Source organism: Streptomyces sp. NPDC048291 (assembly GCF_043201715.1).
GTDB lineage: Bacteria > Actinomycetota > Actinomycetes > Streptomycetales > Streptomycetaceae > Streptomyces.
The window spans coordinates 56,281-109,072 of the sequence record NZ_JBICZC010000007.1 but is presented as its reverse complement, the minus strand read 5'-3'; the positions used below and the strand labels follow the sequence as shown (position 1 = coordinate 109,072).

Here is a 52,792-nt window from a genome sequence, read left to right as displayed (position 1 = left end):
CGTCGACCTTGGACAGCCTGAGCGCGCCGCCGTTGACGCGGATGCCTGCCCCGTCCCCGGCGGTGGAGGTGGCGGTGAGATATCCGCCGCGGACGGTGAGGTCCTGGAGGCGCAGGTTCCCGTTCGAGTTGATGTCGAAGATCCGGAACGGGGAGGCGGTCGTCCCGTCCCGGAGGATCGTCGCGCCGTTGCCCCGGATCGTGAGGTCCTTGCCGACGGTCGGCAGAGCGGCGCTCAGGAGGTAGGTACAGTCGCTACGCAGATCAATGGTCTCGCCGTTCCGCGCGGTGGCGATCGCAAGGCTCAGCGCCGTCCCGCTGCAGGGCACCCGGTCCTGGTCCTGGTCCGCGGCGGTCGCCGGTCCGCCCGTCAGGCCCGTGACCATCGCTGCCGCAACCGCGGCCACACTGCAGAATCTGATGTATCGCATGACTGTCACATGCGACATCCGACCCGGACCGCAACAATTACGATGATCAGATCACCCGGTCACGCGATGGGATTCCTCCCGTCGGCCGACAGGGCGGATCACGGATGCATCCGCGCCCCCTTCAGCACCTTGTCCACCCCGTTCCGCGGCCCGTACACCGCGAGCCCCACCAGGTCCAGCTCGGCCGTGGGCACGGCACGGACCGCCGCCCGGTTGTCGCGGTCGTTGCCGGTCGAGAACAGGTCCGCGGTGAAGACGGCCCGGGGCAGGGCGCGGCTCAGCGTCCGCTCGTGGGCGGCCTTCAGGGTCTCCTTGCCGCCCTCGAAGACCAGTACCGGCTGCCGGAACATCGGCAGGTAGGCGACGCCGTCGGCGTCCTCGTACGGCTCCCCGACCACCTCGGGGACTGCCGCGCCCAGGCCGCTGACCAGGAACGCGGTCACGTTCAGGCGCTGCCAGGGCTCCAGGTCGTCCCGCAGCAGCACGGCGATCTTCGTGTCGAAAGTGCTCATGCCTTGAGCCTGCCGGGCGTCGTCCGGCCGGGTCTTGTACGTTCTTTGCATGGCCGCCCGGCAGTCCGTCGCACAGGAAGTCACCGCCTGGCGCCCCCGGGTCCCGGGCGTCACCGAGGTCTTCCACGCCCGCTTCACCGAGTACGCCTATCCGATGCACGTCCATGACGCCTGGACGCTGCTCATCGTCGACGCCGGCGCCGTACGGTACGACCTCGAACGCCACCAGCACGGCACCCCGGCCGACACCGTGACCCTGCTGCCCCCGCACGTGCCGCACAACGGCTCCCCCGCCACCGCGGACGGCTTCCGCAAGCGCGTGGTCTACCTGGACCAGAGCATCCTCGGACCGGACCTGATCGGGCCCGCCGTCGACGGACCCGACCTGCGGGATCCCCTGCTGCGGCAGCGGGTCGGACTGCTGCACGCCGCCCTCGTCCGCCCCGGCGACGAACTGGAGGCCGAGAGCCGGCTCACCCTCATCGGCGAGCGGCTGCAGGACCTGCTCCGCCCCCGGCCCACGACCGGGCGGCCGCCCGACCCGGCCCTCGCCCGTTCCCTGCGCGAACTCCTCGACGAGCGGATCGCCGACGGACTCGCCCTGGAGGAGGCGGCCCGGCTGCTGCACGCCCACCCCGCCCACCTGGTAAGGGCGTTCAGCGGCGCGTACGGCATCGCCCCGCACCAGTACCTGATGTCCCGCCGGGTCGGCCGGGCCCGCCGGCTGCTGCTCGACGGCCTGCCGCCCGGCGAGACGGCCACCGCCGCCGGCTTCTGCGACCAGGCCCATCTCACCCGGCACTTCAAGCGGCTGGTCGGGGTGACCCCCGGGCGCTACCGGAGCGGCAGCGCGCGCTGAGCCTCGTACAGGTTCGGCGGCCGTACCGCGTCCCAGGTGCCGTACAGCTCCAGGCGGGAGTTCAGGTCGCCGGTGAAGTCCGGTACGTCGATCTGGTCGAAGTCGGTGACCGTGTTGAGGCCGACCGTGGCGGAGTACGGGGCCAGGCCGTCGAGGCGCATCAGGCCCGCGCGGCCGTTGGTCACCCGGACGTTCCAGTGGGTGAAGCGGGCGCCGAACAGCGGTCCGGCGTTGGCGTCGCCGCCGTGCCGGCCGTTGTTGTCCACGGTGATGTCGGTGCGGACGTTGGCGAAGGGCAGGCCGCGGTGGGAGTCGAAGGTGCCCATCTGCATCTCGCCGCGCGACCAGACGTTGTGGGAGGAGAGCCCCTCGACGTTGATGCCGTGCAGCTGGGTGTCGGCGGGGGCCGGGACCGTGCGCCGCTCGACGGTGAAGTCCTCGATCAGGTTGTCGTGCGAGCCCTCGCGGCAGAAGTAGGGGTGGTGCTCGCCCCGGCCGCCGACCCGGGTGCGGCGCAGGGTGCAGGCGGAGGCGGCGACCAGGCCGAAGCCGTTGTCGACGTTGCGGACGGTGACGTCGTCCACCCAGCAGTCGTACGCACACTGCAGGACGACCCCGTTGTAGCCCTTGTCGAGCAGGTGCGGGGACTGCGGGGTCTCCATGACGTCGAGGGTGAGGCCCTCGACGCCGGAGCCGGTCAGCTCGCGGACATGGGTGGTGAACAGGGGGTTCCACTCCGGGCGGAGGTCCAGCGGCAGCGGGCGTTCCAGGGTCACCCGGTGGCCGCGCACCGCCGTGACCCGGACGGGCCACTCGTAGGGGACGTACGACAGCAGCTTGGTCTTGTCCTCCCAGTAGTACGACGCCGGTCCCGGGCCGCCGCCCGACATGTGCTGGAGGAGGGTGTGGGCGGGGTCGTCGGCGACCCGGAGCAGGACCAGGCGGCCGGGGCGGAGGCGGGAGGGGTCGGCGACGGTGACCGTCCGGTCGCCCCGGCGGGCCGGTTCGACGGGCGTCAGCTGCTCCCACTCGTCCCGCTTGTTGCCCGTCCAGCCCTCGAAGGGCCAGGCCTGCGCCCTGATCGCGGCGACCAGGGAGTCCCAACGGGACTTCGGTGCCAGCCAGATGAGCCCGCCCGCCCAGGACCACGCCGACTTCGTGCCGCCGTAGCGGGAGCCGTACGGGCCGATCAGCTCGGTGAGGTTCTTCGTCGCGTACAGGGTGGTACGGCCGCTGCCGGCGCCGCGCAGCACCACGTTGTCGTGGCCGACCAGGATCAGGCCGTCGATGCGGAAGGTGCCGGGCGGGATGGTGACCGTGCCACCGCCGGCCCTGGCGGCAGCGGCGATGGCACGGTTGATCGCGGGGGCGCAGTCGGTGACGCCGTCGGCGACGGCACCGTACGCGCGGACGTCGGCGACGACGGGGAGGCGGCGGATGCGGGCCGCTCCCGCCCGGCCGACGTAGGGGATCTGGGGGTGGGTGAAGGGGGTGCGCCGGAACTCCCGCCAGAGGGAGGGGACCTGGCCGTCGGAGGCGTGTGCCGTGCCGCCCGCCACGGCGGTCGCGGCCACCGCCGTGGCGCCGGCGAGCAGGGTCCGTCTGGTGATGGGGCCGGTCAGGGGGCCTGTCGTGCCGTGGTGGGCGGTGCTCATTCCGTACGTCCTTCCCATGGCGGCTTTCATGGTTGTGAACGACGTTCATGTGTGCGTCGGGCGTGAGCATGCCATGGTGGTCCTGCACCTCGAAAGAGTCGTGCAGGTCTTAATCAGGTATGGACCTGAAGTCAGTCGGCGGGACGCTCGATCAGGTGCGTGAACGCGTCCAGGTTCCGCGTCGACTCGCCACGGGACACCCGCCACGCGTACTCCTTGCGGATCGCGGCGGCGAAGCCCAGTTCCAGGAGGGTGTTGAAGGCGCCGTCCGCGGCCTCCAGGACCTGGCCGAGGATCCGGTCGAGGTCGGGTGCGGTGACGGAGGAGAGCGGGAGGCGGGCGGTGACGTAGACGTCGCCGAGCCGGTCGACGGCGTAACTCACGCCGTACAGCTTGAGGTTGCGCTCCAGGAGCCAGCGGTGCACGGCCGGTTCGTTCTCGTCCGGGTGCCGGATGACGAAGGCGTTCAGGGAGAGGGAGTGGCGGCCGGCGATGAGGGAGACGGTCGTCTTGAGCTTGCGGGTGCCGGGGAGCTGTACGACGTAGGTGCCGGACTCGGGGCTCTCCCACTCCAGTTCGGCGTCCTTCAGGACACCCTCGATGACCTGCGCGGCCTGCCGTTCCTGTGCACCATCACCCATGGGCCGAGCGTACGCGACGGCGGTGGGACTGGGTCGCGGCCAGGTAGACGTCGGCGGTGGCGGCGGCGGCCGTGTCCCAGCCGAAGGACTGCGCGTGCCGGGCGGCGGCGGCGCCGAAACGGTCCGCCAGAGTGGCGTCGTCGGCGAAACGGCCCAGCACGCGCGCGTAGTCGGCGGGATCGTGGCCGCGCACCAGGTAGCCGGTCTCGCCGTCTCGTACGGCCACCGGCAGCCCGCCGACGGAGGCCGCGAGGACCGGCGTCCCCGCCGCCTGCGCCTCTATCGCCACCAGGCCGAAGGACTCGCTGTAGGAGGGCATGACCAGGACCGAGGCGGCCCGGAACCAGTCCGCGAGCTGCTCCTGGCCGACCGGCGGGCGGAACCGGACGACGTCCGCGACACCGAGCCGCGCGGCCAGCTTCTGCAGGCCCTCCGGCTTGGCGAGGCCGCTGCCGCTGGGGCCGCCGACTATCGGCACGACGATCCGGGAGCGGAGCTCGGGGCGCCCGTCGAGGAGTACGGCCACGGCGCGGAGCAGTACGTCGGGGGCCTTGAGGGGCTGGATGCGGCCCGCGAAGAGCGGGATCAGGGCGTCCTGCGGGAGGTCGAGGCGGGCGCGGGCCGCCTTCCGTCCGTCCGCCGGGCGGAACCGGTCGAGGTTCACGCCGGGGTGCACGACGGCGACCTTGGCGGGATCGGCGCTGTAGTGCCGTACGAGCTCGTCGGCCTCCTCGGCGGTGTTCGCGATGAGGCGGTCGGCCGCGGCGACGATCTGGGTCTCGCCGATGACCCGGGCGGCGGGCTCGGGGGTGTCGCCGTCGGCGAGGCTGGCGTTCTTGACCTTGGCCATGGTGTGCATGGCGTGCACCAGGGGGACGCCCCAGCGCTGGGCGGCGAGCCAGCCGACGTGGCCGGAGAGCCAGTAGTGCGAGTGGACGAGGTCGTAGTGGCCCGGGCGGTGACCGGCCCAGGCCTGCATCACGCCGTGCGTGAAGGCGCACAGCTGGGCCGGGAGGTCCTCCTTGGCCAGGCCCTCGTACGGTCCCGCGTCGACGTGCCGGACGAGGACGCCCGGGGCGAGCTCGACGGTGGGCGGGAGGCCGCCGGAGGTGGCCCGGGTGAAGATCTCGACCTCGATGTCGATCGCGGCGAGGCGCTGCGCGAGCTCGACGATGTAGACGTTCATGCCGCCGGCGTCGCCCGTGCCGGGCTGGTGGAGCGGTGAGGTGTGCACGGAGAGCATGGCGACGCGGCGCGGCCGGCGGGCCCGGCGGAGCCGGGAGGCAGCCGACGGGGAGCGGAGCCCGAGCCTGCTGACGTACTGGCTCACGTGGCGGTCCTCTCTCGGTGCGGGCATGCCGGTGGGAGGGCATCGAGTGCCCTCCAACGGGGTGCAACGCGGAGGGAGGGATTCCCATTCCGGGGGTGGTTGATTTTGCCGACACATTGCCTCGTGTCGCTCAACCGTTCGAGGGTGGGATGCGTGGGGGTGGTTCGGTTGTGAGTTCGGGTGCGGGTGGGTGGGGGCTGGTCGCGCAGTTCCCCGCGCCCCTTACGGGGCGCCTCAGCTCGGGGCGCTGCACTGTTTACCCTCTTAGACATGACAGCCCGTGCCGCCTCCCGCCCCGTAGGGAACGTGACGCGCGGGACCACCAACCCCAATCGGCTGCGGCGGATGGATCGGTGGATCGCCGCCACACACGGGGGCGTGTTGCGGCGGGCCGTGGATCCTGTCGCCGTCGACCTCGGGTACGGGGCCGCGCCCTGGACCGCGGTCGAACTGCTCGGCCGACTGCGGACCGTCGCGCCGCGCGCGCGTGTCGTCGGGGTGGAGATCGAGCCCGCGCGGGTCGCCGCGGCCGGGCCGTACGAGCGCGAGGGGCTCACCTTCCGGCACGGCGGGTTCGAGATCCCCGTCCCCGGGCGGCCGTTGCTCGTCCGCGCGGCCAACGTGCTGCGGCAGTACGACGAGGGCGAGGTCGCCGAGGTGTGGCGGCGGCTGTGCGGGCGGCTCGCGCCGGACGGGCTGCTGGTCGAGGGGACCTGCGACGAGATCGGGCGGCGGCACGTGTGGGTCGCGCTCGGGGCGGAGGGACCGCGGACCGTGACCTTCGCGGCCCGGCTCGGGTCCCTGGAACGCCCGTCCGACCTCGCGGAACGGCTGCCGAAGGCGCTCATCCACCGCAACGTGCCGGGCGAGCCGGTGCACGCGTTCCTGCGGGACTTCGACCGCGCGTGGGCGGCGGCCGCGCCCTACGCGTCGTACGGCGCCCGGCAGCGGTGGATCCGGACGGTGCGGGACCTGACGGCCGACTGGCCGGTGACGGACTCGGCGGCGCGCTGGCGGCAGGGCGAAGTGACGGTGGCGTGGGGGGCCTTGGCGCCCAGGGCCTGACGGGTGGGGCGGGAACGATCTCGGTGAGTCGTTCGTCACAAAGGCGGGGAGATCGTCATGCTCGGGGGGAAACCGGGGAGGAACCCACCTGCCGTCACCTCTGTCGCTTTGCGGCGCGCCGTGGCACGATCCTCCACGTGCCATAAGTTACTGACGGTTAATCAGTTCTGGAGGGTCGGGTCATGGGACCGGACAAGCACACCGTCCGGCCGGGCGGGCGCGGGATCCTGGCGACGGCGGTGACCGTGGTCTGCGCGGTGACGGTGCTCGCGGCACCGGGCACGGCGTTCGCGGCACCCAAGCCGACCCCCTCGCCCAGCGCGTCGGCCTCCGCCGGCACCTCCGCCTCCGTGACCGTCCTGCCGGACAAGGACCTCGAAGCCGTCCGGGACAAGCTGGACAAGCTCTACCACGACGCGGCCGTCGCCACCGACGCGTACAACGCCGCGGAGGAGGCGGCCCGGAAGCAGTCCGCCGAGATCGTCGGCCTGGCCAGGAAGATCGTCAAGGGCCAGCAGAGGCTCGACGAGCTGAAGGAGCGGGCGGGCCGGGCCGCCGCCGCCCAGTACCGCACCGGCGGACTGCCGGACTCCGCCAAGCTGATGCTGAGCGACAACCCCTCCGAGTTCCTGGACGGGGCCGGGCGGGTGCTCCAGGGCGAGCGGGCGACCAAGGCCCTGATCAGGGAAGTCACGCAGACCCAGCAGGACTTGAAGCAGTACGCGGCGGACGCGGCCGACCAGTGGAACAGGCTGGAGGCCGGCCGCAAGGCGAAGGCCGCCGCGAAGAAGAAGATCACGCAGCGGATCGCCGCCGCCGAGAAGCTCGAGTCGACGCTGGAGAAGAAGCAGAAGGAGCGTCTCGCCGAGCTGGAGCGGGAGTCCGCCTACCAGGCACAGACCGCCTGGCTGGACACCGGGATACTCGACGAGATCCACACCAAGGCGTCCGCGGCGGGGAAGAAGGCGGTCGCGTTCGCCACCGCCCAGCTCGGCAAGCCGTACGTGTGGGGCGCCGAGGGCCCGGACTCGTACGACTGCTCCGGGCTGACCTCGCAGGCCTGGGCGAGCACCGGGAAGCCGATCCCGCGCACCTCCGAGGAGCAGTGGAAGCAGCTCAGGCACGTCGACGTGAAGGACATGCGCCCCGGCGACCTGATCATCTACTTCGACGACGCCAGCCATGTCGCGATGTACATCGGGGACGGCGCGATCATCCAGGCCCCGCGCCCGGGGCGGACGGTGTCGATCGGCGGCGCGGGATCGATGCCGATCCTCGGGGTGGTACGGCCGGACGCCTGAGCACCACCGGAGGTTTCAGGTGTGATGTCCCTTTCGTGAGCCGGGTCATGTGACCCAGTGCACCGCAACGTCCGCTCAAACCCGGGCCGCACGTGACCTTCGTCATCCCCGTCGGGCGGCCCTCTTGTCCAACTGCGGTACGGCACGCGGCATATGACACTGGCCTGAGACAGAGCGACGCGGCTCACACCATTCCGTTGCGGTGGCCAGTAACGCTATGGTCCCCGTCTGGTGGGTCGAGGTCCCTCGCCCCACCATGCCCTCGGGGGGAGGGAAGGAACCCAACACGATGCCCGTACCCGTACCGCGGCAGAGAGCGATCCCGGCCGTGGAGAGTGGTCAGGCGCCGGCCGCCGCGCCCGCACAGGGCGGCGGCCCCCTCAAGGAAGAGGCCAACCGCACGGAAGCCGCCACCCAGAACACCGGCGGCACCACTCTCACCCTGCTGCTGATCGAGGACGATCCGGCCGGCTCACCGGTCCTGCCCGAGCTGCAGGACGCGTCCGGCACCTCGATCCGCGTCCGCACCGCCCGCAACCTCACCGAGGCCGAGCGGCTGCTGACCGACGACGTCCACTGCATCCTGCTGGACCTGGCGCTGCCGGCGCCGGGCGGCAAGGGCACGGAGGGCGAGCTCGGCGTGCTCAAGCACGTCCTGGAGCTCGCGCCCCGGCACGCCGTGCTGGCCCTCACCGCCTCCGGTGACGCCGAGCGCGGCACCGAGGCCGTGCGCGTCGGCGCGCAGGACTACCTCTTCCGGGACGAACTGGACGGCCGGCTGCTGAGCCGCGCCATCCGGTACGCCGTCGAGCGCAAACGTTCCCTCACGACCGAGCGCAAGCTCGCGGAGGGGCGGCTGCGCGCGCAGGAGAACCGCCGCCTGGAGCGGGGCCTGCTGCCCACGCCCCTCCTCGACGGCTCCTCGCTGCGCTTCGCCGCCCGCTACCGCCCGGGGCGCTCCCGTGCGCTGCTCGGCGGCGACTTCTACGACACCGTGCGCACGCCCGACGGGACCGTGCACGCGATGATCGGTGACGTCTGCGGGCACGGCCCGGACGAGGCCGCGCTCGGCGTGGAGCTGCGGATCGCCTGGCGGGCGCTGACCCTGGCGGGGCTGTGCGGCAACGAGCTGCTGTCCACGCTGCAGGAGGTGCTGGAGCACGAGCGCTCCGACGAGGAGATCTTCGCGACGCTCTGCACCGTCGACATAACGCCGGACGGACGCCGGGCCGGGCTCTGCCTGGCCGGGCATCCGGCGCCGCTGGTGGCCCGGCCCGGGCGGCCGGCCGAGCTGCTGCCGTACGAGAACAACGGGCCTGCGCTGGGGCTGCTGAAGGGTGCCCGGTGGCCGCGGATGCAGGTGGAGCTGGGCGCCGAGTGGAGCCTGATGCTCTACACCGACGGTCTGATCGAGGGCCGGGTGGGCTCGGGCGGGGAGCGGCTGGGGCAGGAGGGGATGGTCGAGATGGTCCGCCGCCAGCTTGCCTCCGGCCTGACCGGGGAGGCGTTGCTGCGGGCGGCGGTGAACGAGGTGCGGCAGCTCAATGGGGGCGAGCTGACGGATGACGTGGCCGTTGTGCTGCTGGATCGCGGGGTTTGAGCGGCTGCTCGCCGCTTCCGGTTCGGTGGTCGGCCGCCTGCGGGTGCGTGGGGGCTGGTCGCGCAGTTCCCCGCGCCCCTACGGGGCGCCTCAGCGGCCGCCGTTGTACGGGCCGTACGGGCCGTCGCTGCTGCTGCCGCCGCGGCGGCCCCGCCAGCCGCCGCCGGACGCCTGCTTGACGGCGGGCCGGACGTCGACGAGGTAGACGATGCTCGCCACCAGGCCCGCGATCGGGAGGATGGAGAGGATCGAGAAGAGGTAGCTGACGACCAGGGCGATGGCCAGGATGATCAGCCAGAACATCTTGTTCTGCTTGTCGGCCGCGCGGAACGCGTCCTCGCGCCGGAACACGGCGTCGACCAGCCCGAACGCGGCCAGAGCCATCAGGACGATCTTCAGCAGTCCCAGGAACCCTGCGAATCCCAGCATCAGCATGCCGTCACCACCCGCTCTCTCCCGATCCCTACGCGGCCACCGTACCCGTAGAACGGACCGGGCACCCTCATGGTGCCCGGTCCGTACGTTCTGCTGACGCGTGCGCCGGTTACTTGGCCGGCGGAGTGGTCTTCTTGGCCGGGGTGGCCTTGCGCGGGGCCGGGGTCTTCTTGGCGGCCGGGGCCTTCTTCACGGCGGCCGGCTTGGCCTCGGCGGCCTTCGGCTCGTCCGCCTTCTTCTCGTCCTCCTTGACCGCGACCGCCTCGGGCTTGCCCTCGACGGCGATGGCCAGGTCCTCGATCTCGTCGGCGGCCTCGCCACGCCAGGTCTTCACGGCCTGCTCACCGTGCTCGGCGACCTTCTCGTAGGTCTCGCGGGCCTTGACGGCGTACTCGGCGGCCACGCCGACCTGGCGCAGCGCGAAGTCCTGGGCGGACTCGCCGAGCTTCTTGAGGTCGCCGTCGAGGGAGACGATGAAGTCGTTGACCTTGGACTGGAGGCTGACCTGCGCCTCCTTGGCCTTGACGCCGGCCTCCTTGGCGCGGGCGGCGGCCTTCTCCTGGACGGCCTTCGGGTCGGCCTTGCGGACCGCCTCGATGCGGGCCGGGGCCTCGGCACGCAGCTGCTCGACCAGGCCGGGGACCTTCTTGGCCTGCTGGAGGGCCAGGTCGGCGGTGCCGGCGGCGAAGTAGAGCGGAGTCGGGTCGCTGAGGGTCTTGCGCAGGTCGTCGGTGATGGCCATGGTGATGGTCCTCCCGTATTAAAGTTCGGCTGAGGGTTTTGTGGTCCGCGGCGTGGCGGCCGGCGCGCTTGGCCGGCTCATCCGGCCGTCCGCCGTGGACCGGTCTCACTGTCGTCGCTGTCGTCGCTCCCGCTGCCGACATCGCTGTCGGCGTCGTCCTCGGCGGCTGCCGGGGTGCCCGTGCCGCTCGCGCGTTCCTCGCCCGACCCGAAGCCGTTCTCTTTCCTGAACGACTCGTAGATCTGCAGCAGCACCTGCTTCTGCCGCTCGTCGAGGGTGGGGTCGGCGAGGATGACCGCACGGGTCTCCACCTCGTTCAGATCCCGCTCGGCGTCGAGGATTCCGGCGCGGACGTACAGCGTCTCGGCGGAGATCCGCAGGGCCTTGGCGACCTGCTGGAGCACCTCCGCGCTCGGCTTGCGCAGCCCGCGCTCGATCTGGCTCAGGTACGGATTGGACACCCCGGCGGCATCGGCGAGCTGCCTGAGCGACAGCTGCGCGTTGCGCCGCTGTTCACGCAGATACTCACCGAGATTGCCGACGTTCAGCGATGCCATACCTCCACCCTGCCCCACCCTCGCTAACAATTGCAAGCACCTGCTTGCAAAAGTGTGCCGCGCCATACCCGGATGACACCTGGATGGCCGAACGGGCCAGGCGCCGCCTCAGTCCCGCGGCCGGCCGGGGTCCGGAGCGAGAACGGTGCGGCAGGCGGACCGGGCCGGCCTGCTCAGCAGGGGCTCGCCCGAACCTTCGCCGACACCGTCGCGGACTCAGTAGCGAATGCTGTAGCGGATCCCGTGGCGGAATCCGTCGCGGATTCCGTGGCAGATCCCGTCGCCGTGTCCGCCCCGCGCCGCGGGTGAGCCGTCAGCGCTCGACCGACGCCAGCCAGTCCTCCAGCACCGTGAAGTCCGCCTCCGTCAGGCCGAACTCGTGGTCGACGCGGTGCAGCAGGGCGGGCCGGTGATGGTGGGTGGCGACCCAGGCGCGGTCGGCCTCGGTGATCTCGTCGTCGAGCCAGATGAACGGCCGCTCCCCCGCCCACGCCACCAGCGGCCGGGTCTTCCAGTGCAGCAGGGCCGACGGCTTCTCCTCGTCCGGCCACTCCACGACGGGCAGCGGGGGCAGGCCCAGCCAGGGGGCGACGCAGTCGTTGGCGTCGTCCATCCAGGTGGTGGCCCACACGAGGTCGCAGCGGAGGGCGCCCAGGCGGGGGCCGAGGTCCGGGTCGATGCGGTTCAGCAGCGGATGAGCGGGGGCGATGCCGGTGTCGTAGACCGGGTAGGGGCGGTCGGCGGGGGCGCCGAAGGGGATGAGGGTGCCGTCGATGTCTAGGAAGAGGAGCATCGGGGACAGGATCGCATCGCAGGGGGTGCCGGGAAAGGTTGTGCGGCGGCTGCGGGTGAGTGGGGGTTGCTCGCGCGGTTCCCCGCGCCCCCAAGGGGGCGCGTCGCACCTGGCCTTCTCAGAAAGGCAGCGGTCGCGCGTGCACCACGTCCAGTCTCGACACCGCTCTCGTCAGCACCACGTACAGCCGGTGCAGACCCCGTTCCTCCGCCTCCGCGACCGCCGCCGGTTCCACGGCCACCACGTGGTCGTACTCCAGGCCCTTGACGACGCTCGCCGGGACCACGGCCACGCGGGCGCCGAGTTCGTCCGGGCCCGCCGGTTCGATGCCGGCGGCGGTCAGTGCCTCGCGTACGGCGGTCACCTGTGCGTCCGCCGCCACGACTCCCACCGAGCCCTCGTGGGCCAGTGCCTCCCGCACCGCGGTGACCGTCGTCGCGGGCACGTCCCGGGTCGGACGGACCGTCACCTCGCCGTCGCCGCGGTATGACGTGGCCGGGGGTACGTCCGTGCCCAGGCGGCGCAGCAGCCGGTTGGTCAGCGCAACGACCGCCGCCGGGACCCGGAAACCGGTGGTCAGCGGGATGACGGCCGCCTCCGGCTTGCCCAGGTGGCCCAGTACGGCGGCCCAGCTCCGCGCCGACCAGGGCGTGGTGGCCTGGGCCAGGTCGCCGAGGACGGTGAGGGAGCCGAAGACCGCGCGGCGGGCGATCGCCCTGCACTCCATGGGAGACAGGTCCTGGGCCTCGTCGACGACGATGTGGCCGTAGCCCTCGGGGTGTTCGACGAGCCCCGCGACCTCGTCGAGGAGGACCAGGTCGGCGGCCGACCAGCGGGCCGACTTGTACGAGCGCGGCGGCCGGGCCCAGCGCAGGTCCCGCTGTTCGCCGGGGGTGAGGAGCCCTTCGGCGGCGGCCGCCAGCACCTCGGCGTCCGTGAGGAGTTCGGCCACCACCTCCTCCGGGCGCACCTTCGGCCAGACGGTGTCGAGGTAGGCGCTCATCGCCCGGGAGCGTTCCAGGCGCCGGGTCCAGGCGCCGGGCTGCGGGCCCGCCCGCCGTTCGGCCTGGAGCTGTACGGCCCGCGTCGCCCGGCCCCGCACCCGTTCCCGCCCGACGGCGTACGGCGGTTCCTCGTCCCGTACCACCTCGACGATCCTCGTCAGCGCGGCGGCGGAGACCCGCCAGGTGTACGTGCCGTCGGAGAGCGAGAGCGGGCTGACGGAGTCGGTGCGGACGTGGGCGTACAGGGCGCGGCGCAGCACCTCGGCCATCCGCGGGTCGTGCTTGAGCGCGGCGGTGCGGTGCGGGTCGGTGCCGGTGACCGGGTGGCGGCCGATCTCCTCCGGCAGGGTCGTCTGCCGTACACCGGTCTCGCCCAGGGCCGGGAGGACCTCGGAGATGTAGGAGAGGAAGGTCCGGTTGGGGCCGAGGATCAGCAGGCCGGAGCGGCGGATGCGCTGGGGGTGGGTGTAGAGGAGGTAGGCGGCGCGGTGCAGGCCGACGGCGGTCTTGCCGGTGCCCGGTGCGCCCTGCACGCAGACGGAGTCGGCGAGGCCGGCGCGGACCAGGTCGTCCTGGTCGGGCTGGATGGTGGCGGCGATGTCGCGCATGGGGCCGACGCGCGGCCGTTCGATCTCGTGGGTGAGGATGCTGCTCCCGGTCCCGGGCTCCCCTGCGCTCAGCTGCTCGTCCTCCATCCCGGTGAGGTCGGCGGAGTCGCCGCGGCTGCCGGGCGCCCAGCCGAACCGGCGGCGTACCGCCACGCCCTGCGGGTCGTCGGGGCCTGCCTGGTAGAAGGCGCGGGAGACGGGGGCGCGCCAGTCCACGACGAGGGGCGGGGCGGTCGGCTCCTCGCTGATCCGCAGCCGGCCGATGCGGTAGCTCTGCCCGGCGTGCTCCCCCGCCTCGAAGTCCAGCTTGCCGAAGAACAGCGGGCCCTCGGGCAGCTCGCGCATCTCCTTGGCCCGGCTGCGCAGCCGGTACCCGAGCACCTCGGCGTCGGCACCGGACGCGGAGACGTCCTCCCCGGTGACGACGTGCTCGACGGCGCCTTCGACCATGCGGGCGAGGGCGGCTCGGCAGGTGTCGTGGTAGGCGCGTTCGCGGTCGAGTTCCTGCTGCATGGAGACAGGGTAAGGGAGAAATCGTGACCCGGTTAAATTTTTTACCGCAGCTCAAACGGCCAGAGTCCGCTCCAGCCGCCCGAACGCCTCCTCCGCCGCCCGCACCGCGTCCTCCCGCACGTCCTCGACCCGTTCCCCCGCCGCGATCCGCCGCCAGTTGTCCTGCGCGAGGATCCGCTGTACGGCGATGATCTGGCCGGCCGCCAGCCTGGCCTCCAGGGTGCCGCCGAGGGCCTCGGCGAGCGCGGCCTCCGAACGCTCCAGGTAGGCGTACTGGCGGGCGACCAGGGTGGGGGTGCTGTTGAGCAGGGTGTGGAAGGCGAGCACCTGGGGGTGGTCGTTGAGTCCGGTGATCGGGTCGTTGTGGGCGAGCCCGGAGAGGAAGCGGGCGCGCAGCACGCCGACCGGGGACTCCGCGCCGGATGCGCCCGTGGCCCCCGCGACCAGCCGCGCCGCCTCCGTCTCGTGGTCGGCGATCCGGTGCAGGACCAGGTCCTCCTTGGCCGGGAAGTACCGGAACAGCGTCGGCTTGGAGATCCCGGCCGCGGCGGCCACCTCGGCGACCGACACCGCGTCGAACCCCTTCGCCAGGAACAGCCGTACGGCGACGTCCGACACGTCCTCGTACATCCGCCGCCTCTTGCGCTCACGCAGGCCCATGTCACCCATGCGCCCGAGCCTACGCAGCGCGGCTCAGGCCGACGGGACCTGCCGCCACCGCGGGAGCTTCGCGAGGTTCCACAGATCGTCGAAGTGCTTGGCAGCGCTGCCCCGCCGGCCCCGCGGACCCGTGGGCAAACGGGTATTCGGGGCGCTCATGTTCTCTCTAGGCCAGGGCACGAGCAAGATGGGGGTTGGCGGTCGCCCGGGCCGGCAGGCCCAGGGAGGCGATCGCCGCCGCCAGCGTCATGGCGTAGGAGTCCACGGCCCGGCGGACGTTGGGGGCGTCCAGGCTCGCGCCGGTGACCAGCCGGTCCAGGTCCACGTAGGCGGAGCGGACGATCTCGATCCACCGGTAGACCCGCCAGTCCTGCTGCCAGGCACGGGTGTAGGCGGGCGGCAGCAGGCGCTCCCAGCGGCGGAACATCCGGTCCCGGATCTCCGGCCGGGTCGGGGTGAGGTGCATGTGCCGGACCAGGTCGTACAGGGGGTCGCCGACGACCGCCATCTCCCAGTCGATGATGGTCAGCGCCATGGCGTCGTCCCGGCGCACCAGGTTCCAGGGGTTCAGGTCACCGTGCAGGAGGATCGGCCTGCGATCGGTCACCTGGTGCCTGGCCAGTATCTGCCGCAGCCGTCCGGCATCCGGCAGGCCGAGTTGCCTGGCGAGTTGCTGGGACTCCTTGGGCAGGTTCTCGACCAGCAGGACGAGCTGTTCGCTCAGATAGCCGTAGAAGTTGTAGCCCGCTTCCCCGGCGGCCGGGTCAAGCCGGGTGTAGTCGACGCCTTTCAGCGCGCTGAGCTGGTCGACGAGCCGGTCCGCTTCGTGCGGCAGCAGGCCGTGCACCGGATGGTTCGGGGGCCGGTCGATGTCGAGCGGTCCTTCGTAGGTGTGAATGGCAAAGAGGTCTTTGCGGTACTTCCCCGGGTAGCTCTCACCGAGAGCCAGGAGTTTCGGGGCCGCCACCGAAACACCCGAATCCTCGATCGCCATGAGCACGGCATGCTCACTGAGAAAGCTGCGTTCGCGGCGGAACACCTTTTCCACCTTGCGCCGCACCACGACAGGAAATTCGATACCGGGAACCCGCACCACGGAATTCAGGTGAGCCGTCCCCTTGAACACCCGACCGGCCGGGGCCGCTCCCTCGGCATGAAGTGCTCCGTGCACCGCCAGATAAGAGAAGTCCGGGCGCTCCGGAACACGTCTGTCCGGTGTCCAGGGTGCGGTGCCGAACCTGGAGAAAAGCCCCTTACGTGCCTCCCCCCGGGAAATCCGCCACCGGAACAGAACACGCTCGATCTCGGCTTCGTCGGGCAGGTGCCGCAGCCGCAGGGGATCCTGGGCCGCCTCCAGGGCGCGGCGCACCGCCGACGTGGCCTCGTCGAGGCCCTTCTGGTCGAACGTTTCGTCGAGGGACGTCGCGGCCCGCATCACGTCGGGATAGACGGACTGCGCCTGCTCGAAGGCGACGTAGTGGCGCAGGTCCTTGCCCACGCCGATGACGGCTGCGGGCCGAGCCCATTCCATGGCCCGGACCCAGGCCTCGATCACCTCGGACCACTGATCGCCCGGGTACTGCATGCGCACCAGGTGGGTCGCCAGGTCGTGGAGAGGGTCGCCGTAGGTGGCGAGTTCCCAGTCGACGCAGATGAGCGACGGATGACCGCCGTAGGTGACGATCAGGTTGTCCCGGTGCAGGTCCGCGTGGAGCAGGCTGTACGGCCGTCGGGCCATCCCCGGCACCCGCTCCGCGAATCGGATGAGTGCGTCCTCCGGGATGCCCAGCGCCGCGAACAGTCCGCCGAAGGCGGGCAGGTTGGCACGTCGGATCTGCCGGTCCGCACAGTGCGCCAGCGTCTGGAGAAAGCCCTGGCTGTCCTGACCGTTGCTGGGCCAGGAGGCCGGCAGGGCCGGCAGCGCGGCCCGGCGCACCTGGGTCATCTGCGCGAGGAGTCGCGCGATTTCCTCGATGATCAGGATGTCGACGGGTTTGCCGTTGCCGCAGACGCTGGACAGCGGCACCCCTTCCACATAGCTGTGGACGGCGTATCCGTCTCCCTCGAAGAGGCATTCCGGTACATGCGGCAACGCGGCCCTGACGGCCCTGAGGATCTCCGCCTCGTTCTGCCAGGTCCTGATCACCACCGGCAGGGCATCGGCACGCCGGATGCGTACCGTCGCCGACATGCCGGGCTCACGGCGCAGCAGCAGCGCCATGGGGCCGGTCAACGGCAGGACGTAGTTCTTGTTGTGGTACCCGCTGTGCGCCTTGCCGTGGTCCATGGCATGGCGCCTGATCTGCTGGTAAAGCGCATGACCTGCGCCTGGTTTGGCGCGTTCCCCAGAGGACATAGAGGGAACAGAAGATGCGCCCACTGGCCGCTCCGGATTGCTAGCGCTGGCTGGAAAGTACGGCAAACGGTAAACGCGGCGGACTGTCCGCACGACCAGAGGCGCAATCGAGTAGCCACAACGGGTGGGTTTGGTGCCCCGCTGCGTCAGGTCGTTCTGAGATCGGCTTGCTTGACCATCTCATACGTAGGAACCGGAGCTGTTGCTCAGATAATGCGGGCATGCTAGCGCACCGCGGTTGCCGCCACCTTGGTCCGTCCAAGAGTTGGCAGAAGCGCTACTCGGCGAGCAGGTTCCAAACCGACTCGAACCAGGACCGCATCTTCAGCACGAAGAGCGATCCCGGCGACTCCGGGTCGGCGTCCTCCACGTGGTGCGTCAGCATCGCGCCCAGTCCCAGCACGTCGAGCGCGTCTATCTCCTCGCCCGTGTCCAGGATGATGGGCCGTCTGATGACGTCGTAGAGGCCGTGCAGCACCTCTGTCCTGTTGATGACGTAGAGCTTGAAGGCCGGAGTCAGCCACACATGCCTGACCTGGACGTCGACGGACGGCACCAACCGCTCCGCCTGCAGGTCCCGCAGCGCGGTGCGCAGCGACTCCGTGTGCCGGTCGGTGATGGCGCGCAGCCGCTCCCGCAGGCGCGGATCGTCCTTGTCCTGCCTGACCACGGGATACGGCAGGTCGAGCTGGGGGTCAGGCAGCAGCAGCCGGATGACGATGCTGCCGGGAGCGATGGCACCGGCCCGGATCCGCTCGGCCTGGAGCCGGATGTGGGTGTCGAGTGACTCCGAGGTCAACGTGAAGACGTCCAGGGTGACTTCGTGCTGCTCGAACGCCTCGCTTATCAGCGGCTGCAACGTCATCGCCTGCCGTGACCTGGTGGCCTGGGCCGCCGTGGACTGCACGCGCTGGGCCTTGACGACCCGCGCCGGGCTGCCCTGGCGGGACTCGATCCACCCCTCGTTGCCCAGTTCGCGCACCACCCGCTGGACGGTGTCGCGGGACACCCCGAACTCCTTGGCGAGCCTGCCCTGCGCGGGCAGTTCGGCACCCAGCTGGTACGTCCCGTCCAGCATCCGGGTCCGCAGCGCCTCCGAGACCTGCCGGAACGCCTTGCCACCGCCGTCACGTGCCTGCCTGGCCGCCATACAGCGAGCGTTCCTCTCCGGGTTCCCTCGCAAACACGATCCGTCAGGCAGGAAGCCGGGGCGAACCCGCCGGTTAACGGATCAACCTGCCCGGGCATGCCTGATATTGACCGGCAACCAGGCAGGTGGACCCGGATGCCGCACGGTCGACCAGAGCTTGCAGGGGGCGGGCGCCATGGAGTTACGGGTACTCGGGGTCACGGTACGGATCGACGACCTGCTGCAACTGGCCGTCTCCGTATCGGGTGCGGTCGGCGTCCTGACGGCCTGGCGCCGTGGGCGCGCAGGCCCCCGGCCGCCCGGCACCCGCCGGAACCGCCGGGCGCTGCCTAGTGCCGCAGTATCTCCAGCAGCGGCCACAAGGACCCCACCACGTACTCCGCGCCGGCCTCGGTCAGCAGCTTGGCTTTCCGTGCGTTACGCGCGTAGCCGAGAAACGGGACCCCGGCCGTCCGGGACGCCTGGAAGTCGGTGGGTGAGTCGCCGATCATCAGGGCCGCGCCGGGGGCGGCGCCCATCGCGTTGAGGGCGCGGTTGAGGCAGTGCGGGTCGGGCTTGAGGCGGTGCAGGTCCTGGGTGCGGCCGTAGATGTGCGGGGCGAAGCAGGGGGTCAGGGCGCGGTCGTCGAGGTAGGCGCGGACCACCCGGGGGGAGTTGTTGGTGGTGATCGCCATGCGGGCGCCCCGCGCTCGCCAGGTCTGGATGAGGATGTCCGCGAACGCCGTGGGCATCGCCGTCGCCGTGGCCCGCAGCTCCTCCTTGGTGAGACGTTCCTCCAGCTCCGTGACCAGGTCGCTGCCGGGGTGCCGGCGGTCCACGGCGCGCAGTACCAGGTGCGGGTCGAGGGAGTCCCGCTCGGTGTCCGTGACCAGGCCGTGCAGGCCCCGCACGGCCAGCCAGTCGACCAGTCCGCCGGCCACGCCCGCCGCCGAGTGCCCCGCGAACAGCCGGCAGATCGGCCCGTCGAAGTCCCAGAGGACGACACGGGCACTTCTGACCAGTTCGGCGATCTCTTCGGTCGTGTCCTTGCTCTTGGCTGCCACCAGTTCAGTCTGCGTCGTATCAGAAGTCACTAAGAGAGTGTCAGGTCCGTCGTGATGGTTTCCCAGAGGGCGTTGAACCACTTCTGCGATTGCTCCACGAACGCGCCGTCCCGTTGGCCGGTTCTCTTCTCGAAGGAGAAGAGGAGGGACTCCGACCCGACGGCGTCGTACATGTCGAGCAGGCCGTCCTCCGTCTGCTCCTCGCGGCGGGTGACCGTGTAGTACGCGAACAGCGCCTCCGCGCCGTTGAGCAGGTACAACTTGATCGGCGGGGTGAACGGCAGGGCCCGGAAGGTGACGTTCACGTCGATCTTGTGGGTGGAGCGCAGGCCCTGGAGGTTGTACTGGAGGACCTGGCCCTGGGCGTTGCGCATGGCGAGCCAGCGGTTGTGGACCGTGTCGTCGTCGCCGTCGACCGCCGTCGGGAAGGCGAGGGCGATGTCCCGGCTGGGGAGCAGGACGCGGACGTCGATGCGCTCCGGGCGGATCCGGCCCTCGTGGATCATGCGCAGGGGCTCGGCGAGCGCCGGCAGCAGGCTCTGCGCGGTCAGGCAGGCGGCGTCGATCCGGACGTGCGAGGCGGCGAACGCCTCCGTCATGCGGGGACCGAGGCCGACCATCGTCCGCTGGGGCTCGTCCAGCCCCGCGGGCCGCGGCTCGGCGATGCGCGGCGGGCTGCCCTTGCCGACGTCGACCAGGTAGCCGTCGTCCTGGAGCGCCCGCACGGCCTGGCGCACGGTCCCCCGCTCCACGCCGAACGCCTCGGCCAGTTCGGCCTGGGTGGGCAGGCGGTCGCCGGCCTTGAGGTCGCCCGAGCGGATGCGCTGCCGCAGGGTGTCGGCGATCTCCTGAGGTGTGCTGCCGGCGTTCACTGCCACGTTCTCCTGAGTCACGACCAAACGCTACAACTTTGATCCATCTGGCGGGAGTTGTTTGAAGGTTGTTTATAACTAGTAGCCAACTGGGGACAACTTAATCAGAGTTGGTCACCAACTTGGTTGAGTTGGCGGAAGCCTTGCTTCCTGACTGATGGGGGAACCACCATGCCTGCCGCCCTCGCTCTCCTCTCCGCCGCCTTCGTCGTCGGCTTCGAGCAGATCGTCCAGTCGAAGTACGGTGCCACTGGCATTATCGGCCTGCTGTTGCTCACCGTGGGCATCAAGGCCAAGAGTCCGGCGTTCAGCTCCGCCGGCGCGGTCCTGCTCGCGCTGATGCTCGCCGGGCCCGCGCTGTAGGAATCGCTTCAGGAACCACTTCAGCAACCGCTTCAGGAACCGAGGGGCTGCCTAGGACGTCAGGTGCAGCTCCGAACTGATCGTCTCCCACAGGGCGTCGAACCATCGCGTGGACTGGTCCACGAACATGGTGTCCCGCAGCCCCGCGCCCTGTTCGAAGGCGAAGAGCATCGACCGCGTGCCCTCGGCGTCGTACGTCTGCAGGTGCTCGTGGTCGATCTCCCGCTCGTGGCGCCCCAGCGTGTAGTACGCGAACAGCGCCTCCGCCCCGTTGAGCAGGTACAGCTTGACCGGCGGGGTGAAGGGCAGCGCCCGGAAGGTGACGTGCACGTCGACGCCGTGCGTGGCGCGCAGCGCCAGCAGGTTGTGCCGCAGCACCTGGCCCTGCGCGTTGCGCTGGGCCAGCCAGCGGTCGTGGACCGCGCCCTCGGCCGAGGCGTCGGCCGCCACCGCGGTCGGGAACGCGAGGTCGATGTCCCGGCTCGGCAGCAGCACCCGGACGTCGATCTTGGCCGGTTCCAGCCGCCCCGCGTGGATGAGCCGCAGCGGTCCGCCGAGCGCGAGGTTGAGCGAGACCGAGGTCAGGCAGAGCGCGTCGATCCGCACGTGCGAGGCCGCGAAGGCCGCCTCTATACGCGGGGTGAGGGCCACCATGGTCGGCTGCGGCGGCGGCGCCGAGCCCACGGCGAGCCGCAGCGGGCCCGGACCCGGCGCCACCGTCGCCGGAGCGCCCTTCGACACGTTGGTGAGCAGGTGCTCCGACTGCAGGATGCGCAGCGCCTGCCGCACCGCCCCGCGCTCGACGCCGAACTCGTCGGCCAGTTTGGCCTGTGTGGGCATGCGCTGACCGGGCCGCAGCTCCCCGGACCTGATCCGGGTGCGCAGTTCGTCGGCCACCTCGCGGTGTGACGCCTGAGGCCGCTGTGACCTCTTCCGTCCATTGACGGAGGCGTGTTCCGGGTCCACGGACAAACAGTACAACTTCCCGCCATCTTTCGGCAGTTCACGGGAAGGTGGTTATGAGTCGCATCCAAGTGGAGATAAGTACTATGGAGTTGGTCACCAACTCCAGCGACATGGTCATACTTCCTCGGCGGTTGGCCAGCCGGGTTCCCTTCCGGAGGGGAGCCGGGAGCCCGGTCCACCTGGGCCGGCCGTCGGGGCGCGCGGCCAGCACCACCGGCACAGTCACAACTGAACACCGACAACCGAACACAGGCAGACCCGCACAGCCACAACTTCACAGCTCGCTACGGATGAGCAGCACAGAACAGCACGGCTCAGCACAGTCACAAGTGAACACAGGTGATTCAGGCACCGCCCCCGGGAGGAAGGAGCACCTCAGAAGATGTCCGGGCACCAAGGACGCCCGGACGCGCGCAACAGGGCGTCGGCCTCCCGGGCGGCGCCCATTCGCTCTTCCTGGACCCGCCCGAGCGCGTGCAACCGCGCCACGGACTGGTCACCGAGCCAGACGCTCGCCAGCTCGGCGATGTCGAGGGCGAGGTCGGGGGTGTCGGTGGTCGGGGTGCAGGACGCCCCATCGGGGGAGGCGTCCAGCCGGAACCGGCCGCCGGCCAGCCCCTGCCGGTCCACCACCTCGAGGACCAGAGAGCCCGCCCTGTCGTACGTCCGCGCCTCCAGGGCCCGTACGACGTCCAGGATCCGCACCCACAGCCAGTCCGCCTGGTTGCTGACCCGTGCGGCGCGCGGGTCGGGCAGGTAGTGCGGCAGCAGGTCGTCCGGCGACCGCCAGCCGCTCTTCACCCTGGTGATCCAGTCGATCGAGCACAGGTAGTGCCACAGCGCGCGCTCGGCCGCCGGGGTCGCGCCGAGCAGCCAGTGCACCTCGGCGGTGTTGTACGGCTGCTTGCCCTGCCAGTTGTCGTCCGACTCGTAGGACGCGATGCCCTCCACCTCGCCGGCCGCCGAGCGGTACACCGCGAAGTAGGGCTCCTTCCACTCCTCCTCGAAGCGGACCGCGCCGGTGCGCAACTGCCACCACAGGTCGCTGCGGCTGACCGCGCCCGGCGTGCTGCGGCGGATGCGTTCGTGCAGGTCGGGGCCGACCTTGCGGATGTCCTCGCCGTCGACGAGGTCGATACGGGCGCCGTCCTCGGGGCGCGCCCAGCGCGGGTCCAGGCCGGTCCGCGGGACCTCGACCGTCCACTCCGTCAGCGTGGTCGCCGGGCCGAAGCCGTAGCGGCCGTAGATCCGGTACTCGGCGGCGATCAGGGTCGCGACCACGTCTCCCCGCTCCTTCGCCGCGGCCAGGTCCTGGCTCATCATGCGGGTGAGCAGGCCGCGGCGGCGGTGGGTGGCGGTGACCGTGACGTTGGAGATGGCGTCCGCGGGGAGGATCGCACCGCCGACCGCGGTCAGCTCCTGGTCGAAGGAGCGGAACGTCGCGACGCAGCGGGGGCCGTCGAAGGCGCCGAGAAGTCTGCCCGGCACGAATTGCCTTCGGCGGGCGGCGAGTTGGTCGGGTGAGAGGGTGGGGCGCTGGAGGAAGCCGGTGGACAGGGCGCGGTTCCAGTCGGCGAGGTCGGGTTCGGTTATGGGGCGGACTTCGACGGCGTCAGTCATGACAGCACGGTATGTGTTTGGTTCCGTGGTGCCGATTCATTTTCGGGTGCGGGTGGGTGGGGGCTTGTCGCGCAGTTCCCCGCGCCCCTAAAAGCAAAGACAGGGGCGCTGCCGCTCACGTCAGTAGGTCGTCGACCTGGGCTTCGCCCTCTCGGTACCTGCGGGTGATCTCGCCGCTGGAGTCGTCGGCCGTGCGCTGTAGGCGTTGGCGGCGCCGTGAGACCTCCTGTTCGTAGCGGACCAGGCGGCCCATCGCCGCCGTCAGTTCCGGGTCCGTGCGGGCCTGGAGGTCGGAGAGTTCGACCTCGGCCAGCATGTCGGCCGCCAGCCTGCCGTACTCCTCGTTGTGCGGGGTGCCCAGCGTGACGTGGCGGGCCGAGGAGCGGTGGCGGGCCGGGGCGTCCGTGAGGATCTCCGGGAGGCGGTCCACGACGGCGGCGGCGCCCGCCGGGGAGCGGCGGGCCAGTTCCGCGCGCAGGATGTCGATACGGCCCTGGAGCAGCCGTCGTACGTAGCTCAGGTCGGCCTCGTCGCGCTGCGCGTCCCGGCGCAGGACCCGCAGTTCGGGCAGGCTCAGGCGGGCCAGGTCGTGCTCCGGCGGCTCCGCGGGCAGCGGGATGTCCTCCCCGCGCTGTGCGGGCGGCCGGGGCAGGCTCTGCACGCTCTGCGTGCCCTGCGTCTTCAGTCGCCCGGTGCTCGGTGTGCTCATACGTCTCAACCGTCCCCTCGACCGGCGTGTGGAAGCATGGTGCCACCCCAAGTGGCCGCAATGTGACCGAGTGCCCCCGAACGGCCCTAGTTGGGACGTTAAGGATCAATAATGGGCCGCTGACGGGCCGCTGTGGGAGGCATGCGGGCACCGGGCATGATGGTGCGCATGCGAGCGGTGGTACAGCGGGTGGACGGCGCGAGCGTCGTCGTGGACGGCGAGACGGTGGGCGCGATCGAGGGCGAGGGCCTGTGCGTGCTCGTCGGGGTGACCCACGAGGACACCAAGGAGAAGGCGGCCCAACTCGCCCGGAAACTCTGGTCGATCCGCATGCTGGCGGACGAGCGGTCGTGCAGTGACGTCGACGCGCCGCTGCTCGTGATCAGTCAGTTCACGCTGTACGGCGACGCCCGCAAGGGACGGCGGCCGACGTGGAACGCGGCGGCGCCCGGCGAGGTGGCGGAACCGCTGGTGGACGAGGTGGTCGCGCAACTGCGGGCGCTGGGGGCGACCGTGGCGACCGGGCGGTTCGGGGCGCAGATGCGGGTGTCGCTGACCAACGACGGCCCGTTCACCGTGCTGCTGGAGATGTGAGCAGCGCCCGGCAGTCCCGGGCCAGCGCCGCCATGCCGAGTTCCTCCGCCGTGCCGAGCGCGGTCCGGGCCAGGGTCTGGGCGGTGGCCCGGGCGGCGGGCGAGCGGGTACGGAGCCGGGCGCGGGCCTCGTCAAGGCGAAGCCGGGCCATCTGCGCCGGGTAGCGCTGCGCCTGCCGTACGGCGCGGGCGAGGTGCCCGAGCGCGGTCTCCGGTTCGCCGGCGACGAGCGCGAGCAGGGCGCTGAAGCGGGCGGCGGGACCCAGCAGGACGGTGGGCCAGCCGGCCAGGACCAGTTCGTCGCCGTGCGCGTCGAGGATGGCGCGCAGCGGCGGGACGTACGCCGACAGCTCGGCGCTGCGGTTCGTGTGGTTCATGTGGTTCATGTGGTTCGCATGGTTCGTATCGTTCGTGTGCTCGGCCAGGGCGGCGCAGACCAGGGCGAGGGTCGCCGCGGTGGGCAGCGCCCAGCCGCTCGGCGGGAACCGGGTGAAGCCGTCGGCGTCGGCGGCGAACGCCCGGAGCTGGTCCACGGCCTGTTCGTGCCGGCCGGTCTCGCACAGCGCCAGGGCGAGGCCCGCCCGCCACACCGGGAAGTAGCCGCGGCGCTGGACGCCGGCCATCCGGGGGGAGGCGAACAGCTCGGCCAGGCGGCCCTGTTCGTAGCGCAGCCAGAACTCCTGGCCGAGGACGGTCTGGCTGAGGGTGTCCGCGGGCATGGCGAGCCCCGACTCCATCGCCGCCGCGACCTTCCCCGACTCCCCGAGGATCCACCCCTCGGCGGCGGCGAACTCCCCGCGCCACAGGCTCATCAGGGCGTCCAGCGTGCCCTGTTGCCAGTGGGCGAGCCGGCTGCGGTGCCGGGCCGCGAACTCGCGGTGGCGGCTGAGGGTCGCCTCGGCGGCGGGCACCCGGCCGGTGCGCAGCTGGTCGATGGCGAGGGCGACCAGGGCCTCGCCCTGGAAGTGGGCGGACCGGGACCGGACGGCGAGGTCGCGGAGTTCGGTGGAGAGGGCGAGCAGGCTGCGGGCGGGCTCGAAGTCGTACAGGGCCCAGCGGGTCTCGGTCAGGACCTCGGAGCGGGCCTCGTCGCTCACGCCTTCGCCCTCGGCACCGGGGGTCCGGCGACCGCGCTCGCGCAGCTCCGCCAGCGTCTGGCGGGCCAGCCGGGCGCCGGTGCGGGGTTCGGCGCCGGTGACCGCGGTGTCGTCGCCGATGGACATGGCGAGCTTCTTGGCCCGGTGGGCGGTGAGCTGGAGCCGCAGCTCCACCGCCCGGGTGTCCTCCCGGCCGGCCAGCGCGGCCAGGCAGGCGTCGATGCGGAAGAGCAGGTCGCGGTCGACCTGTCCGGGGTCCGACCAGCGGCGGGCGCTGCGGACGACGGCGTGGGCGCGGGCCAGTTCGTCGCCGCCGGCGGCCTCGTAGGCGGCCTGGTAGTGCCGGTCGGCCTCGTACATCTCGCCGAGGAGGTGGCGGGTGTCGCCGCGCCGGATGTGCTGGTCGAACGCGGCGCCGTAGCCGCTCGGCCGGGCGGCCCGGGCGAGCGCCGGGTCGGGGTCCGGGCGGCGCCGCGTCCCGCGGACGGACCGGGTGCCGGCCGCGTCCTGTCCCCCGCCCTGCCTCCCGCCCCGGCTTTCGTCCGGGCTCTCGGCCTGTCTCTCGTGCTGCTCGGAGCCGGGCGGCAGCAGGGCGAGCAGGGCGCCGTCGGCCCGCAGGGCGGCGTCGCAGCGCTCGGCCAGCAGCCGGCCCGGGGGCCGCAGGCCGTTCTCCACCCGGCTGAGGTAGCTCTTGCTGTAGTGGACCCGGCGGGCCAGCTCGGCGAGGGAGAGGTCCGCGGCCTCCCGGCGGACGCGCAGCGCCTCGGCGAACTCCTCCTGCGGTGTCACCGCGCCTCCCCCGGGGCACGCGCGCATCGGGTCGAACACGTGCACACCGTGTCCAAGTGGTCGCCGCCCGTTGCCAATTATGAACTGGCAACGGCATGTCCCGCAGCGTGGTTCCGGAGATCCACAGCTTGTGGGGGAAGAACGCGCGGCGGAGCTACGGCTCGACGATCACTTCCTGTGCCGCGGCCGTCTCCCCCGCGACCAGCCGGGCGTCCGCCGGGACGTTGCGCTTGACCAACGCCAGGGCCACCGGCCCCAGTTCGAAGTGGCGCACCGACGTCGTCACGACGCCGATCTTCCGGCCGTCCTCGCCCTCGTCGGCCACCCGGATCTCGGTGCCGTGCGGCGGCAGGTGGACGTCGCTGCCGTCCAGGTGGAGGAAGACCAGGCGGCGCGGCGGCTTGCCGAGGTTCTGCACCCGGGCCACGGTCTCCTGGCCGCGGTAGCAGCCCTTCTGGAGGTGGACGGCGGTGCCGATCCAGCCCAGCTCGTGCGGGATGGTCCGGTGGTCGGTCTCGAAACCGAGCCGGGGCCGGTGGTGCTCGACGCGCAGCGCCTCGTAGGCGAGCAGCCCGGCGGCCGGGCCCGCCTTCTCGGCGTACGCCTCCAGGCCGGCGCGGGGCAGGAAGAGATCCCGGCCGTACGCCGTCTCGCGGACGACGGCGTCCTCCGGTGCCTCGGCGATCGAGCCGGCGGGCAGGTGGACGACCGCGAAGTCGTCGGTGCGGTCGGCGACCTCCACCCGGTAGAAGAACTTCATCGACTCCAGGTAGGCGATCAGCGCCTCCTGGGTGCCGGGCTCGACGTGGGCCCAGACGGCCGTGCCGTCGTCGACCAGGTACAGCGCGTGCTCGATGTGGCCGTGCGCGGAGAGGACCAGCGCCTCGGTGGCCTCGCCGACGGGCAGCTCGCTGACGTGCTGGGTGAGGAGCAGGTGCAGCCAGCTCAGCCGGTCCTCGCCGGTGACGGCCACGACCCCGCGGTGCGAGAGGTCGACGAAACCGGCGCCGTCGGCGAGGGCGCGCTGCTCGCGGAACAGGTCGCCGTAGTGCGCGGCGACACCTTCGTCCACGCCCTCGCCGGGGACGGCGCCGGGCAGGGACAGCAGAGGGCTCTTCATATGCATAAGCCTACGACTCGGTAATTGAAGTCTGGACGGACGCAGACGCTGACGCGGACGCAGAGGCGGACGCGGACGTGGCGGACGCCCCCTTGGCTCTCTTCAGCGTGCAGTCCTTGCAGCGCCCGAAGATCGCGAAGTGTTTCATGTCCGTCTCGAAGCCGAAGTCGCGCCGCAGCTTGGCGGTGAACTCCGCCGCCACCGCCACGTCCGCCTCGATCACGTTCTCGCAGTCGCGGCAGACCAGGTGGATGTGGTGGTGCCGGTCGGCGAGGTGGTACGTCGGCGCACCGTGCCCGAGATGGGCATGGCTGACCAGCCCGAGCTCCTCCAGGAGCTCCAGGGTCCGGTAGACCGTCGAGATGTTGACCCCCGACGCGGTCTTCCTCACCTCACCGAGGATGTCGTCGGGGGTCGCGTGCTCGAGGGTGTCCACGGCTTCGAGCACGAGTTGCCGCTGCGGCGTCAGCCGGTAGCCGCGCTGCCTGAGGTCGCTCTTCCAGTCGGTGCTCACCACACCGAAAGTCTAGAACTACTTCCGAATTCCAGAACTACTTGAAGAACGCGATGCCGTCGTCCGGCATGTCGTCGGGGAGGGCCTTGGCCCAGCGCTCGACGTCCTCCGGGGTGACGACCTTCTTCAGGTGCGCCGACATGTAGGGGCGCAGCTCGACCTCGGGGGTCTGCTTCTCGCCGACCCACATCAGGTCGCTCTTGACGTAGCCGTAGAGCCGCTTGCCACCGGTGTACGGGGCGGAGGCGGCCGTCCGGGCCACGGCGTCCGTGACCAGGTCGATCTGCGGCTTCTGGTCGGCCATCTCGCCGTACCAGATCTCGATCACACCGTCGTCGCGGACCATCGTGACCTCGACCTTGCGGTGGGCGTCGATGCGCCAGAAGCCGGACTCCGACTCCAGCGGGCGGACCTTGTTCCCGTCGTGGTCCAGCACCCAGGTGTGGGAGTGGTACTCCAGGAAGTCCCGTCCGTCGTGGCTGAAGGTGACCTCCTGGCCGAAGTTGCACTTCTCCGAACCCGGGAAGTCGTGGACGCCCGCGCCGGCCCAGTTGCCGAGCAGGAAGGCCAGCGGGACCAGGTCCTTGTGCAGGTCGGACGGAATCTCGATCATGAGTGGTGGTTCCTAGACTCGGGCTCGGGCTCGGACTCGGTTCAGCGCTGGCCCTGGTACAGCTTCTTCACGGTCAGCCAGGCGAAGGCGAGGACGCCGACGCAGACCAGGACCAGCAGGGTTTCGAAGAAGGCTTCCACGGGTGCTCCTTGGGCGAGGGCGGGCGTACGTACAAGAGCCGGGCCCCAGCTTACGCGGCCCGGGCCCGGCGCTCTTGGCGAGGTACACCCCCGCGGGGTCAGTCCAGCAGCTCGCTCTGCAGGGTCACCGTCTGCTCGAAGGGGACGGCGAGCGCGCTGCCCTTCCGGGACTGGATGATCACGCCGACGGTGTCGCCGGAGGCGAGGTAGGCCTGCCTGGCCTGCCGGGCGCCGTACGGCTTGAGCTCCGTGTAGGGCGCCAGCAGGACGTGCTCGATCCTGGCCGGGTCGGGGAACTTCCCATCGAGTTCGTACAGGTCTCCGTCGCGCAGCGGGTAGGTCGGCGACGACTGGCTCATGAGCTTCCCGTTGAGGATCGCCTCGGCGACGGCGGCCGTGTCGAACTGGAGCAGGTAGATCCGGGTGTGCGTGCCGTCCGGGGTGGTCCAGCCGCGGGCGGCGATGTGCCGCAGGCCGTTGTCGACGAGCGTCTGGCCCAGCTCCGTGCGGTCGTCCGCGGCGGCGAACTCGGCGAGGAAGCCCTTCGTCGGCAGCCAGCCGTCCGTGCCCTTGAGCGCGGCGTCGGCGGTGGCGCCCTGCGGTGCCGGAAGGACCAGTTTCCGCAGGTCGGCGTAGTGGGTACCGGCCGGGTTACTGCTGTCGTCGTTCGGACCGGGGCTGCCGGAGGGCAGCGGGGGCCGCACGAGGACGGGATACGTCCAGCGCCCGTCGGAGTGCGTGGCGAGACCGGGTACGTCGGTGCGATCGAGCCGCGTGATGCCGTACGCCGTACCGGTCCCGACGACACCGAAGACGGCGACGGCGGCGACCCAGCGAAGCGTGGCCCGCAGCAGCAGCCGCTCCTTCTTCGCGGGTCGCGGGACGTCCGGGGCCGGGATCGGATCCGCCGCGTCCGGGACCGGGGCCGCGTCCGCGTTGGGGTCCGCGTCTGGGACCGGGGCCGCGTCCGGGGCCAAAGCCGAGGCCGCGTCCGCGTTGGGGTCCACGTCCGGGGCCGCGTTCGAGTCCGGGGTCGGGACCGGGTTCTGGACCGGGGCCTCGTTCGGGACCGCGTCCAGGGCCGGGCTCCGGAGCTCGTCCGGGTTCGGGTTCGTGTTCGTGTTCGTGTTCGTCTCGGTGGTCATACGGCCGCCCCCGGGTCCTTGATCCGTTCGAGCTGGGCGTGCAGCATGTCCGCCGCGCTCTTCGTGTCCAGCGGCTTGGCCGCGGTGGCCGTGGCGGTGACCAGGACGTCCCCCACGTAGCCGTAGCAGAGCATCGCGTCGAGCTTCTCGCCCGAGTCGGCCTGCGGCAGGAAGCACGAGGTCGAGTCCTTGTACCCCGCGATCTCCGGGCCCTTCCGGAAGATGTCCAGCGAGGCGAAGAGCTCCCGCTCGGCGGCGGCGATGGTGCGGACCGTGGCCCGGTTCTCCATCTGGGCCAGCTGGACGCCCATCGTGTACTCGTCGCCGTCGGCACCGGCGACGTGCACGTAGCTGCGCATCACCATGCCCTTGACCGGGTTCTTGTCGATCTGCCGGTCCATCTCCTGGCGCTGCGACCGCGGCAGGTCCTGGACCGACTCCTTGCGCAGCGCGCTGGCCTGGGCTCCGCTCAACCGCACGTCCGAGCCGAATCCGGCCAGGTCCGGGCCCCGCCCGTACCGGTCCTGCTCGTACGGCAGCAGCATCCCCTGGAGACCGGTCTCCGCCGCCGCCCGCGGGCCCTTGGACACCTTGGGCAGGCTCCAGAGCGGGACGCCGGGGTCGCGGTCCGCGGAACGCACGGTCACGACCGTGTACGCGGCACCCGCGACGACGGCCACGGCGAGGACACCGACGCTGACGAGCACGCCGATACGACGCCGGGGCCGCGCCGCCAGGGCATCAGCGACCGGGACGGCGAGGGGCACGACGGAAACGCCCTCGGGAACCGCGGCCTCAGAGACTGCGCCCTCGGGAACCGCGGCCTCAGAGACTGCGGGCTCGGAGACCGCGGGCTCGGAGACTGCGGGCTCGGGCACCGCGGGCTCGGAGACGGCCGACTCAGGCACCGTCGGCTCGGAGACGGTCGGCTCGGGGGCCGTCGGCTCGGGGTTCACGGGTTGCTCGGTCACAGCCGCTCCATCTGCCGCTTCGCCAGATCCAGCACCTTCGTCCTGGAGATCGGCTTCGTGTCGCTGATCCAGATCTCCACGGCGATGTCCCCGCGCCACGCGTGCGCCTCGGCCGAGTACACGCTCACGCCGTACTCGCTCTTGGGCTTGTGGTGGACGTACGCCATGCCGTCACCGGTGCCGGGGACCGGCCAGCTCTCGGTGTCCTCGGCGGCCGAGTCGGCCCAGTAGTACTCGTTCGCCGCCGCGTCCTCGGCGGCCCCGTCGGACTCCTCCTGGCGGTACTGGATCAGGCGGATCTCGACGCTGTAGGTGCTGCCCTCCCGCCAGGTGGTGGCCGCCGCCCGCCGGAATTCGTCCTCGGCGATCAGGGTGCGGAAGGCCACGGCCGGCTTGCCGAAGGTCTCCGCGTAGTCGGTCAGGTCCATCCAGCCGTCGGTCCCCACCGTGTACAGCCCCTTGCGCGCCCCGCTCGGCTTCTTCAGCAGCAGCTTGCGCAGGTCGCCGTCGACCTTGACCTTCCGGTCCTGGGCGGCCGACAGCGGCTCCGGACCGGCGCCCTTCGCCTGCGCGAGCGACGGCTGGGAGAGGGACGGCAGGGCGCTGGGCTCGCGGTCGGCCTGGACGAGGTAGCCGACGCAGGTGCCGGCCACGACGCCGAGCACGGCGGCACCGGCGATCAGCGCGGCGGTACGGCGCGCCCTCCGCCCACGTCCGGGCGAGGCCTCCGGAAGCGGTGGCGGCGCAGTTTCCTGCGGTGGTGGTTCTGGCCGGGGTTCCGGCGGTGTCTCTGGTACGTCCATTTCGCCCCCCTGTGCACAACGGGAGCGCGGATTCCGTGATCCGCGCGCCACAGGAGACTCATGGTCCGTTCAATGAGTTGTACAAGCATTAATTACGATCAGGACACCGCCGCGAGCCACACAGTCACCCCCGCCGCGGCCAAAAGCGTGAGGTTGAGGGCCACTTGGCGGTCCCCCATCCTCAGGTGGACCCCGACCGCGCCGACCTGGAGCACGGCGAATCCGACGGCGGCGGCCAGGCCCAGCCAGGGCGCGACGCCGGTCAGGCGCGGCAGGACCAGGCCGGCCGCGCCGAGGATCTCGACGCCGCCGATCGCCCGCACGGCCGGCATCGGTGTGCCGTCCACCCACGCCATCATCGGCAGCAGCCGTTCCCTGCTCCCCACGGCCTTCAGCCCGCCTGCGTAGAGGTAGAAGAGGGCGAGCGGACCGGCCACGATCCAGTACGCGACGCTCATGAGCCGGTGGCCGGTTCGGTGGCGTAACGGCTCATGATCTCGGCGCTCGCCCGCGGGTCCGGCGCCTCGCCGGTGGCGAACAGGTCGCGCAGGTCCCGGAAGTACTGCACGTACAGGTCGGGCGTGAACATGCTGAGCATGACGGCCGGTTCGCCGGTGACGTTGGCGAAGGTGTGCGGGGCGCCGGGCGGCACCATGACGAGGGTTCCGGCGGTGGCGTCGTACTCCTCGTCCCCGACGGTGAAGCGCACCGAGCCGGAGACGACGTAGAAGCCCTCGTCGTGCCGGGCGTGCCGGTGCTGCGGCGGGCCGGGGGTGTGCGGCGCGAGGACGGACTCGGCGAGGCCGAGGCGGTGACCGGTGGTACGGCCGTCCTCCAGGACCCGCATCCGGGTGGTGCCGAGCATCAGCACCTCGCCGTCGCCGGGCCCGACGACGGATACCGCGGGACGGTCGTTGCTGTCGTGAGTCGTCATGCTCCGATTCGACGGCAGGACCACCCTGGCCGTCCAAGACCTGTTCCGCCGCCCCGATACCCGATCAGTATCGTTGCTGTATGGAGGGTATGGAGCGGATGAAGCCGATGGAGCGGATAGAGCTGCGGACGCTGCGCTATTTCGTGGCGGTCGCCGAGGAACTCCACTTCGGCCGGGCCGCCGCACGCCTCCACATGAGCCAGCCCCCGCTGAGCCGGGCCATCAAGGCACTGGAGACCGAGACCGGTGCGCTGCTCTTCGAGCGGTCACCGGCCGGGGTCGCCCTGACCCCCGTCGGGGCCGTCCTTCTCGACGAGGCCCGCGCGCTCCTCGACCAGGCCGACCGGCTGCGCGTGCGGATCGCGACGGCGGCGGAGAACGCCGTGCTGACCGTCGGCCTCATGGGCGACTGCAGGGATCCGGGTGTACGGCGACTGGCGCACGCGTACCGCGAACGTCACCCGGGTGTCGAGGTCCACATCCGCGAGACCGACCTGACGGACCCCACCTGCGGGTTGCACGCCGGTGCCGTCGATGTCGCGCTCACCCGCGCGCCGTTCGACGGAACAGGGCTGGTGGTGACGGAGCTGCAGGCCGATCCGGTGGGGGCGCTGCTCCGCGCCGACGACCCGCTGGCCGGCCGGGCGAGCCTGCGACTGGCCGACCTCGCCGACCGGCGGTGGTTCCGGCTCCCGGAGGGCACGGACCGAACGTGGCAGTCGTACTGGCACGGCGGGGAGGTACGGGAGGGTCCGGTGGTGCGCACGGTTCAGGAGTGCCGACAGGCGGTGGTGTGGAACGGCACGGTGGGCATGACCCTGGCCGGCCATGCGCCGGTGGAGGGACTGGTGGTGGTACCGGTGGACGACATGCCGCCCAGCCGGGTGGTGCTGGCCTGGCGGGACGGGGACGGGAATCCGTTGCTGCGGTCGTTCGCGCAGGTGGCGGCCGAGGCGTATCGCACCCGAGCGCGGTAGTCGAACGGGTATTCCAGCTAGTATACTCGCCGTATGGCCGACACCACAGTCAAGATCGATGACACCACTCGGGACATACTGCGTGGACTCGCCGACGCGCAGGGCCTGACCATCAAGGACTACCTGGCCCGGCTGGCCGAGGAGAAGCAGCAGGAACGGGCCCTCGCGACGGCGACGGCGGTCTTCCGCCGGGTGATCAGCGAGCCCGGGGTCATGGAAGCGTTCGACGCCGAGTTCGGCGGGCTTCCGCCCCGCGCCGAGGGTACCGGGCAGGCGGCCTGACCTTGGAACTGAACGTCGATCACCGCTGGTTCCTGGAGCGCCAGGAGGAGATCCTCCGAGGCGACCTGACCGTCAACGACCTGTCCGTTCTCGTCGGCATGAGCGCCCGCCACCGGGTCAACACCCCGCGACTGGACCACGCCGACCCGGACGCCTACTGGAGGGCGGCCACCTTCCTCGAAGAGATCGTCCTGCTGCGTCCACTGCCGTCCCGCAACGAGTTCTTCGGCTACGGCGTCGCCCTCGCCTACCTGGAGGCCTCCGGGGAACGAGTGGAGGCGAAGTACGAGCTGTGGCGCGATCTGATCCTCGACATCCGCGCGCTACGACTCGACTCGTACGGCATCGCCGAGCGGCTGCGCTCGTTCAGCCGGCCCGGCGATCCTGCTTGACGCCGTCCACGAAGGCCCCCCAGGCGGAGGCTTCGAAGAGGAGCGCTCCGCTGGCGGGGGCCTTGCTGTCACGGACGGGGACGAGGGAGGGGCGACCGGCGGCCACTTCGAGGCAATCGCCGCCGTCCTGGTTGCTGTAGCTGCTCTTGCGCCAGGAGGCGGTGCCGAGGAGGTCGTCGGAGACTTCGATGCAGTTGCCGCCGTCGGAGTTGCTGTAGCTGCTCTTACGCCACGTCACACTGCTCAGGTCGATGGCTCGCACGGCGCTTCCTCCAACACTCGCAAGATGAACGTCCGCGACTCGGCAGGGGTCAGGGCCCGGTCACGTACGTCATCATATGTGCGGTGCAGGCGCTCAACCTTGCTTGATTCCTCGATGAGTTCGCCCCGTACGTCGTTTTCGGCATAGGCGACGGTCCGGCCGTCCAGCAGCCGCAGGAACATGGTGTCGGTGCTGTCCAACCCGTGCAGCCCAGTACCGAACGGCAGCACATGGAGAGTGACGTTGGGGCGCTCGGCAGCCTCCACCAGATATTCCAGTTGCGTGCGCCAATCCTGAGGATCACGCAGTGAATTGCGCAGCACCGCCTCGAAAAGAATCACGCGAAACGGCGGCGCATCCACGCCCTCCAGCACGGTCCGACGGCCGACACGCGCATCGACCTGCTGGTCCAGCTCTTCATCCTTCAAGCCACCAGCCGCGAGCGCCTCTCGCACGTACTCAGCCGTCTGAAGCAATCCTGGGGGCCTACTCACCGAGTATTGCCACAGACTCACCGCCTCCGCCTCCAACACCATGTACCGCCGGTACTGCTCCTTGAACTGCGACGGATCCCCAACCGCCAACTCCCACAAGGCGAGCAACAGCCCAGGCGTCCCATAGAACTGGTCCAGCGCCTCCACGACCTCCGGGCTGCCCAGAGTCCGGCCGCTCTCCATCTTTCCGAAGTTGGACGCGTCCCAGCCCAGTTCCTCGGCCAGCTCCCTTAAGCTCACCCCCTTCTCCGCCCGCAGCAACCGCAGCTCCTCCGCGAACCGCTGCCTCGGCTCCTGACTGCGCCCCGTCACCACCCGCCTCTGCGGCACCGGCCCCCTCCCTGACTCCCCGTGGAATTTGTGGAATTAGCGCCGCCAGACGGGGAAGAACCGGTCCTTCTCGGCGCGCCGCCCCCACCTCACGGCCATCCTCGTAGCAGCCTCGACACGCAGAGTAGTCCAACTCTCGCATTTCGTATAGATGTTGGACAAAAGGAGCGAATGCCATGGAGCCCGGAACCCTGCTCTACGACACCGCCACCGACCAGGTCGGCGAGTACCGGGACCAGTCGGGGCCGTACGCGATGCTGCGCCCCCTGGGAGGAGGGAGAGAGTGGCAGGCGCATCCGTCGACGCTGCGGCCGGCCACCGACAGAGAGCGGCTCAGCGCGGGCGTGCGGGCGGCGAACGACCGTACCTGGGCGGTGCCGCCGGTCCCCGAGGATCTCGGCCGCCCGCCGTGGCCGGTGCCCGGCTGCGCCGAGTGCGGGTACCTCGACGGCCTGCGGGACACCGCCCGCGCCGCCTACGACCACAGCGCGACCACCGACGCGAACGTGCTGCTGCGCCAGCACCAGCGGGCGGAGCACTCGTGACACGGCACGTCTTCGCGGCCCGCGCCGCGCTCAGCCCCGCGTGATCGCCCGGGCCGTGCGGGCCGCCTTCTCCTCCGTGTCCGCGAGGGCGCCGCTGCCCACGCCGAACAGGCCTTGCCGGAGGAACACCGCGAGGCCGTGTGCCGCGCCGGCGACGCGGAGCAGCAGGTCGTACGCGTCGTCCGGGTCCGGGGCCAGCCGGCGGGCGACCGGGAGCAGGAGAGCGGTCAGCTCGTCGCCTGCGGAGGCCAGTTCGGCGAACCGGGACTTGTCCAGGCCCGCGTGGAAGGTGATGTCGAAGAGGGCGGGTTCCTCGGCGGCGAACCGGACATAGGCGGCGGCGAAGGCGGCCAACTGCTGGACCGGGTCCTCGCCGCCGGCCAGCGCGCGGGCGAAGCGGTCGCGCTGCTCGCGGTAGCCCCGCGTGGCGAGGTCGGCCAGCAGGGTCTCGCGGTCGGCGAAGTGCTTGTAGGGCGCCGCGACGCTCACGCCCGCCCGGCGGCTCGCCTCGGCCAGGGTGAAGCCGTGCGGGCCCTTCTCACCGACCAGTTCGAGAGCCGCGCGCAGCAGGGCGTTGCGCAGGTCTCCGTGGTGGTGGCCGGTGGCACGCCGCTTGACGGGAGAGCTCATGGCGCTAAGGTTAACACCACTTACCAGGTAAACGGCATTAACCAGTGTCCTTGCCGTTGCCCAGCGCTGCCGCGCTGCCGACCACGGGAGTCGCCATGCCCTCCGCCCGTTTCCACCACGTCAGCCTCTCCGTCGCCGACCTCACCGCCCAGGAGGCCTGGTACGGCGGCGCCTTCGGCCTCACCCACGTGGACGAACGCCTGGAGCTGCCCGAGGCGGGCGTCCGTACCGTCGTCCTCAGCGACGGGGACGGTCTGCGCGTGGAGTTCGTCGAGCGGCCCGGGTCGAGCCCGGCCGCGGCCGCCGACCCCTTCGCCGCCACCGCCGTGCAGACCTTCACCCACCTCGCCCTCCAGGTCCCGGACCTCGACGGCGCGTTCGCCCGGCTGACCGGCGAATGCGGCGCGGCCCCGGTGTCGCCTCCCGCCCCCGGGGTCAGCGCGGGCATGCGGTACGCGTACGTCGCCGATCCTGAGGGCAACCTCCTTGAGCTGATCGGAATCTCGCAGACAGCTCCGGTCTAGAGCCGCCAGGGGCGGAGCTTCTCCGGGTTCCGTACCGCCCAGATGCGCCTGATCCGGTCACCCGCGATCTCGAAGGCGAAGACGGTCGCGACGGCGCCGTCCTGCTCCGCGACCAGGCCGGGCAGGCCGTTGACCGTGCACTCCAGGAACGTCGTACGGTGACCCGCCACGCGCGCGATCTCGGCGTAGGCACGGGCGATCCGCTCGCCGCCCACGATCGGGTCCAGGTGGGTGGCGGCCAGCCCGCCGCCGTCGGCGGTCGCGGTGGCGTCGGGGTCGAGCAGGCCGATCAGGGCGTCGATGTCCTTGGCCTCCCACGCCGTTCGGAACCGCCTGACGATGCCGGCCTGCCCGGCGCTCGGGCCTGCCGGCGCCTGCGCGGTGCGGATGCGGCGGCGGGCGGAGGACGCCAGCTGGCGGCAGGCCGCCGGGGTACGGCCGACGATCTCGGCGACCTCGCCGAACGGGTAGCGGAAGACGTCGTGCAGGACGAACGCGACGCGCTCGGCCGGGGTCATCGCGTCCAGGACGACGAGAAAGGCCATGGTCACCGACTCGTCGAGGGTGATCCGGTCGGCCGGGTCGGCCCCGCCGGAACGCGCGGTGATCCACTCCGTGGGCTCGGGCAGCGGTTCCGGGATCCAGTCGCCCACGTACGTCTCCCTCCTGGCCCGCGCCGAGCCCAGCAGGTTGAGGCAGATACGGCCGGCGACCGTGGTCAGCCAGGCGCCGGGCGATGCGACGGCCCGCCGCTCGGGCTCGGACATGGCGTACCAGCGGGCGTAGGTCTCCTGCACGACGTCCTCGGCGTCGCCGAGCGAGCCGAGGAGCCGGTAGGCGAGGTTGATCAGCCGACGCCGCTCGCTCATGACCGCCCCGAGGCCCGGATCGCTCTCCGCGCCCTGCTCGCCCTGCTCACCCTGCCCGCCGTGCTCACCGTGCTCGGCTCCCGTGGTCATGGTCCGCCCGTCCCCCTCGTCGCCCGCCCGTGTGGCTGTGTCCCTACCCGGTACGACCGGACAGCGCGCCGGAATGTGAGGCCGACGGGCCACCTCACATTCCGCGGGGCTGCCTTGTCGTACCGGTGAGGACGACGACAACACGTCGACGGTGAGGGGACTTTCATGAACGACTTCCAGGTCGTCGCGGACCGGGACGAGACCGGGGCACCGCGCGGCGAGTTCACCGGCCCGGCGCCGGCCGAACGGCTGGAGCGGACGGCCGCCGCGCTCCGCGCCCACGGCTTCGCCGCCGAGATCCTGGACGACACCGCTGCCGCGCGCGCCCGCGTCAGGGAGCTGCTCCCCGAAGGCGCCACCGTGTTCACCGGGGCCAGCGAGACGCTCCGGCTGTCCGGCATCGACGAGGACATCAACACCGGCGGCCGGTACGACGCCGTCCGGCCGCGCGTCCTGGCCATCGACCGGACCGCAGGCGCCGACGAGATCCGCAGGCTGCTCGCCAGTCCCGAGTACGTCGTCAACAGCGTCGCCGCGGTCACCGAGACCGGCTCGCTCGTGCTCGCCTCGGGCAGCGGCAGCCAGCTCCCGGCCAACGCGGGCGGGGCCGCCCACGCGGTCTGGGTCGTCGGCGCGCAGAAGGTGGTGCCCGACCTGGACGCGGCGCTGCGCCGCGTCCAGGAGCACGCCCTCCCGCTGGAGGACGCGCGCGCCCGGGAGGTGTACGGGTCGCCCAGCGCCGTCAACCGGCTGCTCGTCCTCAACGCGGAGCCCCGTCCGGGGCGCGGGACCGTGCTGCTGCTCCGGGAGGCCGTCGGATACTGACCGGTGGTTACGCTTCCGGCATGGCGAAGAAGCTGGTGATCAAGGTGACGGCGGGGGTGGACGCCCCCGAGCGGTGTTCGCAGGCGTTCACGGTGGCCGCGGTGGCCGTGGCGAGCGGCGTCGAGGTGTCGATGTGGCTGACGGGCGAGTCCGCGTGGTTCGCCCTGCCGGGCCGGGCCGCCGAGTTCGAACTCCCCCACGCGGCCCCGCTCCCCGACCTGGTCGACTCGATCCTGGCCGGCGGCACGCTCACGCTCTGCACCCAGTGCGCGGCCCGCCGGGACATCACGGAGAAGGACGTCATCGAGGGCGTGCGGATCGCGGGGGCGCAGGTGTTCGTGCAGGAGGCGATGGCGGACGGGGCGCAGGCGCTCGTGTACTGAGCGCTCCGCGGGGGGGGGCCGCGATGTGCCGTCGGGCGACCGCGGCGCCGTCGTGGCTGGTCGCGCCCACGCGGCGGAGCCGCATATGGATACAGCCCCGCGCCCCTTTCGGGGCGCTGCGGTCAGGACCTGGGTCGCTTCTTGCCGTCCAGCTCGTCCCACCACTCGTCCGACTGGGGATCGCCGGAGGGGTCGTCCCACCAGCGGTCGTCGGGGCCGCGCCGGTTCGCGACCATCGCGGCGACCGGGGGGATGACCATGGCCACCACGCACATCCCCACGGCGGCGGGGACGGACCAGATGCGTACGACACCCCACGCCAGGACGAAGAGACCGATGCAGATCCCCATCATGACGAAGTAGACGCGACGGCGACGGGCCAGCATGAATCCAGGGTAGGTCGGCGGCGGGCGTTGGGCGCGGCCCCGGAAGCGGCGAAGGGCCGCGCCTTCCGGTTCGGGGACTGGAAGGCGCGGCCCTTGCGGGGTGTGCTCAGACCGCGATCGCGACCTCGGCGAGGCCGCCCTGCTGGGCGACTACCGTGCGGTCGGCGGTGGCGCCGGGGACGAGGGCGCGGACGGTCCAGGTGCCCTCCGCCGCGTAGAAGCGGAACTGTCCGGTGGCGGAGGTGGGGACCTCCGCGGTGAACTCGCCGGTCGAGTCGAGCAGGCGGACGTAGCCGACCACGGGCTCGCCGTCCTTCGTCACCTGACCCTGGATCGTGGTCTCACCGGGCTTGATCGTCGAGGGGTCCGGGCCGCCGGCCTTCGCTCCACACATACTGATACTCCAGAGGTCTTGAACGGTCGGTCTGAGGGGACTTGCGGGGTCCTACTTGTTGGCGCCGAGCTCGATCGGGACGCCGACGAGGCTGCCGTACTCGGTCCAGGAGCCGTCGTAGTTCTTGACGTTCTCGACACCGAGCAGCTCGTGCAGGACGAACCAGGTCAGGGCCGAGCGCTCGCCGATGCGGCAGTACGCGATGGTGTCCTTGGCGAGGTCGACCTGCTCCTCGGCGTAGAGCTCCTTGAGCTCGTCGTCCGACTTGAAGGTGCCGTCGTCGTTGGCGTTCTTCGACCACGGGATGTTGCGGGCCGAGGGCACGTGGCCGGGGCGCTGGGACTGCTCCTGCGGCAGGTGGGCCGGGGCGAGCAGCTTGCCGGAGAACTCGTCGGGGGAACGCACGTCGACGAGGTTCTGCGAGCCGATGGCCGCCACGACGTCGTCGCGGAAGGCGCGGATCGCGGTGTTCTGCGGCTTGGCCTTGTAGGTGGTCTCGGTGCGGTCCGGGACCTCCTCGACCAGCTCGCGGGCGTCCAGCTCCCACTTCTTGCGGCCGCCGTCGAGGAGCTTGACGTTCTCGTGGCCGTAGAGCTTGAAGTACCAGTAGGCGTAGGACGCGAACCAGTTGTTGTTGCCGCCGTAGAGGATCACCAGCGTGTCGTTGGCGATGCCCTTCGCCGACAGGAGCTTCTCGAAGCCGTCCTGGTCGATGAAGTCGCGGCGGACCGGGTCCTGAAGGTCCTTGGTCCAGTCGATGCGGATCGCGCCTCGGATGTGGTTCTTCTCGTAGGCGGACGTGTCCTCGTCCACCTCGACGATCGCGATCTCGGGGTTGTCCAGGTTGTCCTGGACCCAGTCGGCGTCGACCAGGACGTCGCTGCGGCTCATGCTCTTTCTCCTCCGGGGCAGATGCGGCGGGGCGTGCGAGTGCGGGGGGTGCGCGCGTCGGCGCGCACGGATGCCCTCGGCGAAGGAGGGCAGGGGGATGCGGAGGCGACGCGGCCTCCGCCGTCAGAAGGGGCGACAGAGCATGGCGGCGACGCGGCACAGGTCGACTGCCCGCCGCTTCGTGAGATCCGCCTGACGCTTCATGGGCTCGATCGTAGGGACGGATAACCGGGCATGTCACCGGCATGTCGTATGGTGAGACGCGATCGTCCGAATTGTGGGACGACGGAGAGGCCCGAGGCGTGATTCCGGGGCGGCCGGGTGCCTGTATCGGTCACCACATCTACTGTACGGACGCGGCGGTCTCGCGTGGTGGAACGGCACCGGTGGCCGCCGTGCCGCCTCCTACCCGGCCAGCAGGACGTTCGAACCCTTCACCGCGATCTCCACACCGGCCTGCTGCGCCTCCACCTTGTCCAGCTTGATGCCGCCGGGGAGCTGGTCGATCGCCTGCTGGAAGTCGGAGGCCTGCCGGAGGCGGTCCTCCGCGAGGCCGACACCGGCGAGCTTGGGGAGGTTGTCGGCGTGCACCTGCACGGTGTTGTCCTTGACGGTGACCGAACTGAGGACGTTCACCTTCTGGTGGGCGCTGACGCCGGGGACGGTGACGTCGACGGTGACCTTGATCTTGCCGTTGCCGCCGTAGGCGAGGCCGACGACCTGGCCGGTGAAGCCGAGGCCGAGGTCGGTGGGTTCGGTCTGGGCGTCCTTCAGCAGCTCGGCGTAGGTGATGAACGCGGTGCCGGTGGCGGTCTGCGCGGTGGCGGAGCTGTAGTCGCCGGTGAAGGTGACGTCCTTCATGTCGGCGTTCAGGTCCTCGATGCGGATGGTCTTGCCGGCGGTGCCGGTGGTGGCGTCGTAGTCCTTGATGCCGACGTGCACGTCGTCGAGGGTGCCGCTCGCGACCTGGGTGAGGAAGGGGAAGCCCTTGATGGAGACGTCGGGGGTGCTCGCGAGGTTCTCCGTCGTCTTCAGCTTGCCGGCGGCCTCGCCCTGGGCGAAGTGGACCGCGACGCGGTCGACGATCACGAAGAGGATGCCGAGGACCACGACGGTGATCAGAAGGATTCGCAGTGCACGCATGTGGTCGGTTTCCCCCGGGGTCGGCTGCTCACGTCGGTGCCGCCACGCTAACCCTGCGGGAGCGGGCCGACGGGGAATTGTCGAGCAGCTGTGACACTGAGGGCACTGGTGGTGCTGGGGGCTGCCGCCCCCAGGCCCCCGCATCGGGGGTGCGGCGCGCGGTCCGGGCGCGGGCCGGTGGGGGCCGGCCGCGCAGTTCCCCGCGCCCCTTACGGGACGCTATGACCTCATCCTCTCTACCAACCGAGACGGGTGGGTGGGTGGGTGGGAAAGCTAATGGAGGATCCACACCACCGGGGCCGCTGCTGTCAGGGGGAGGGCTACGCCGGCTGTGAAGTGGACGAACCTCGACGGGTAGTCGTAGCTCGCCGCGCGGTGGCCGACGAGGGCGCAGACCGCGGCCGACGCTCCGATGAGGGCGCCCTTCGCGCCGAGCCCCGTCATGCCGCCCACCGCGATGCCCGCGCCCGCCGCGGCCAACAGGGACACGACCACCGAGGCCGGGGTCGGCAGGGGCAGCGCCCGGGCCAGGACGGCCACCGCGACCGCCGCCGCGCCGACCGACACCGCGTCGGGGTCCGCGCCGAGGTAACCCGTCGCGATGATCGCCAGCGCGGAGGAGGCGACCGTGGCCATCAGGCCGTACATACGGGTGTCGGGGTCCGCGTGGGAGCGCAGCTGGAGGACGAGGGTGAGCAGGACCCAGATGCCCAGCGGGCCGAGGATCGCCGCCGGGGCCTGGTCACGGCCGGCCACCAGGACCGCCACGTCCGCCGTGACCCCGCCGAGGAAGGCGAGCGCGATGCCCTGCCGGGCCGGCCACATGCCGTTCAGCCGGAACCAGCCCGCCGCGGTCACGGCCTGGAGGATCACCAGGGGGACGACCAGGGCGTACGAGGAGATCGGCGCCGTCGCCGCCAGCAGCACGCCCAGCAGGGCGGTGAGCAGCGCCGGCTGCATGCCGGGCTCGATGATCGGCGAACGGCCCTCGATGCGGGCCCGCTGGGCGTCCGTGACGCGCGCGTTGCCGGCGAGGGTGGCGGGACCGAAGCCCGCGTCGGGGCCGCCGGGAGCGGGAGTGGGAGCGGGGGCAGCGCCGGCCTGAGGGGCGCTGTACGCCTGCTGCGGCTGCGGTTGTTGCTGCTGCTCGGCTACGTACGGCCGTTCGTACGACTGCGGCGGCAGGTACGCCGTCTCCGGGGCCGCCGCCTGCACCGGGGCGTGCGTCTGCGTCTCCCAGGTCTGGCCCTGCCACTGCTGCGTGGCGTACTGCTGCTCGTCGTACCCCCACTGCGGCTGCGCGGGCGGCTGCTGCTGGTAGGGGTCGTAGCCCTCGTACGGCTCGTACGGCTGGTTGGTCATCGCTCTCGCTCACCCTCCTGCGAACGGCGGGAGCACCTCGACCGTGCCGCCCTCGGCCAGCCGTACCGTCTCATGTCCGCGCGTGCCCACGGGGTCACCGTCGATGAGGAAGGAGCATCGCCGCAGGACGCGCGCCAGTTCCCCGGGGTGTCGCGTGCGCACCGCGGCCAGCGCCTCGGCGAGGGTGTCCGCGTCGTACGGCTCCTCGGCGATGCCGGCCGCGGCCTTCGCGGCGGCCCAGTAGCGCACCGTGACCTTGGGCATGCGGTTCCTCAAGAGACTCGGAAGTTCATCGGTCGGCTGTGTACTCGGCCGGGTACTCGGCTGTGTACTGGGTCAGGCTAGCCCGCCCTGGACGTCGCCCAGTCGCCGATCCTGGCCAGCAGCACATCGTCCGCCGCGTGTTCCGCGTGGCCCATCCCGGGCTCCAGCCAGAGTTCGGCCGTGCCACCTGCGGCGTCGGCCAGCATCCGGGGGTGGTCCACCGGGAAGTAGCCGTCGCTGTCGCCGTGCACGATCAGCAGCGGGGTCGGGGCGATCTTCGGCACCGCCTCCGCCGGGGAGAGCGGCACCGGGTCCCAGTCGCGGTAGTGGATACGGGTGTGGAAGCCGTAGCGGCCGACCAGGCGCCCCGCCGGTCTGGTGACCAGCCAGTGGACGCGGCGCATGGGGGCGGTGCCCCGGTAGTACCAGCGGGCCGGGGACGACACGGAGACCACGGCATCCACTCCGGCGTGCAGCGCCGCGTGCCGCAGGACCACCGAGCCGCCCATCGAGAAGCCGACGGTGACGACGCGCGCGTGGCCGAGGTCCCGGGCCCAGGCCACGGCGGCCGCCAGGTCGAGGACCTCGCGGTCGCCGACGGTGGTGCGGCCGGCGGACCGGCCGTGGCCGCGGAAGGAGAAGCTGACCACCGGCGCGTAATCCGTCAGGGCGGCCACCACCCGTCGTACGTGTGGCCGGTCCACGTCTCCCGTGAACCCGTGGGCCATGACGAACACCAGGTCACGGGAAGGTGGCCGGGAACCGTCGTATACGACGGAGGCGGGATCGTATACGGAATCGATGGAAACCCCGTCGTCCGTGCGCAGAAACGTCCGCATAGAGGCGTTTCTGCTCGTCTCATATGTCGGACGAACGATGGAACGTGCCGCATGACCTGCCGGACCGATGCTCATGTGGGCTATTCTGCTGGGCAGAGGACTCGGGCAGCGCCGCCACCGGGTCCTTTTGTGCTTTCGGAAGGGCTGTATACGAAGCGGGAAACTCCAGGTGACCCGCGGTGTACGGAACATCGGGAGCGCAGCGCAGTGTCGTTGCACACAGTCCTCGCAGGGACCGAGGAGGAACCAGACATATGAGTTCTCTGCTGCTCCTGACCAACGCCCTCCAGCCGTCGACGGAGGTGCTGCCGGCTCTCGGCCTGCTCCTGCACAACGTGCGGGTCGCACCGGCCGAAGGGCCCGCACTCGTCGACACCCCGGGTGCCGACGTCATCCTGATCGACGGCCGCCGCGACCTCCCGCAGGTCCGCAGCCTCTGCCAGTTGCTCCGCTCCACCGGCCCCGGCTGTCCGCTCATCCTCGTGGTGACGGAGGGCGGGCTCGCCGCCGTCACCGCCGACTGGGGCATCGACGATGTCCTCCTCGACACCGCGGGTCCCGCCGAGGTCGAGGCGCGGCTGCGGCTGGCCATGGGCCGGCAGCAGATCGTCGCCGACGACTCCCCGATGGAGATCCGCAACGGCGACCTGTCGGTCGACGAGGCGACGTACAGCGCGAAGCTGAAGGGACGGGTCCTCGACCTCACCTTCAAGGAGTTCGAGCTGCTGAAATACCTCGCCCAGCACCCCGGCCGGGTGTTCACTCGCGCACAGCTGCTCCAGGAGGTCTGGGGCTACGACTACTTCGGCGGCACCCGGACCGTCGACGTCCACGTACGACGGCTGCGCGCCAAGCTCGGCGTGGAGCACGAGTCCTTGATCGGAACCGTCCGGAACGTCGGTTATCGATTCGTTACGCCCGAGAAGGGCGACCGGGGCGAGCGTGCCGCCGACGCGGCCAAGGCGCACGCGGAGCGGCCAAAGCCGGAGGATGCGGACGCATCGGCGGCCCTGGACGCGGTCGAGGTACCGACGGAGGCGTAGTCGTCGTCCGGGCGAGGCGTGGCCGTCGCCCGGACGGGGCATTGCTTACGCAAGCCAAGCTTCGATTCGCCCTGCCCAGAGCGGGTCCATCCGCGTAGACTCCGCGCGTGGCCAAGGTGACTCGGGATGATGTGGCGCGGCTGGCGGGGACTTCCACCGCCGTTGTCAGTTATGTCATCAACAACGGACCCCGGCCGGTCGCCCCGGCCACGCGCGAGCGTGTCCTCGCGGCGATCAAGGAGCTGGGGTACCGCCCGGACCGGGTCGCCCAGGCGATGGCGTCCCGGCGCACCGACCTCATAGGCCTCATCATCCCGGACGCGCGCCAGCCGTTCTTCGGCGAGATGGCGCACGCGGTCGAGCAGGCCGCGTCCGAGCGCGGAAAGATGGTGCTGGTCGGGAACACCGACTACGTCGGCGAGCGCGAGGTCCACTACCTGCGCGCGTTCCTCGGGATGCGGGTCTCCGGCCTCATCCTCGTCTCCCACGCGCTGAACGACCTGGCCGCCGCCGAGATCGAGGCCTGGGACGCCCGGGTGGTGCTGCTGCACGAGCGGCCCGAGGCGATCGACGACGTGGCGGTGGTGACCGACGACCTCGGCGGCGCCCAGCTCGCCGTCCGCCATCTGCTGGAGCACGGCTACGAGTACGTGGCCTGTCTGGGCGGTACGGCGGAGACGCCGGCCGTCGGCGACCCGGTCTCCGACCACGTCGAGGGCTGGAAGCGGGCGATGGACGAGGCGGGCCTGCCGACGGAGGACCGGCTGTTCGAGGCGCCGTACAACCGGTACGACGCGTACCGGATCGCCCTGGAGATCCTCTCCGGCCCCAGCCGCCCCCCGGCGATCTTCTGCTCCACCGACGACCAGGCCCTCGGCGTGCTGCGGGCGGCCCGGGAGCTGCGCATCGACGTGCCCGGGGAGCTGGCGGTGGCCGGCTTCGACGACATCAAGGAGGCGGCGCTGGCGGATCCCCCGCTGACGACGATCGCCTCGGACCGCCCGGCGATGGCCCGGGCGGCGGTGGACCTCGTCCTCGACGACGGTCTGCGGGTGGCGGGGTCGCGCAGGGAGCGTCTGAAGACGTTTCCTTCGCGGCTGGTGGTGCGTGGGTCCTGCGGGTGCCAGTAGTACTTCGGCGAACCGTGCGTCGTGGTTGCTCGCGCAGTTCCCCGCGCCCCTAAAAGCAGGGCGCTGCACTGAGCGCCCCTTTGGGGGCGCGGGGAACTGCGCGACCAGCCCCCACCGGCCCGCGCCCACAGGAACACCTTCATGAACGGCGTCTGAGAACCGTCCGCGACCTGCGAGAAGGTTCCTTATATCGGGCAAACAAGCTTCTCGCGGCGTTCTCAGCGGGCACTCAGGGAGCTCTCATGGTCGCGGGACAAGCTACTTGTCATGACCGAGAGCTTCCGCCGCAGCGGCGAGTACGAGAACCCGCAGGGTCCCCAGGGTGACGCCTACCAGGGCGCGTACCCCCAGCAGCAGCACGCCTCCTCCCCCGTCAACCCGGAGTGGCCGCCCCCGCCCACCCACCAGCCGGCGCAGCAGCCGTCGGCACCCGAAGACGGTACGGCCGTACTCCCCACCGTCGGCCTCGACGCGGAGCACCCGGCGGAGCACCCGGCGGAGCACGGAACGCACTCGGCACCCAAGAAGCGCACCCGGGGCCCGATAGTCCTCCTCGCCGCAGTCGCGATCGTCGCGGCGGCCGTCGGCGGCGGCACGGCGTACGCCTTCCAGGAGCTGACCGGCAAGAACAACGTCGTCTCCAGCAGCACCACCACCAGCGTGGTGCCCTCCAGCAAGAAGGGCGACGTCGCCTCCATAGCCGCCGCCGTCAGCCCGAGCGTCGTCGAGGTCAACGCGACCCTCAGCAACGGCACCTCCACCGGCTCCGGCGTCGTCATCACCAGCGACGGCGAGATCGTCACCAACAACCACGTGATCTCCGGCGCCCAGTCGGTCAAGGTCTCCACCAGCGACGGCAAGTCGTACACCGCGAAGGTCGTCGGCACCGACAGCTCCAAGGACCTCGCCCTCCTCAAGCTCGAAGGCGCCTCCGGCCTTCACCCCGCCACCCTCGGCAACTCCGACGGGGTCCAGGTCGGCGACACGGTCGTCGCGATCGGCTCCCCCGAGGGCCTGACCGGCACCGTCACCAGCGGCATCGTCTCCGCGCTCAACCGGGACGTCACCGTCTCCACCGACGAGGGCCAGCAGCAGGAGCAGCAGGGCGGCGGCAGCGGCCAGTGGCCGTTCTCCTTCGGCGGCCAGCAGTTCAACGGCGACACCGGCTCGTCCACCACGACCTACAAGGCGATCCAGACCGACGCGTCCCTCAACCCGGGCAACTCCGGCGGCGCGCTGATCGACGCCGGCGGCAACATCGTCGGCATCAACTCCGCGATGTACTCGGCCAGTTCCGACTCCTCGTCGTCCTCCTCGGACGCGGGCAGCGTCGGCCTCGGCTTCGCCATCCCGATCAACACCGTCAAGTCCGACCTGGCCAAGCTGCGGTCGGGCTCCACCAGCTGAACCACCGGCACGAGCACGTAGGGAGCACGTCATGATCAAGCAGGTTTCGCACACGATGGCCGCCGACAGCCCGGCCGGGTTCAGCCTGGCCCTTGCCGTGGCGTACGAGCTCCACGCACCGACAGAGGCGGCGGTGGCCCCGACCCCGGCTCCGCGCGCCCCCGAGGTCGCACCGGCCCCGCAGCTGATGGGCCTGCGCACCTCGGCGGCCCGGCCGCACCAGCGCAAGGTGCCGCTGAGCCGCATGACCCTGGTACGCGGCTAGGGGCGTACCGCCCCACCAGCGTGCATACCCGACAGCCGAGAAACATGCGAGGCTGAGAGGCGTCCCGACCCAGACCCACCGCACCCCGAGGAAACGCGAGCGATGAGCCCCGCCGATGGCGACCGTGAACCCCAGCGCATCCTGATCGTCGACGACGAGCCGGCCGTACGCGAGGCACTCCAGCGCAGCCTCGCCTTCGAGGGGTACGAGACCGAGGTCGCGGTGGACGGCGCGGACGCACTGGAGAAGGCGACCGCCTACAAGCCGGACCTGATCGTCCTCGACATCCAGATGCCGCGCATGGACGGTATGACCGCCGCCCGCCGTATCCGCGGGGCGGGCGACACGACCCCGATCCTGATGCTGACGGCCCGCGACACGGTCGGCGACCGCGTCACCGGCCTCGACGCCGGGGCCGACGACTACCTGGTCAAGCCCTTCGAACTCGACGAACTCTTCGCCCGCATCCGTGCGCTGCTGCGCCGCAGCTCCTACGCGGCCTCGCTCTCCGAAGGCGTCCAGGAGGACGAGGCGCTCACCTTCGGCGACCTGCGCATGGACCTCGCGACCCGCGAGGTCACCCGGTCCGGCCGCCAGGTCGAGCTGACCCGCACGGAGTTCACCCTCCTGGAGATGTTCATGGCGCACCCGCGCCAGGTCCTCACCCGCGAGCAGATCCTCAAGGCCGTCTGGGGCTTCGACTTCGAGCCCTCCTCGAACTCCCTCGACGTCTACGTCATGTACCTCCGCCGCAAGACCGAGGCCGGCGGCGAGCCCCGCCTCGTCCACACCGTGCGCGGCGTCGGGTACGTCCTGCGCCAGGGCGGCGCCGAGTGAACAGGCTCACCGCCCGCTTCCGCACCCTCCCCCTCCGCGCCCGCCTGTCGATGCTGGTCGCGGCAGCGGTGGCGTTCGCGGTGGCGGCGGTTTCGGTGACGTGCTGGTTCATCGTGCAGGGGAAGCTGTACGAGCAGCTTCAGAACGACCTGCAGAAGCAGCAGCGCGGTCCGGTGGTCGGGGCTCTCAACACCGCCCTCGCCGACTGCTCCGAAACGCCTCAGGACAACAACACCTACCGGAACAGCTACGGCCAGGGCGTCACGCTGGACGGCAAGGTCTGCCTTCTGCCCGGCTCCACGGGCGAGATCAAGGTTGTTCAGGCCGACAAGGACACCATCAAGGCTGGGAACAGCAGCACGCTCTACTTCCGCAACGGCACCGACAAGGACGGCAACGCGCTACGCGTGATGATCCAGGTGTTCCCCACCCAGGGCGGCTCCTACGTCGGGCTGATCACCGCCGTTCCTCTGAAGAACACCCAGGACACCCTCAAAGACCTCGCCCTGATCCTCCTCATCGTCTCCGGCATCGGAGTCGTCGGCGCCGGAGCCGCCGGTCTCGCCGTCGCCCGTGCTGGCCTGCGCCCCGTCGACAAGCTCACGGAGGCCGTCGAGCACGTAGCCCGCACCGAAGACCTCAGCGTCCGCATCCCCGTGGAGGAGGAGTCCGACGACGAGATCGCCCGTCTCTCCCGCTCCTTCAACAGCATGACCAGCTCGCTGGCGAACTCCCGGGAGCTCCAGCAGCAGCTCATCGCGGACGCCGGTCACGAACTCCGCACCCCTCTCACCTCCCTCCGCACGAACATCGAACTCCTCACCCGCAGCGAGGAGACGGGCCGCCCGATCCCCCCGGCGGACCGCAAGGCACTGCTCGCCTCGGTGAAGGCGCAGATGACGGAGCTGGCGTCGCTGATCGGCGACCTCCAGGAGCTGTCCCGCTCGGAGGGGCAGCGCGGGGAGCGTGTCCAGGTCGTGGCGCTTCAGGACACGGTCGAGGCGGCCCTGCGCCGTGCCCGCCTGCGCGGCCCGGAGCTGACGATCACGGCGGACGTCCAGCCGTGGTTCGTACGGGCGGAGCCCTCCGCCCTGGAGCGGGCGATCGTCAACATCCTCGACAACGCGGTGAAGTTCAGCCCGGAGGGCGGCAAGATCGAGGTCGCCCTGGAAGGTGGTGTCCTGACGGTCCGCGACCACGGCCCCGGCATCGCCGAGGAAGAACTCCCCCACGTCTTCGACCGCTTCTGGCGCTCCCCGAGCGCCCGCGCCCTCCCCGGCTCCGGCCTCGGCCTCTCCATCGTGGCCCGCACGGTCCAGCAGGCCGGCGGCGACGTCACCCTGTCCCGCGCGACCGGCGGCGGCACGGTGGCGACGGTACGGCTGCCGGGGGCGCCTACGGCTCCGCCAGAGGTTCCGTAGGCGCTTCGCCTCCCATCCAGAAAAGCTCTTCCACGATGATCTGGGGGTCTTCGAGGCGGGGTACGAACGTGTACTTGAGCCAGCCGTTCTCGTAGTCGAAGAAGAGCACACGAGGGCCCTTCGGATCACTGGATCGGACCGGCGTGACCGTCATTCCGTTGGGGAGGCAGGCGTCCGTCTCGGTACCTCGGAAATAAGGATCCTTCGCGGTGACCAACTCAGCCCGCGCGGCGCGGACGATCTCACGAACGTGGCCGGGCAATGCCTCGTAGGCGGCAAGGGCATCAAGCCTCAAGTCCATCTGCCAAGGCGGCCCCATGAACCCGTCGGTCACTCGCCGGGCTCCAGTTTCCGCACTCGGTGACGGATCTTCGAGGCCTCTTCGAGAAGGGCCCTGGCTTCGGCGCCGTCGGTGGACTCCGAGGCCCGGATTTCGAGATCGTGCACATGTGCGTCCAGCTCGGGATCGCGGGCGAGCGCGTACTCACCCCACCAGAAGGCCATGAACGCCGGCACAGGGGGAAGGTTGAAGGTGTCGGCACTTGAGGCAATTGCCCTTTTCCAGTGCCCGTCGAAGTCCGGAAGCAGCACGGGGGCGTGCTCCGCGATGGCCGCGCGCAACGCCTTCGGTGTCCGCTCCGGCATCGGCGGGATGACCTGGTCGTTCTCCGTGGCGTGAGCGGTCATGACCGATGCCCTCCTTCGGCGCTTCAGGTCTACGACCATAGCCGCCCCGCACTCCGTGGATCAGTCGTTCGTGTCGTGGTCACGGGATCCAGCGTGTGGGCGGCAACGCCTCGAACATCAGGACTTCGGGCATATGTCACCCGAATGTGCGCCGGCCGGCTTCCCCCTTGACCCCGTCCACGAACACCGACCAGGACGCGGCCGAGAAGACGAGAGGACAGGCGGCCGGGAGCTTGCTGTCCCGGACGGGGACTATGCCGGGGTGACCGTCGGCGACCTCGACGCAGTCGTTGGCTCCGCCCTCGCTGTAGCTCGACTTGCGCCACACCGCGGTACCTATGTCGGGGGTGCGCGTCATGATCTGTGCTCCTCCACTGCTCGCCTGACAAGTGTGAGCGAGTCCGGCGGAGACAGCGCCAGGTCGCGGAGCCGATCGTAGGACAGCCGTTGCCGCAGGACTTCGTCCGGATCTTCAATCAACCGGCTGCAACCATTGCCTTCCTTGTAGGCAACAGCGCTGCCGTCCCTCTGCCAGAGCAGGGTCAGTGACCCGTTCATATGGTGGTGCGCTCCTGCGGAGAAGGGCAGTACCTGAAGCGCCACGTTGGGCCACGAGGCGGCGGTCTCAAGGTGCAGCAGTTGGTCTTGCCAGGCCTCGCCCGAGGCGGCGGGGCGGCGCAATGCGAACTCGTCGACGATGACGCGGACTTCGGGCTGCGGCTTCTGCCTCAGGAGGTACTGCCGCCCGAGTCGTGCCGCGACCTGCTCCTCGACAGCCTCGTCGCCGTCAGCCGTTGTCAGACCCCCGGACAACACCCCGCGTGCGAAATCCTCCGTCTGCAGCAGTCCGGGAATGCCCGGCGAGAACACCCGGATGACCCGAGCCGTCGCCTCCAGTCCCATGTACTCCCTGTACTGGTCCTTGAACGCGTCCAGCCGCGCCACTCTCCAGTGACTGACCAGCAGGTCACCGGTGCCGTAGTACCCGTCCAGATCTTCCATGACCGTCACCTTGGACAGCCGCTCCCCGGACTCCAGTCGGCTCAGGTAGCTCTTGTCGTACCCGGTCTCGGCGGCCAGCTGCCCCAGCGACTTCCCGGCCTTGTCCCGCAGCACCCGCAGGGTCTGCCCCAGCACGGCACGCCCGGAAACCGGCCCCGCGTCAGCCTGTTCGCCCACGTCACCTCTCCCCGTTGCCTCAAGTCACCGTCAACGCCGACTCTCTTCCGCAGCGTACGGCCCATCAGTGACGATCAGGACACGAACAGTGATCCCCCCACCCCAAAGGACTCCCGGCATGCGCCTCCTCCCCTGGACCAACCTCGACGGCCACCCCTGCTACCTCAGCGCCGACGACCACCGAAGCAGCCTCTCCCTCCTCGCGGACAGCGTCGAGGTGGCTCAACTCGCCTCGGGCAAGGACGTACTGGCCGGGGCCCGGGCCGTTCTCGCCGACGAGATGGCGGGTGAGTTCGCCGTACGGTCCGCGCTGACCAGGGCGACCGAGTCATTGGAGGACGCGATCCGCATCGCGGTCAGCCGCGGCGGGCGCCTGCTGGAGCACGACGGGTGAGATCGCTTCCGGGACTCAGTAGAAGCCGAGCATTCCCGGGGAGT

Annotated in this window: 64 protein-coding genes (2 of these 64 running past the window's edge); 20 read left to right on the top strand and 44 right to left on the bottom strand. The window is 71.0% G+C overall.

The features are described 5' to 3' along the window. On the bottom strand, positions 1–430 hold the 5' end (the start) of the coding sequence (locus tag ACGF5O_RS19995; protein WP_393811191.1) for a hypothetical protein. The gene continues 704 nt to the left of window position 1, outside the view; the window shows 430 of its 1,134 coding nt (coding positions 1–430); its start codon is at positions 428–430; its stop codon lies off the left edge, out of view. Between the two features lie 98 nt (positions 431–528). Beyond that, positions 529–993, bottom strand: coding sequence for a DUF2000 family protein (locus tag ACGF5O_RS19990; RefSeq protein WP_393811190.1), 465 nt, complete (start codon positions 991–993; stop codon positions 529–531). On the opposite strand from ACGF5O_RS19990, the gene ACGF5O_RS19985 reads away from it, so the two are divergent. Beyond that, entirely contained in the window at positions 992–1,801 is an 810-nt protein-coding gene (locus tag ACGF5O_RS19985; protein WP_393811189.1) for an AraC family transcriptional regulator, read from the top strand. The genes ACGF5O_RS19990 and ACGF5O_RS19985 overlap by 2 nt on opposite strands. Here the strand turns inward: ACGF5O_RS19985 and ACGF5O_RS19980 are convergent. The 3 genes from ACGF5O_RS19980 to mshA form a co-directional block, all read right to left on the bottom strand. After that, positions 1,777–3,456, bottom strand: coding sequence for a glycosyl hydrolase family 28-related protein (locus tag ACGF5O_RS19980; RefSeq protein ID WP_393811188.1), 1,680 nt, complete (start codon positions 3,454–3,456; stop codon positions 1,777–1,779). The two genes, ACGF5O_RS19985 and ACGF5O_RS19980, sit on opposite strands and share 25 nt — an antisense overlap. A gap of 131 nt (positions 3,457–3,587) precedes the next feature. Next, positions 3,588–4,097: a YbjN domain-containing protein gene (locus ACGF5O_RS19975; protein ID WP_393811187.1), complete on the bottom strand. Its 510-nt coding sequence runs from the start codon at positions 4,095–4,097 to the stop codon at positions 3,588–3,590. Next, positions 4,090–5,427, bottom strand: coding sequence for a D-inositol-3-phosphate glycosyltransferase (mshA, locus tag ACGF5O_RS19970; RefSeq protein WP_393811186.1), 1,338 nt, complete (start codon positions 5,425–5,427; stop codon positions 4,090–4,092). The genes ACGF5O_RS19975 and mshA overlap by 8 nt, the downstream gene beginning before the upstream one ends. Before the next feature lie 270 nt (positions 5,428–5,697). Here mshA and ACGF5O_RS19965 point away from each other — a divergent pair, with 270 nt between their 5' ends. The 3 genes from ACGF5O_RS19965 to ACGF5O_RS19955 all read left to right on the top strand — a co-directional run bounded on the left by ACGF5O_RS19965 (position 5,698) and on the right by ACGF5O_RS19955 (position 9,393). Beyond that, complete coding sequence (locus tag ACGF5O_RS19965) at positions 5,698–6,492, top strand: class I SAM-dependent methyltransferase (RefSeq protein ID WP_393811185.1); 795 nt, start codon at positions 5,698–5,700, stop codon at positions 6,490–6,492. A 182-nt stretch (positions 6,493–6,674) separates the two neighbouring features. Next, a complete protein-coding gene (locus ACGF5O_RS19960; protein WP_393811184.1) occupies positions 6,675–7,793 on the top strand; it encodes an NlpC/P60 family protein in 1,119 nt (372 codons plus the stop codon). Positions 7,794–8,082: 289 nt separating this feature from the next. Continuing rightward, complete coding sequence (locus ACGF5O_RS19955) at positions 8,083–9,393, top strand: PP2C family protein-serine/threonine phosphatase (protein WP_393811183.1); 1,311 nt, start codon at positions 8,083–8,085, stop codon at positions 9,391–9,393. A gap of 90 nt (positions 9,394–9,483) precedes the next feature. On the opposite strand, the gene ACGF5O_RS19950 is transcribed toward ACGF5O_RS19955, so the two are convergent. The 10 genes from ACGF5O_RS19950 to ACGF5O_RS19905 form a co-directional block, all read right to left on the bottom strand. Further along, positions 9,484–9,828, bottom strand: a complete 345-nt coding sequence (locus ACGF5O_RS19950; RefSeq protein ID WP_393811182.1) for a DUF2516 family protein — start codon at positions 9,826–9,828, stop codon at positions 9,484–9,486. Positions 9,829–9,937: 109 nt separating this feature from the next. After that, positions 9,938–10,570 carry a hypothetical protein gene (locus ACGF5O_RS19945; protein WP_393811181.1) on the bottom strand — a complete coding sequence of 211 codons (633 nt, stop codon included), beginning with the start codon at positions 10,568–10,570 and terminating at the stop codon, positions 9,938–9,940. Between the two features lie 77 nt (positions 10,571–10,647). Further along, positions 10,648–11,127, bottom strand: coding sequence for a helix-turn-helix domain-containing protein (locus ACGF5O_RS19940; protein ID WP_393811180.1), 480 nt, complete (start codon positions 11,125–11,127; stop codon positions 10,648–10,650). 313 nt (positions 11,128–11,440) lie between these two features. Then, positions 11,441–11,920, bottom strand: coding sequence for an HAD domain-containing protein (locus ACGF5O_RS19935; protein ID WP_393811179.1), 480 nt, complete (start codon positions 11,918–11,920; stop codon positions 11,441–11,443). A 118-nt stretch (positions 11,921–12,038) separates the two neighbouring features. Continuing rightward, the gene (locus tag ACGF5O_RS19930; protein ID WP_393811178.1) at positions 12,039–14,045 is read right to left on the bottom strand and encodes a HelD family protein; all 2,007 of its coding nucleotides are present in this window, start codon (positions 14,043–14,045) and stop codon (positions 12,039–12,041) included. A 51-nt stretch (positions 14,046–14,096) separates the two neighbouring features. After that, complete coding sequence (locus tag ACGF5O_RS19925; RefSeq protein ID WP_393811177.1) at positions 14,097–14,714, bottom strand: TetR/AcrR family transcriptional regulator; 618 nt, start codon at positions 14,712–14,714, stop codon at positions 14,097–14,099. Positions 14,715–14,871: 157 nt separating this feature from the next. Next, on the bottom strand, positions 14,872–16,992 hold the full coding sequence (locus tag ACGF5O_RS19920) for an aminoglycoside phosphotransferase family protein (RefSeq protein ID WP_393811176.1): 2,121 nt from the start codon (positions 16,990–16,992) through the stop codon (positions 14,872–14,874). Positions 16,993–17,338: 346 nt separating this feature from the next. Then, positions 17,339–18,211 (bottom strand): GntR family transcriptional regulator, encoded by an 873-nt coding sequence (locus tag ACGF5O_RS19915; RefSeq protein WP_393811175.1) that lies wholly within the window; start codon positions 18,209–18,211, stop codon positions 17,339–17,341. A gap of 329 nt (positions 18,212–18,540) precedes the next feature. Then, the gene (locus tag ACGF5O_RS19910; RefSeq protein WP_393811174.1) at positions 18,541–19,254 is read right to left on the bottom strand and encodes an HAD family hydrolase; all 714 of its coding nucleotides are present in this window, start codon (positions 19,252–19,254) and stop codon (positions 18,541–18,543) included. Between the two features lie 29 nt (positions 19,255–19,283). Continuing rightward, complete coding sequence (locus tag ACGF5O_RS19905; RefSeq protein WP_393811173.1) at positions 19,284–20,153, bottom strand: FadR/GntR family transcriptional regulator; 870 nt, start codon at positions 20,151–20,153, stop codon at positions 19,284–19,286. Between the two features lie 144 nt (positions 20,154–20,297). Here ACGF5O_RS19905 and ACGF5O_RS19900 point away from each other — a divergent pair, with 144 nt between their 5' ends. Then, positions 20,298–20,489: a hypothetical protein gene (locus tag ACGF5O_RS19900; protein WP_351703347.1), complete on the top strand. Its 192-nt coding sequence runs from the start codon at positions 20,298–20,300 to the stop codon at positions 20,487–20,489. 51 nt (positions 20,490–20,540) lie between these two features. Here ACGF5O_RS19900 and ACGF5O_RS19895 read toward each other — a convergent pair whose 3' ends face one another. From ACGF5O_RS19895 to ACGF5O_RS19885, 3 genes are all read right to left on the bottom strand, one after another. Continuing rightward, the gene (locus tag ACGF5O_RS19895) at positions 20,541–21,461 is read right to left on the bottom strand and encodes a winged helix-turn-helix domain-containing protein (protein ID WP_393811172.1); all 921 of its coding nucleotides are present in this window, start codon (positions 21,459–21,461) and stop codon (positions 20,541–20,543) included. Between the two features lie 369 nt (positions 21,462–21,830). Further along, complete coding sequence (locus ACGF5O_RS19890; RefSeq protein WP_393811171.1) at positions 21,831–23,075, bottom strand: GNAT family N-acetyltransferase; 1,245 nt, start codon at positions 23,073–23,075, stop codon at positions 21,831–21,833. A gap of 115 nt (positions 23,076–23,190) precedes the next feature. Then, complete coding sequence (locus ACGF5O_RS19885; protein ID WP_393811170.1) at positions 23,191–23,784, bottom strand: aerial mycelium formation protein; 594 nt, start codon at positions 23,782–23,784, stop codon at positions 23,191–23,193. 168 nt (positions 23,785–23,952) lie between these two features. On the opposite strand from ACGF5O_RS19885, the gene dtd reads away from it, so the two are divergent. Next, positions 23,953–24,378: a D-aminoacyl-tRNA deacylase gene (gene dtd, locus ACGF5O_RS19880; protein ID WP_351498148.1), complete on the top strand. Its 426-nt coding sequence runs from the start codon at positions 23,953–23,955 to the stop codon at positions 24,376–24,378. On the opposite strand, the gene ACGF5O_RS19875 is transcribed toward dtd, so the two are convergent. From ACGF5O_RS19875 to ACGF5O_RS19835, 9 genes are all read right to left on the bottom strand, one after another. Beyond that, complete coding sequence (locus ACGF5O_RS19875; protein WP_393811169.1) at positions 24,356–26,263, bottom strand: helix-turn-helix domain-containing protein; 1,908 nt, start codon at positions 26,261–26,263, stop codon at positions 24,356–24,358. The genes dtd and ACGF5O_RS19875 overlap by 23 nt on opposite strands. A 154-nt stretch (positions 26,264–26,417) precedes the next feature. Continuing rightward, the gene (locus tag ACGF5O_RS19870; RefSeq protein WP_393811168.1) at positions 26,418–27,383 is read right to left on the bottom strand and encodes a YgfZ/GcvT domain-containing protein; all 966 of its coding nucleotides are present in this window, start codon (positions 27,381–27,383) and stop codon (positions 26,418–26,420) included. 10 nt (positions 27,384–27,393) lie between these two features. After that, positions 27,394–27,900 (bottom strand): Fur family transcriptional regulator, encoded by a 507-nt coding sequence (locus tag ACGF5O_RS19865; protein ID WP_393811167.1) that lies wholly within the window; start codon positions 27,898–27,900, stop codon positions 27,394–27,396. A gap of 34 nt (positions 27,901–27,934) precedes the next feature. After that, positions 27,935–28,510, bottom strand: a complete 576-nt coding sequence (locus ACGF5O_RS19860) for an FABP family protein (protein ID WP_393811166.1) — start codon at positions 28,508–28,510, stop codon at positions 27,935–27,937. 238 nt (positions 28,511–28,748) lie between these two features. Next, complete coding sequence (locus tag ACGF5O_RS19855) at positions 28,749–29,795, bottom strand: hypothetical protein (protein WP_393811165.1); 1,047 nt, start codon at positions 29,793–29,795, stop codon at positions 28,749–28,751. After that, entirely contained in the window at positions 29,792–30,766 is a 975-nt protein-coding gene (locus tag ACGF5O_RS19850; protein ID WP_393811164.1) for a hypothetical protein, read from the bottom strand. Before ACGF5O_RS19850 ends, ACGF5O_RS19855 begins: the two co-directional genes overlap by 4 nt. Beyond that, a complete protein-coding gene (locus ACGF5O_RS19845) occupies positions 30,763–31,431 on the bottom strand; it encodes a hypothetical protein (protein ID WP_393811163.1) in 669 nt (222 codons plus the stop codon). The genes ACGF5O_RS19850 and ACGF5O_RS19845 overlap by 4 nt, the downstream gene beginning before the upstream one ends. Positions 31,432–31,667: 236 nt before the next feature. After that, positions 31,668–32,027 (bottom strand): DoxX family protein, encoded by a 360-nt coding sequence (locus ACGF5O_RS19840; protein ID WP_393811162.1) that lies wholly within the window; start codon positions 32,025–32,027, stop codon positions 31,668–31,670. Further along, on the bottom strand, positions 32,024–32,503 hold the full coding sequence (locus tag ACGF5O_RS19835) for a cupin domain-containing protein (protein ID WP_393811161.1): 480 nt from the start codon (positions 32,501–32,503) through the stop codon (positions 32,024–32,026). Before ACGF5O_RS19835 ends, ACGF5O_RS19840 begins: the two co-directional genes overlap by 4 nt. A gap of 116 nt (positions 32,504–32,619) precedes the next feature. Between ACGF5O_RS19835 and ACGF5O_RS19830 the strand changes: the two genes are divergently transcribed. The 3 genes from ACGF5O_RS19830 to ACGF5O_RS19820 are packed head-to-tail and all read left to right on the top strand — an operon-like array spanning position 32,620 to position 34,154. After that, a complete protein-coding gene (locus ACGF5O_RS19830) occupies positions 32,620–33,480 on the top strand; it encodes a LysR family transcriptional regulator (RefSeq protein ID WP_393811556.1) in 861 nt (286 codons plus the stop codon). A 33-nt stretch (positions 33,481–33,513) separates the two neighbouring features. Beyond that, positions 33,514–33,762, top strand: a complete 249-nt coding sequence (locus ACGF5O_RS19825; RefSeq protein WP_393811160.1) for an antitoxin MazE7 — start codon at positions 33,514–33,516, stop codon at positions 33,760–33,762. A 2-nt stretch (positions 33,763–33,764) separates the two neighbouring features. Next, positions 33,765–34,154: a toxin Doc gene (locus ACGF5O_RS19820; protein WP_393811159.1), complete on the top strand. Its 390-nt coding sequence runs from the start codon at positions 33,765–33,767 to the stop codon at positions 34,152–34,154. Here ACGF5O_RS19820 and ACGF5O_RS19815 read toward each other — a convergent pair. Together ACGF5O_RS19815 and ACGF5O_RS19810 are read right to left on the bottom strand one after the other, a co-directional pair. Continuing rightward, positions 34,129–34,416: a DUF397 domain-containing protein gene (locus ACGF5O_RS19815; protein ID WP_393811158.1), complete on the bottom strand. Its 288-nt coding sequence runs from the start codon at positions 34,414–34,416 to the stop codon at positions 34,129–34,131. The two genes, ACGF5O_RS19820 and ACGF5O_RS19815, sit on opposite strands and share 26 nt — an antisense overlap. Next, complete coding sequence (locus ACGF5O_RS19810) at positions 34,398–35,240, bottom strand: helix-turn-helix domain-containing protein (RefSeq protein WP_393811157.1); 843 nt, start codon at positions 35,238–35,240, stop codon at positions 34,398–34,400. Before ACGF5O_RS19810 ends, ACGF5O_RS19815 begins: the two co-directional genes overlap by 19 nt. A 176-nt stretch (positions 35,241–35,416) precedes the next feature. Between ACGF5O_RS19810 and ACGF5O_RS19805 the strand changes: the two genes are divergently transcribed. Further along, a complete protein-coding gene (locus ACGF5O_RS19805; protein WP_393811156.1) occupies positions 35,417–35,785 on the top strand; it encodes a hypothetical protein in 369 nt (122 codons plus the stop codon). A gap of 30 nt (positions 35,786–35,815) precedes the next feature. On the opposite strand, the gene ACGF5O_RS19800 is transcribed toward ACGF5O_RS19805, so the two are convergent. After that, positions 35,816–36,415, bottom strand: a complete 600-nt coding sequence (locus ACGF5O_RS19800) for a TetR/AcrR family transcriptional regulator (RefSeq protein ID WP_393811155.1) — start codon at positions 36,413–36,415, stop codon at positions 35,816–35,818. A 95-nt stretch (positions 36,416–36,510) separates the two neighbouring features. Between ACGF5O_RS19800 and ACGF5O_RS19795 the strand changes: the two genes are divergently transcribed. Then, entirely contained in the window at positions 36,511–36,939 is a 429-nt protein-coding gene (locus ACGF5O_RS19795) for a VOC family protein (protein ID WP_393811154.1), read from the top strand. Here ACGF5O_RS19795 and sigJ read toward each other — a convergent pair. Then, on the bottom strand, positions 36,936–37,898 hold the full coding sequence (sigJ, locus tag ACGF5O_RS19790) for an RNA polymerase sigma factor SigJ (protein ID WP_393811153.1): 963 nt from the start codon (positions 37,896–37,898) through the stop codon (positions 36,936–36,938). The genes ACGF5O_RS19795 and sigJ overlap by 4 nt on opposite strands. A 165-nt stretch (positions 37,899–38,063) precedes the next feature. Here sigJ and ACGF5O_RS19785 point away from each other — a divergent pair, with 165 nt between their 5' ends. After that, the gene (locus ACGF5O_RS19785) at positions 38,064–38,723 is read left to right on the top strand and encodes an LUD domain-containing protein (protein WP_393811152.1); all 660 of its coding nucleotides are present in this window, start codon (positions 38,064–38,066) and stop codon (positions 38,721–38,723) included. A 20-nt stretch (positions 38,724–38,743) separates the two neighbouring features. Continuing rightward, positions 38,744–39,106 carry a DsrE family protein gene (locus ACGF5O_RS19780; protein WP_189265953.1) on the top strand — a complete coding sequence of 121 codons (363 nt, stop codon included), beginning with the start codon at positions 38,744–38,746 and terminating at the stop codon, positions 39,104–39,106. 122 nt (positions 39,107–39,228) lie between these two features. On the opposite strand, the gene ACGF5O_RS19775 is transcribed toward ACGF5O_RS19780, so the two are convergent. The 8 genes from ACGF5O_RS19775 to ACGF5O_RS19740 all read right to left on the bottom strand — a co-directional run bounded on the left by ACGF5O_RS19775 (position 39,229) and on the right by ACGF5O_RS19740 (position 44,460). Beyond that, positions 39,229–39,492: a DUF3099 domain-containing protein gene (locus tag ACGF5O_RS19775; RefSeq protein ID WP_351703420.1), complete on the bottom strand. Its 264-nt coding sequence runs from the start codon at positions 39,490–39,492 to the stop codon at positions 39,229–39,231. A 106-nt stretch (positions 39,493–39,598) separates the two neighbouring features. Further along, on the bottom strand, positions 39,599–39,886 hold the full coding sequence (locus ACGF5O_RS19770; protein ID WP_093501297.1) for a DUF1416 domain-containing protein: 288 nt from the start codon (positions 39,884–39,886) through the stop codon (positions 39,599–39,601). Between the two features lie 51 nt (positions 39,887–39,937). Then, positions 39,938–40,777, bottom strand: a complete 840-nt coding sequence (locus ACGF5O_RS19765) for a sulfurtransferase (protein WP_316774353.1) — start codon at positions 40,775–40,777, stop codon at positions 39,938–39,940. 123 nt (positions 40,778–40,900) lie between these two features. Further along, positions 40,901–40,981 (bottom strand): Ms5788A family Cys-rich leader peptide, encoded by an 81-nt coding sequence (locus ACGF5O_RS19760; protein ID WP_350751515.1) that lies wholly within the window; start codon positions 40,979–40,981, stop codon positions 40,901–40,903. Between the two features lie 201 nt (positions 40,982–41,182). Beyond that, complete coding sequence (locus tag ACGF5O_RS19755) at positions 41,183–41,920, bottom strand: DUF2993 domain-containing protein (protein WP_393811151.1); 738 nt, start codon at positions 41,918–41,920, stop codon at positions 41,183–41,185. Between the two features lie 273 nt (positions 41,921–42,193). After that, the gene (locus tag ACGF5O_RS19750) at positions 42,194–43,282 is read right to left on the bottom strand and encodes a hypothetical protein (protein ID WP_393811150.1); all 1,089 of its coding nucleotides are present in this window, start codon (positions 43,280–43,282) and stop codon (positions 42,194–42,196) included. A gap of 9 nt (positions 43,283–43,291) precedes the next feature. Then, the gene (locus tag ACGF5O_RS19745; protein WP_093501288.1) at positions 43,292–43,546 is read right to left on the bottom strand and encodes a MoaD/ThiS family protein; all 255 of its coding nucleotides are present in this window, start codon (positions 43,544–43,546) and stop codon (positions 43,292–43,294) included. A gap of 77 nt (positions 43,547–43,623) precedes the next feature. Further along, entirely contained in the window at positions 43,624–44,460 is an 837-nt protein-coding gene (locus tag ACGF5O_RS19740) for an alpha/beta hydrolase family protein (RefSeq protein ID WP_393811149.1), read from the bottom strand. Between the two features lie 179 nt (positions 44,461–44,639). Here ACGF5O_RS19740 and ACGF5O_RS19735 point away from each other — a divergent pair, with 179 nt between their 5' ends. The 6 genes from ACGF5O_RS19735 (at position 44,640) to ACGF5O_RS19710 (ending at position 50,488) form a co-directional block, all read left to right on the top strand. Next, complete coding sequence (locus tag ACGF5O_RS19735) at positions 44,640–45,428, top strand: response regulator transcription factor (protein WP_393811148.1); 789 nt, start codon at positions 44,640–44,642, stop codon at positions 45,426–45,428. A gap of 107 nt (positions 45,429–45,535) precedes the next feature. Next, entirely contained in the window at positions 45,536–46,558 is a 1,023-nt protein-coding gene (locus tag ACGF5O_RS19730) for a LacI family DNA-binding transcriptional regulator (protein ID WP_393811147.1), read from the top strand. Positions 46,559–46,825: 267 nt separating this feature from the next. Further along, on the top strand, positions 46,826–47,965 hold the full coding sequence (locus ACGF5O_RS19725) for a S1C family serine protease (protein WP_393811146.1): 1,140 nt from the start codon (positions 46,826–46,828) through the stop codon (positions 47,963–47,965). 31 nt (positions 47,966–47,996) lie between these two features. After that, entirely contained in the window at positions 47,997–48,230 is a 234-nt protein-coding gene (locus tag ACGF5O_RS19720) for a hypothetical protein (RefSeq protein WP_393811145.1), read from the top strand. A 102-nt stretch (positions 48,231–48,332) separates the two neighbouring features. Beyond that, positions 48,333–49,067 carry a response regulator transcription factor gene (locus ACGF5O_RS19715; RefSeq protein ID WP_362598492.1) on the top strand — a complete coding sequence of 245 codons (735 nt, stop codon included), beginning with the start codon at positions 48,333–48,335 and terminating at the stop codon, positions 49,065–49,067. Beyond that, entirely contained in the window at positions 49,064–50,488 is a 1,425-nt protein-coding gene (locus ACGF5O_RS19710) for a sensor histidine kinase (protein ID WP_393811144.1), read from the top strand. The genes ACGF5O_RS19715 and ACGF5O_RS19710 overlap by 4 nt, the downstream gene beginning before the upstream one ends. Here ACGF5O_RS19710 and ACGF5O_RS19705 read toward each other — a convergent pair. The 4 genes from ACGF5O_RS19705 to ACGF5O_RS19690 form a co-directional block, all read right to left on the bottom strand. Further along, the gene (locus ACGF5O_RS19705; RefSeq protein ID WP_393811143.1) at positions 50,463–50,822 is read right to left on the bottom strand and encodes a hypothetical protein; all 360 of its coding nucleotides are present in this window, start codon (positions 50,820–50,822) and stop codon (positions 50,463–50,465) included. The two genes, ACGF5O_RS19710 and ACGF5O_RS19705, sit on opposite strands and share 26 nt — an antisense overlap. Beyond that, on the bottom strand, positions 50,819–51,175 hold the full coding sequence (locus ACGF5O_RS19700; RefSeq protein ID WP_393811142.1) for a DUF6247 family protein: 357 nt from the start codon (positions 51,173–51,175) through the stop codon (positions 50,819–50,821). Before ACGF5O_RS19700 ends, ACGF5O_RS19705 begins: the two co-directional genes overlap by 4 nt. 136 nt (positions 51,176–51,311) lie before the next feature. Beyond that, a complete protein-coding gene (locus ACGF5O_RS19695) occupies positions 51,312–51,533 on the bottom strand; it encodes a DUF397 domain-containing protein (RefSeq protein WP_393811141.1) in 222 nt (73 codons plus the stop codon). After that, positions 51,530–52,354, bottom strand: coding sequence for a helix-turn-helix domain-containing protein (locus ACGF5O_RS19690; protein ID WP_393811140.1), 825 nt, complete (start codon positions 52,352–52,354; stop codon positions 51,530–51,532). The genes ACGF5O_RS19695 and ACGF5O_RS19690 overlap by 4 nt, the downstream gene beginning before the upstream one ends. 118 nt (positions 52,355–52,472) lie before the next feature. On the opposite strand from ACGF5O_RS19690, the gene ACGF5O_RS19685 reads away from it, so the two are divergent. Continuing rightward, positions 52,473–52,748, top strand: a complete 276-nt coding sequence (locus ACGF5O_RS19685; RefSeq protein ID WP_393811139.1) for a hypothetical protein — start codon at positions 52,473–52,475, stop codon at positions 52,746–52,748. Between the two features lie 15 nt (positions 52,749–52,763). Here ACGF5O_RS19685 and ACGF5O_RS19680 read toward each other — a convergent pair whose 3' ends face one another. Beyond that, positions 52,764–52,792 carry the 3' portion of a hypothetical protein gene (locus ACGF5O_RS19680; protein ID WP_393811138.1) on the bottom strand. Its footprint extends 370 nt past the window's final position, so only the last 29 of its 399 coding nucleotides appear in the window; the start codon falls outside the window, past its right edge — the gene reads right to left on this strand; the stop codon is at positions 52,764–52,766.

Excerpts from the sequence above, each read along its gene's own strand:
- sigJ (WP_393811153.1), bottom strand. The coding sequence starts at position 37,898 with ATGACCACGGGAGCCGAGCACGGTGAGCACGGCGGGCAGGGTGAGCAG.
- ACGF5O_RS19840 (WP_393811162.1), bottom strand. The coding sequence starts at position 32,027 with ATGAGCGTCGCGTACTGGATCGTGGCCGGTCCGCTCGCCCTCTTCTAC.
- ACGF5O_RS19855 (WP_393811165.1), bottom strand. The coding sequence starts at position 29,795 with ATGACCACCGAGACGAACACGAACACGAACACGAACCCGAACCCGGAC.
- ACGF5O_RS19745 (WP_093501288.1), bottom strand. The coding sequence starts at position 43,546 with ATGCCCAAGGTCACGGTGCGCTACTGGGCCGCCGCGAAGGCCGCGGCC.
- ACGF5O_RS19825 (WP_393811160.1), top strand. The coding sequence starts at position 33,514 with ATGGCCGACACCACAGTCAAGATCGATGACACCACTCGGGACATACTG.
- ACGF5O_RS19925 (WP_393811177.1), bottom strand. The coding sequence starts at position 14,714 with ATGGGTGACATGGGCCTGCGTGAGCGCAAGAGGCGGCGGATGTACGAG.
- dtd (WP_351498148.1), top strand. The coding sequence starts at position 23,953 with ATGCGAGCGGTGGTACAGCGGGTGGACGGCGCGAGCGTCGTCGTGGAC.
- ACGF5O_RS19990 (WP_393811190.1), bottom strand. The coding sequence starts at position 993 with ATGCAAAGAACGTACAAGACCCGGCCGGACGACGCCCGGCAGGCTCAA.
- ACGF5O_RS19720 (WP_393811145.1), top strand. The coding sequence starts at position 47,997 with ATGATCAAGCAGGTTTCGCACACGATGGCCGCCGACAGCCCGGCCGGG.
- ACGF5O_RS19965 (WP_393811185.1), top strand. The coding sequence starts at position 5,698 with ATGACAGCCCGTGCCGCCTCCCGCCCCGTAGGGAACGTGACGCGCGGG.
- ACGF5O_RS19775 (WP_351703420.1), bottom strand. The coding sequence starts at position 39,492 with ATGCTGGCCCGTCGCCGTCGCGTCTACTTCGTCATGATGGGGATCTGC.
- ACGF5O_RS19890 (WP_393811171.1), bottom strand. The coding sequence starts at position 23,075 with ATGACTGACGCCGTCGAAGTCCGCCCCATAACCGAACCCGACCTCGCC.
- ACGF5O_RS19980 (WP_393811188.1), bottom strand. The coding sequence starts at position 3,456 with ATGAGCACCGCCCACCACGGCACGACAGGCCCCCTGACCGGCCCCATC.
- ACGF5O_RS19795 (WP_393811154.1), top strand. The coding sequence starts at position 36,511 with ATGCCCTCCGCCCGTTTCCACCACGTCAGCCTCTCCGTCGCCGACCTC.
- ACGF5O_RS19935 (WP_393811179.1), bottom strand. The coding sequence starts at position 11,920 with ATGCTCCTCTTCCTAGACATCGACGGCACCCTCATCCCCTTCGGCGCC.
- ACGF5O_RS19685 (WP_393811139.1), top strand. The coding sequence starts at position 52,473 with ATGCGCCTCCTCCCCTGGACCAACCTCGACGGCCACCCCTGCTACCTC.
- ACGF5O_RS19800 (WP_393811155.1), bottom strand. The coding sequence starts at position 36,415 with ATGAGCTCTCCCGTCAAGCGGCGTGCCACCGGCCACCACCACGGAGAC.
- ACGF5O_RS19835 (WP_393811161.1), bottom strand. The coding sequence starts at position 32,503 with ATGACGACTCACGACAGCAACGACCGTCCCGCGGTATCCGTCGTCGGG.
- ACGF5O_RS19870 (WP_393811168.1), bottom strand. The coding sequence starts at position 27,383 with ATGAAGAGCCCTCTGCTGTCCCTGCCCGGCGCCGTCCCCGGCGAGGGC.
- ACGF5O_RS19750 (WP_393811150.1), bottom strand. The coding sequence starts at position 43,282 with ATGACCAACCAGCCGTACGAGCCGTACGAGGGCTACGACCCCTACCAG.
- ACGF5O_RS19765 (WP_316774353.1), bottom strand. The coding sequence starts at position 40,777 with ATGAGCCGCAGCGACGTCCTGGTCGACGCCGACTGGGTCCAGGACAAC.
- ACGF5O_RS19695 (WP_393811141.1), bottom strand. The coding sequence starts at position 51,533 with ATGACGCGCACCCCCGACATAGGTACCGCGGTGTGGCGCAAGTCGAGC.
- ACGF5O_RS19740 (WP_393811149.1), bottom strand. The coding sequence starts at position 44,460 with ATGAGCATCGGTCCGGCAGGTCATGCGGCACGTTCCATCGTTCGTCCG.
- ACGF5O_RS19715 (WP_362598492.1), top strand. The coding sequence starts at position 48,333 with ATGAGCCCCGCCGATGGCGACCGTGAACCCCAGCGCATCCTGATCGTC.
- ACGF5O_RS19940 (WP_393811180.1), bottom strand. The coding sequence starts at position 11,127 with ATGGCATCGCTGAACGTCGGCAATCTCGGTGAGTATCTGCGTGAACAG.
- ACGF5O_RS19780 (WP_189265953.1), top strand. The coding sequence starts at position 38,744 with ATGGCGAAGAAGCTGGTGATCAAGGTGACGGCGGGGGTGGACGCCCCC.
- ACGF5O_RS19785 (WP_393811152.1), top strand. The coding sequence starts at position 38,064 with ATGAACGACTTCCAGGTCGTCGCGGACCGGGACGAGACCGGGGCACCG.
- ACGF5O_RS19945 (WP_393811181.1), bottom strand. The coding sequence starts at position 10,570 with ATGGCCATCACCGACGACCTGCGCAAGACCCTCAGCGACCCGACTCCG.
- ACGF5O_RS19930 (WP_393811178.1), bottom strand. The coding sequence starts at position 14,045 with ATGCAGCAGGAACTCGACCGCGAACGCGCCTACCACGACACCTGCCGA.
- ACGF5O_RS19700 (WP_393811142.1), bottom strand. The coding sequence starts at position 51,175 with ATGACCGCTCACGCCACGGAGAACGACCAGGTCATCCCGCCGATGCCG.
- ACGF5O_RS19960 (WP_393811184.1), top strand. The coding sequence starts at position 6,675 with ATGGGACCGGACAAGCACACCGTCCGGCCGGGCGGGCGCGGGATCCTG.
- ACGF5O_RS19985 (WP_393811189.1), top strand. The coding sequence starts at position 992 with ATGGCCGCCCGGCAGTCCGTCGCACAGGAAGTCACCGCCTGGCGCCCC.
- ACGF5O_RS19770 (WP_093501297.1), bottom strand. The coding sequence starts at position 39,886 with ATGTGTGGAGCGAAGGCCGGCGGCCCGGACCCCTCGACGATCAAGCCC.
- ACGF5O_RS19805 (WP_393811156.1), top strand. The coding sequence starts at position 35,417 with ATGGAGCCCGGAACCCTGCTCTACGACACCGCCACCGACCAGGTCGGC.
- ACGF5O_RS19755 (WP_393811151.1), bottom strand. The coding sequence starts at position 41,920 with ATGCGTGCACTGCGAATCCTTCTGATCACCGTCGTGGTCCTCGGCATC.
- ACGF5O_RS19760 (WP_350751515.1), bottom strand. The coding sequence starts at position 40,981 with ATGAAGCGTCAGGCGGATCTCACGAAGCGGCGGGCAGTCGACCTGTGC.
- ACGF5O_RS19975 (WP_393811187.1), bottom strand. The coding sequence starts at position 4,097 with ATGGGTGATGGTGCACAGGAACGGCAGGCCGCGCAGGTCATCGAGGGT.
- ACGF5O_RS19885 (WP_393811170.1), bottom strand. The coding sequence starts at position 23,784 with ATGAGCACACCGAGCACCGGGCGACTGAAGACGCAGGGCACGCAGAGC.
- ACGF5O_RS19860 (WP_393811166.1), bottom strand. The coding sequence starts at position 28,510 with ATGATCGAGATTCCGTCCGACCTGCACAAGGACCTGGTCCCGCTGGCC.
- ACGF5O_RS19920 (WP_393811176.1), bottom strand. The coding sequence starts at position 16,992 with ATGGACCACGGCAAGGCGCACAGCGGGTACCACAACAAGAACTACGTC.
- ACGF5O_RS19735 (WP_393811148.1), top strand. The coding sequence starts at position 44,640 with ATGAGTTCTCTGCTGCTCCTGACCAACGCCCTCCAGCCGTCGACGGAG.
- ACGF5O_RS19725 (WP_393811146.1), top strand. The coding sequence starts at position 46,826 with ATGACCGAGAGCTTCCGCCGCAGCGGCGAGTACGAGAACCCGCAGGGT.
- ACGF5O_RS19900 (WP_351703347.1), top strand. The coding sequence starts at position 20,298 with ATGCCTGCCGCCCTCGCTCTCCTCTCCGCCGCCTTCGTCGTCGGCTTC.
- ACGF5O_RS19955 (WP_393811183.1), top strand. The coding sequence starts at position 8,083 with ATGCCCGTACCCGTACCGCGGCAGAGAGCGATCCCGGCCGTGGAGAGT.
- ACGF5O_RS19950 (WP_393811182.1), bottom strand. The coding sequence starts at position 9,828 with ATGCTGATGCTGGGATTCGCAGGGTTCCTGGGACTGCTGAAGATCGTC.
- ACGF5O_RS19915 (WP_393811175.1), bottom strand. The coding sequence starts at position 18,211 with ATGGCGGCCAGGCAGGCACGTGACGGCGGTGGCAAGGCGTTCCGGCAG.